This window comes from Parafannyhessea umbonata, assembly GCF_900111255.1.
Lineage (GTDB): Bacteria > Actinomycetota > Coriobacteriia > Coriobacteriales > Atopobiaceae > Olsenella_J > Olsenella_J umbonata_A.
In genome coordinates, this window is the sequence record NZ_FOGP01000002.1 from 173015 (window position 1) to 230685 (window position 57671).

Annotated in this window: 47 protein-coding genes and 2 tRNA genes (2 of these 49 running past the window's edge); 8 read left to right on the forward strand and 41 right to left on the reverse strand. The window is 63.2% G+C overall.

The features are described 5' to 3' along the window. The 7 genes from rho to BMY31_RS03550 all read right to left on the reverse strand — a co-directional run. Positions 1-1877, reverse strand: the 5' portion of a protein-coding gene (gene rho / locus BMY31_RS03520; protein ID WP_091008336.1) for a transcription termination factor Rho. The gene continues 265 nt to the left of window position 1, outside the view; the window shows 1877 of its 2142 coding nt (coding positions 1-1877); its start codon is at positions 1875-1877; its stop codon lies beyond the left edge, outside the window. Positions 1878-2119: 242 nt separating this feature from the next. Further along, on the reverse strand, positions 2120-2791 hold the full coding sequence (locus BMY31_RS03525; RefSeq protein ID WP_078686890.1) for a MarR family transcriptional regulator: 672 nt from the start codon (positions 2789-2791) through the stop codon (positions 2120-2122). A 170-nt stretch (positions 2792-2961) separates the two neighbouring features. After that, entirely contained in the window at positions 2962-4806 is a 1845-nt protein-coding gene (gene argS, locus BMY31_RS03530; protein ID WP_091008339.1) for an arginine--tRNA ligase, read from the reverse strand. Positions 4807-4941: 135 nt separating this feature from the next. Next, complete coding sequence (locus BMY31_RS03535; RefSeq protein WP_091008342.1) at positions 4942-6429, reverse strand: nicotinate phosphoribosyltransferase; 1488 nt, start codon at positions 6427-6429, stop codon at positions 4942-4944. 123 nt (positions 6430-6552) lie between these two features. Beyond that, positions 6553-6867 (reverse strand): hypothetical protein, encoded by a 315-nt coding sequence (locus tag BMY31_RS03540; RefSeq protein ID WP_091008345.1) that lies wholly within the window; start codon positions 6865-6867, stop codon positions 6553-6555. A gap of 95 nt (positions 6868-6962) precedes the next feature. Continuing rightward, complete coding sequence (locus BMY31_RS03545; RefSeq protein WP_234970662.1) at positions 6963-7907, reverse strand: radical SAM protein; 945 nt, start codon at positions 7905-7907, stop codon at positions 6963-6965. 55 nt (positions 7908-7962) lie between these two features. After that, positions 7963-8038 (reverse strand) — tRNA-Ala (locus tag BMY31_RS03550). 446 nt (positions 8039-8484) lie between these two features. On the opposite strand from BMY31_RS03550, the gene BMY31_RS03555 reads away from it, so the two are divergent. Beyond that, the gene (locus tag BMY31_RS03555; RefSeq protein WP_091008348.1) at positions 8485-9693 is read left to right on the forward strand and encodes an MraY family glycosyltransferase; all 1209 of its coding nucleotides are present in this window, start codon (positions 8485-8487) and stop codon (positions 9691-9693) included. Positions 9694-10087: 394 nt separating this feature from the next. Here BMY31_RS03555 and rplT read toward each other — a convergent pair whose 3' ends face one another. From rplT to BMY31_RS03615, 12 genes are all read right to left on the reverse strand, one after another. After that, positions 10088-10450 carry a 50S ribosomal protein L20 gene (rplT, locus tag BMY31_RS03560; protein ID WP_078686896.1) on the reverse strand — a complete coding sequence of 121 codons (363 nt, stop codon included), beginning with the start codon at positions 10448-10450 and terminating at the stop codon, positions 10088-10090. 47 nt (positions 10451-10497) lie between these two features. After that, on the reverse strand, positions 10498-10698 hold the full coding sequence (rpmI, locus tag BMY31_RS03565; RefSeq protein ID WP_078686897.1) for a 50S ribosomal protein L35: 201 nt from the start codon (positions 10696-10698) through the stop codon (positions 10498-10500). Between the two features lies 1 nt (position 10699). After that, complete coding sequence (gene infC, locus BMY31_RS03570; RefSeq protein WP_180363901.1) at positions 10700-11278, reverse strand: translation initiation factor IF-3; 579 nt, start codon at positions 11276-11278, stop codon at positions 10700-10702. 283 nt (positions 11279-11561) lie between these two features. Beyond that, positions 11562-11648 (reverse strand) — tRNA-Leu (locus tag BMY31_RS03575). A 50-nt stretch (positions 11649-11698) separates the two neighbouring features. Further along, on the reverse strand, positions 11699-12496 hold the full coding sequence (locus tag BMY31_RS03580) for an MBL fold metallo-hydrolase (RefSeq protein WP_091008350.1): 798 nt from the start codon (positions 12494-12496) through the stop codon (positions 11699-11701). Beyond that, positions 12497-14842, reverse strand: a complete 2346-nt coding sequence (locus BMY31_RS03585; protein WP_078686900.1) for a RelA/SpoT family protein — start codon at positions 14840-14842, stop codon at positions 12497-12499. It abuts the gene before it with no gap. 10 nt (positions 14843-14852) lie between these two features. Then, positions 14853-18542, reverse strand: a complete 3690-nt coding sequence (gene recJ, locus BMY31_RS03590) for a single-stranded-DNA-specific exonuclease RecJ (protein ID WP_091008353.1) — start codon at positions 18540-18542, stop codon at positions 14853-14855. Between the two features lie 2 nt (positions 18543-18544). Continuing rightward, positions 18545-19507: a protein translocase subunit SecF gene (gene secF, locus BMY31_RS03595; protein WP_078686902.1), complete on the reverse strand. Its 963-nt coding sequence runs from the start codon at positions 19505-19507 to the stop codon at positions 18545-18547. Continuing rightward, on the reverse strand, positions 19500-21020 hold the full coding sequence (gene secD, locus BMY31_RS03600; protein WP_078686903.1) for a protein translocase subunit SecD: 1521 nt from the start codon (positions 21018-21020) through the stop codon (positions 19500-19502). Before secD ends, secF begins: the two co-directional genes overlap by 8 nt. A 163-nt stretch (positions 21021-21183) precedes the next feature. Beyond that, positions 21184-22341: a tRNA guanosine(34) transglycosylase Tgt gene (gene tgt, locus BMY31_RS03605; protein WP_078686904.1), complete on the reverse strand. Its 1158-nt coding sequence runs from the start codon at positions 22339-22341 to the stop codon at positions 21184-21186. 61 nt (positions 22342-22402) lie between these two features. After that, positions 22403-23257 (reverse strand): HAD family hydrolase, encoded by an 855-nt coding sequence (locus BMY31_RS03610; protein WP_091008356.1) that lies wholly within the window; start codon positions 23255-23257, stop codon positions 22403-22405. A gap of 68 nt (positions 23258-23325) precedes the next feature. Next, on the reverse strand, positions 23326-23607 hold the full coding sequence (locus BMY31_RS03615) for an HPr family phosphocarrier protein (RefSeq protein WP_078686906.1): 282 nt from the start codon (positions 23605-23607) through the stop codon (positions 23326-23328). A gap of 234 nt (positions 23608-23841) precedes the next feature. Between BMY31_RS03615 and BMY31_RS03620 the strand changes: the two genes are divergently transcribed. Further along, positions 23842-25128, forward strand: a complete 1287-nt coding sequence (locus BMY31_RS03620) for a hypothetical protein (protein WP_078686907.1) — start codon at positions 23842-23844, stop codon at positions 25126-25128. A 111-nt stretch (positions 25129-25239) separates the two neighbouring features. Here the strand turns inward: BMY31_RS03620 and queA are convergent, their stop codons facing one another. The 6 genes from queA to BMY31_RS03650 form a co-directional block, all read right to left on the reverse strand. Further along, a complete protein-coding gene (gene queA, locus BMY31_RS03625) occupies positions 25240-26403 on the reverse strand; it encodes a tRNA preQ1(34) S-adenosylmethionine ribosyltransferase-isomerase QueA (protein WP_091008668.1) in 1164 nt (387 codons plus the stop codon). A gap of 131 nt (positions 26404-26534) precedes the next feature. Then, on the reverse strand, positions 26535-27227 hold the full coding sequence (locus tag BMY31_RS03630) for an epoxyqueuosine reductase QueH (protein ID WP_078686908.1): 693 nt from the start codon (positions 27225-27227) through the stop codon (positions 26535-26537). Then, the gene (locus BMY31_RS03635) at positions 27224-27727 is read right to left on the reverse strand and encodes a DNA-deoxyinosine glycosylase (protein ID WP_090991424.1); all 504 of its coding nucleotides are present in this window, start codon (positions 27725-27727) and stop codon (positions 27224-27226) included. Before BMY31_RS03635 ends, BMY31_RS03630 begins: the two co-directional genes overlap by 4 nt. A gap of 1 nt (position 27728) precedes the next feature. Beyond that, a complete protein-coding gene (locus BMY31_RS08910; RefSeq protein ID WP_091008359.1) occupies positions 27729-28553 on the reverse strand; it encodes a metallophosphoesterase family protein in 825 nt (274 codons plus the stop codon). A gap of 47 nt (positions 28554-28600) precedes the next feature. Continuing rightward, complete coding sequence (locus tag BMY31_RS03645) at positions 28601-29113, reverse strand: very short patch repair endonuclease (protein WP_078686911.1); 513 nt, start codon at positions 29111-29113, stop codon at positions 28601-28603. 4 nt (positions 29114-29117) lie between these two features. Continuing rightward, a complete protein-coding gene (locus BMY31_RS03650) occupies positions 29118-30110 on the reverse strand; it encodes a hypothetical protein (protein ID WP_078686912.1) in 993 nt (330 codons plus the stop codon). Between the two features lie 259 nt (positions 30111-30369). Here BMY31_RS03650 and BMY31_RS03655 point away from each other — a divergent pair, with 259 nt between their 5' ends. Further along, a complete protein-coding gene (locus tag BMY31_RS03655) occupies positions 30370-31599 on the forward strand; it encodes an MFS transporter (RefSeq protein WP_078686913.1) in 1230 nt (409 codons plus the stop codon). Between the two features lie 124 nt (positions 31600-31723). Here the strand turns inward: BMY31_RS03655 and BMY31_RS03660 are convergent, their stop codons facing one another. From BMY31_RS03660 to BMY31_RS03680, 5 genes are all read right to left on the reverse strand, one after another. After that, on the reverse strand, positions 31724-32836 hold the full coding sequence (locus BMY31_RS03660; protein ID WP_180371346.1) for an HAD family hydrolase: 1113 nt from the start codon (positions 32834-32836) through the stop codon (positions 31724-31726). A gap of 117 nt (positions 32837-32953) precedes the next feature. Beyond that, positions 32954-33331 carry a hypothetical protein gene (locus tag BMY31_RS03665; protein ID WP_091008363.1) on the reverse strand — a complete coding sequence of 126 codons (378 nt, stop codon included), beginning with the start codon at positions 33329-33331 and terminating at the stop codon, positions 32954-32956. After that, positions 33321-34664 (reverse strand): Y-family DNA polymerase, encoded by a 1344-nt coding sequence (locus BMY31_RS03670; protein WP_091008366.1) that lies wholly within the window; start codon positions 34662-34664, stop codon positions 33321-33323. Before BMY31_RS03670 ends, BMY31_RS03665 begins: the two co-directional genes overlap by 11 nt. Positions 34665-34679: 15 nt before the next feature. Further along, positions 34680-35261, reverse strand: a complete 582-nt coding sequence (locus BMY31_RS03675) for a DJ-1 family glyoxalase III (protein WP_090991427.1) — start codon at positions 35259-35261, stop codon at positions 34680-34682. A gap of 170 nt (positions 35262-35431) precedes the next feature. After that, positions 35432-38752: an ABC transporter ATP-binding protein/permease gene (locus tag BMY31_RS03680; protein ID WP_091008369.1), complete on the reverse strand. Its 3321-nt coding sequence runs from the start codon at positions 38750-38752 to the stop codon at positions 35432-35434. Positions 38753-39046: 294 nt separating this feature from the next. Between BMY31_RS03680 and BMY31_RS03685 the strand changes: the two genes are divergently transcribed. Further along, positions 39047-40600, forward strand: coding sequence for an L-lactate permease (locus BMY31_RS03685; protein WP_180371347.1), 1554 nt, complete (start codon positions 39047-39049; stop codon positions 40598-40600). Positions 40601-40697: 97 nt separating this feature from the next. Here BMY31_RS03685 and BMY31_RS03690 read toward each other — a convergent pair whose 3' ends face one another. Continuing rightward, a complete protein-coding gene (locus tag BMY31_RS03690; protein ID WP_091008370.1) occupies positions 40698-42275 on the reverse strand; it encodes a cellulase family glycosylhydrolase in 1578 nt (525 codons plus the stop codon). Positions 42276-42398: 123 nt separating this feature from the next. Here BMY31_RS03690 and BMY31_RS03695 point away from each other — a divergent pair, with 123 nt between their 5' ends. The 3 genes from BMY31_RS03695 to BMY31_RS03705 all read left to right on the forward strand — a co-directional run bounded on the left by BMY31_RS03695 (position 42399) and on the right by BMY31_RS03705 (position 46412). Then, positions 42399-43931: a C69 family dipeptidase gene (locus BMY31_RS03695; protein WP_091008373.1), complete on the forward strand. Its 1533-nt coding sequence runs from the start codon at positions 42399-42401 to the stop codon at positions 43929-43931. A gap of 140 nt (positions 43932-44071) precedes the next feature. Continuing rightward, entirely contained in the window at positions 44072-44734 is a 663-nt protein-coding gene (gene trhA, locus BMY31_RS03700) for a PAQR family membrane homeostasis protein TrhA (RefSeq protein WP_180371348.1), read from the forward strand. 16 nt (positions 44735-44750) lie between these two features. Beyond that, positions 44751-46412 carry a GGDEF domain-containing protein gene (locus tag BMY31_RS03705; RefSeq protein ID WP_091008375.1) on the forward strand — a complete coding sequence of 554 codons (1662 nt, stop codon included), beginning with the start codon at positions 44751-44753 and terminating at the stop codon, positions 46410-46412. Between the two features lie 117 nt (positions 46413-46529). Here the strand turns inward: BMY31_RS03705 and BMY31_RS03710 are convergent, their stop codons facing one another. Together BMY31_RS03710 and BMY31_RS03715 are read right to left on the reverse strand one after the other, a co-directional pair. Further along, entirely contained in the window at positions 46530-47669 is a 1140-nt protein-coding gene (locus BMY31_RS03710; protein ID WP_078686920.1) for a coiled-coil domain-containing protein, read from the reverse strand. A gap of 201 nt (positions 47670-47870) precedes the next feature. Continuing rightward, positions 47871-49148: an O-acetylhomoserine aminocarboxypropyltransferase/cysteine synthase family protein gene (locus BMY31_RS03715; protein WP_078686921.1), complete on the reverse strand. Its 1278-nt coding sequence runs from the start codon at positions 49146-49148 to the stop codon at positions 47871-47873. Between the two features lie 286 nt (positions 49149-49434). Here BMY31_RS03715 and BMY31_RS03720 point away from each other — a divergent pair, with 286 nt between their 5' ends. After that, positions 49435-51300 carry an adhesin gene (locus BMY31_RS03720; RefSeq protein WP_143802926.1) on the forward strand — a complete coding sequence of 622 codons (1866 nt, stop codon included), beginning with the start codon at positions 49435-49437 and terminating at the stop codon, positions 51298-51300. An 8-nt stretch (positions 51301-51308) separates the two neighbouring features. On the opposite strand, the gene BMY31_RS03725 is transcribed toward BMY31_RS03720, so the two are convergent. The 8 genes from BMY31_RS03725 to BMY31_RS03760 form a co-directional block, all read right to left on the reverse strand. Continuing rightward, positions 51309-52193 carry a prepilin peptidase gene (locus tag BMY31_RS03725; RefSeq protein ID WP_091008381.1) on the reverse strand — a complete coding sequence of 295 codons (885 nt, stop codon included), beginning with the start codon at positions 52191-52193 and terminating at the stop codon, positions 51309-51311. 6 nt (positions 52194-52199) lie between these two features. Continuing rightward, on the reverse strand, positions 52200-52862 hold the full coding sequence (locus BMY31_RS03730) for a hypothetical protein (RefSeq protein ID WP_078686924.1): 663 nt from the start codon (positions 52860-52862) through the stop codon (positions 52200-52202). Continuing rightward, positions 52863-53480 (reverse strand): hypothetical protein, encoded by a 618-nt coding sequence (locus BMY31_RS03735; protein WP_078686925.1) that lies wholly within the window; start codon positions 53478-53480, stop codon positions 52863-52865. Next, a complete protein-coding gene (gene pilM / locus BMY31_RS03740; protein WP_091008385.1) occupies positions 53470-54489 on the reverse strand; it encodes a pilus assembly protein PilM in 1020 nt (339 codons plus the stop codon). Before pilM ends, BMY31_RS03735 begins: the two co-directional genes overlap by 11 nt. A gap of 213 nt (positions 54490-54702) precedes the next feature. Then, on the reverse strand, positions 54703-55116 hold the full coding sequence (locus BMY31_RS03745) for a competence type IV pilus major pilin ComGC (protein WP_091008388.1): 414 nt from the start codon (positions 55114-55116) through the stop codon (positions 54703-54705). Positions 55117-55295: 179 nt separating this feature from the next. Further along, the gene (locus tag BMY31_RS03750; protein ID WP_091008390.1) at positions 55296-56513 is read right to left on the reverse strand and encodes a type II secretion system F family protein; all 1218 of its coding nucleotides are present in this window, start codon (positions 56511-56513) and stop codon (positions 55296-55298) included. Between the two features lie 30 nt (positions 56514-56543). Then, positions 56544-57593, reverse strand: coding sequence for a type IV pilus twitching motility protein PilT (locus tag BMY31_RS03755; protein ID WP_091008392.1), 1050 nt, complete (start codon positions 57591-57593; stop codon positions 56544-56546). Positions 57594-57656: 63 nt separating this feature from the next. After that, positions 57657-57671: the 3' portion of a GspE/PulE family protein gene (locus BMY31_RS03760; protein ID WP_078686929.1), read on the reverse strand. Its footprint extends 1692 nt past the window's final position; only the last 15 of its 1707 coding nucleotides appear in the window; its start codon lies beyond the right edge, outside the window — the gene reads right to left on this strand; the stop codon is at positions 57657-57659.

Consider the following 57671-nt stretch of genomic DNA (forward strand, 5'->3'; position numbering starts at 1 on the left):
TCCATGTTGCCAGTGCCCTTGAACTCCTCGAAAATGACCTCGTCCATCTTCGACCCGGTGTCGACGAGCGCGGACGCCAGGATGGTCAGTGAGCCCCCATTCTCGATGTTGCGCGCGGCACCCAGGAACTTCTTGGGGGGATAGAGCGCCGCCGAGTCGACGCCGCCCGAGAGGATACGGCCGCTCGCAGGCTGCGCGAGGTTGTACGCGCGGGCCAGACGGGTGATTGAGTCCAGAACGACGACAACATCCTCGCCCAGCTCGACAAGGCGCTTTGCGCGCTCGATAACGAGCTCGGCTACGGCCGTGTGGTTGCTCGCGGGCATGTCGAACGTCGACGCGACGACCTCTCCCCTGATGGAGCGCTCCATGTCGGTGACCTCTTCGGGACGCTCGTCGACCAGCAGGCAGAACAGGTGAACCTCAGGGTTGTTTGCCGCGATGGACTGGCAGATCTTCTTGAGAACAGTCGTCTTGCCCGCCTTGGGAGGCGACACGATGAGTCCACGCTGGCCCTTGCCGATAGGTGCGACGAGGTCGATCGCACGACCCGTAATGGACTCGCGACCGTGCTCCATGGTAAGCCTGACGTTGGGATAGATGGGCGTCAGGTCGCGGAAACGGGCACGGGACTTCATCTCTTCGGGCACGCGCCCGTTGACGAGCTCGACCTTGTTGAGAGGGGGATACTTGTTGTTGCCCTTGGACGGGGCAACGCTGCCCTTGATCCAGTCGCCCGGACGCAGGCCGTACTGCCGGATGACCTGCTGATGGACGAAGGCGTCCGACTCGCCGGCCATGTAGTTGCCGGTCCTCACGTAGGCGTAGCCCTCGTTCTGGAAGTCGAGGACTCCCTCGACCGGACGGAAGCCCTCTGCGAGGGCGGCGGCGCGATAGATGGAATCGACGAGCTCGGCCTTGCGAGCTCCAACGTGATCCACGCCGAGCTCTGCAGCCTTGGAGCGAAGCTCGACGACCTTCATGCCCTCGAGCTCCTCGCGCGAGAGGCTGGGCTCGAGGACCTCCTGCTGGTTCCTGCGGTTGCGGCGGCGCTGGCTCCTGCCCTGCCGCTTGCCGCCAAAGTCATTGCGGGAGTTCTGGTCGCGGTCGCGATCGCGCTCCCCCCTCTTGTGGCGACGCCTGCCCTCGCCCTCCTGCTTGCCATGGCCCTTTCGCCCATCGTCCTCGCCCTTGGAGGCAGATGCCGGGCGCGCTGCACCGTCCGCCTCGCCCAGAGTCGTCGCAGGCGCGTCCTGCACCTGGGAGGAGGCGTGGGTGGCGTCCTGGGTAAGCTTGTTCAGCTTCTCGACGTCCAGCTCCTCGCCCTCTGCCGAAGAGACCTTCTTGCGACGCGAGCGCGTCTTCGAGGGGACCTTCTTATCGGATCCCTCCCCGCCCGCAGGCTCCGTCTCAGCGGCAGACGCAGACTCGGACTCGGCTGAGTCCTCTCCCTTGTCCTTGGTCGCCTTGCGAGAGCGACGCGCCTTCTTCTTGAGAGCCTCCGCGTCCTCGGCGGCGCCCTGTGCGACAGGCTCGGAGTCGCCCTTCGGCTCGGCAGCAGCCTCTTCCTTCGTCGCGGCGCCCTCCTTCTTCGAAGTTGCCTTGCGAGCGCGCGTGCGCTTCGCCTTTGGCTTTTCCGCGACGTCCTCGCCGGACTCGGAAACGGGCTCCGCGACCTCGCCCTCGTCAGACTTCTTTTTGCGAGTGGCACGCTTACGAGGCTTCTTGGGCTCCTCGCCACCCTCTGCCGCGCTCGCCTCAGCCGGCTCAGCGCTCTCACTGGCCTTCTTGGTACGGCGACGCTTGGGCTTCTGGGGAGCCTTCTCCGCCTCAACGGCAGCGGTCGCAGAAACGGACTCGACGTATTCTTCCGCCATTATCGTATAAACCTTTCTGGAGCTGTGTCTCAGACAGTCATGCCCACGGCCATCCCGCGTGAACGCACGCAGAACCCGGGCTTACAAAAAATGAAAATGAAAAACAGATAGTAGTTGGCAAACGCCAGAGAAAAATGCGCAGGGCGCAAAACAACGTGACCATAGCATAAACGGTCTATCGGAGCAAAGGGTCGCCACAAGAAAAAAGGCAGGCGAGAAATGCCTGCCCATACCATCGGAAGCTAATGCTTACGCGGCTTTCTGCGAACAATCACGTCAGTGATTATGTCGATGAGGTCCTCGGCGGCCTTGCGACCGGCCTCCGATAGCGCGACGCGAAGAGTCTTCGCCTCGCCCTCGCTCACACGGGTGATCATCCCCTCCTGCTCGAGGGCGGCAACCGACATGGACACAGTCGGCTGGAGCAGGCCAAGGTCCTCGACGAGTTGGGAGATGCTGCGAGAGCCCACGCCCGCCTCGTACAGGCCGAGGAGCGTGAGCTCGCCGGCGGCGCAGGGGACGGAGCCCATGGCGTCGGCGTATCGGCAGATGCGCTCCGGAGTCGTCCTCGCAAGGGCGTGACCCGCAGATATCTCCTTGCAGGCGCTCTCGCACAGCTCGTGGACGTAGGCGACGCCAGCGTCAGATATGGTACAGACGACGTTACGCCTGTCGGAGTCGCCCTTGTCACGCTCTATGAGCCCGAGCTTCGAAAGATGCTTGGTCCTGTGCGTCATGGTCGGACGCAACGACCCCTGATACTCGGCAATCTCGGAGGTCTTGAGGCTGGTTCCAACGTTGAGAAGACGACAGAGGATGGCGAACTCGGCAAAGGTCAGGCGACTCGAGGAGTCTACGCGCTGCCGCACGAGGTTGTAGGCACGTCGTATCGACGTGTACTCACGAAGCTCCACCCATACCTCCCATGCTCGAATATGAAAGGAGCCCCACCAATGGCTTGGTGGGGCCTAAATAGCTATCTACGCTACCCAGACGAAAAACATCCATAAAGCGATGATGCCCGCTCCGAAAAATGCTAAATCACCGATAGGTGATTTTAGTTCATTTTTACGCCAAGGAAACCTTACATGACGTCCGGAGCCGTGACGCCTATCAGCTTGAGAGCGACCTCAAGGTTGATGCGGACGGCATCGCAGGCTGCAAGACGCGCCTTGGAAAGCCCTGCGTCAACGGGGCGTCCCTCGCTCGGAAGGACCTGGCAGGCCGCATAGAAGCCGTGATAGGCAGCAGCGAGCTCCTCGCAGAAGTGTGTGAGGCGGAACGGGGCACGGTCGCGAGCAGCGCCGGCAATGAGGTCCGGGAACTCGGAGAGCTTGCGCGCGAGCGCAGCCTCGGTGGGGTCGGTCAGGAGCGAGAGGTCATAGTCCTCGCCGATTGCCTTGGCAGCAACGGCCTCCATGCCCATCTCAAGGGCCTCGTCCTCCGTGACGCCCGCGGCGCGGCGAAGGATGGAGCAGATGCGCGCGTGCGCATACTGCACGTAATAGACGGGGTTGGCGTTCGACTTCTGCTTGACAGCCTCGATGTCGAAGTCAATCGTCTGGTTGGAGGAACGGCTGATGAGCGTGTAGCGCGTGGCGTCGGTGCCGACCTCGTCCAGAAGCTCCTGGAACGAGATCATGGTGCCCTTGCGCTTGGACATGCGGACGGGCTCACCGTTCCTCAGGAGGTTGACGAACTGACCGAGGAGAATCTCGTACTTTCCGGGGTAGCCAAAGGCCTCGGCGACGGACTGGACGCGCTTGATGTAGCCGTGGTGGTCGGCGCCCCAGATGTTGATCTCGTAGTCGACGCGGTCAAACTTGTCGAGGCAGTAGGCGACGTCGGATGCGAAGTAGGTATACTCGCCGTTGTGCTTGATGAGGACGCGGTCCTTGTCGTCGCCGAAGGCCGTCGACTTGAACCAGACGACGCCCTCCTCGTCATCGTAGACGTAGCCCTCCTTGCGGAGGGTGTCGAAGGCACGGTCGACCATGCTCATGCCGTTCTCGTCCTTCACATAGAAGGAGCGCTCGCTCCTCCACTCGTCGAACACGCAACGGGACTGGTCACAGGTCTTCTTGATGCGGGCGAGCATGTAGCGGTAGGAGCGCTCGCGGAACTCGTCGTCGCGCTCCTGCTGGTCGGCCTCCATCCACTTGTCGCCGTCGTGCGCCCAGAACTCCTTGGCGATGTCGACGATGTAGTCGCCGCCGTAGGAGTTTCCACCCAGCGCCTCGTTGAAGGCGTCCATGTAGGGGTGCGTCTCGGGGTGCTCGTCGGCGTCGTCCTCGACGAAGTTTCCACGGTCCTCTACCAGGACCTGGGCGGCGGCATCGATGTCTATGCCCTTCTCGCTGGCGATCTGGCCAAGCTGCAGGTAGCGCATGGCGACGGAGCGGCCGAAGACGTCCATCTGGGAGCCGTGGTCGTTGATGTAGTACTCGCGCTGGATGTCAAAGTTGGCGAACTCCAGGACGTTGCAGAGGGAGTCTCCCAGGGCGGCCCAGCGACCATGTCCGACGTGGAGCGGCCCCGTGGGGTTGGCAGAGACGAACTCGACCTGGGTGCGCAGGCCGTTGCCGACGTTGACGCGGCCCCAGTCGTCGCCCTTCTGGCGAACCTCGCGGAAGACGTCGTTGTTGGCGGACGTGCTCATGTAGAAGTTGATGAAGCCGGGTCCCGCGACCTCTACCTTGGCGACAGAGGGGTCGGAGGGTAGGTTGTCGACGATGGCCTGGGCAATCTTCGCGGGAGCCATGTGCGCGAGACGAGCGGAACGCATGGCCACGGTCGAGGACCAGTCGCCATTCGTGGTGTCAGCAGGTCGCTCGATGCCGCAATCCTCGATCTCGAACTCTGGCAGAGTGCCTGCGGACTGCGCGGCAGCGATAGCTTGCTTGACAAGCTCTTCGATGGTCTCGGGCATACTAACTCCTTCTTTTTTCCTAACCGGGATGCTCCCCGGATTTCTCACGACGAAAAGTCTAGCAGAGCGGGTATCAAGCGAAACCCAACTCCGAAAAAAGTGACATCAGCTCCTTAGCTTTAATCACAAAGGTGATTACTTGGAGCTGCGTCCCGAACCGAGTCGCTCGCGACGCGTCAGGTCGGACCTGAGCGCGGCGAGTCCCATCTCGAGACCCACGGGATAGGTCTGGGGGTTCAGGAAGCGACGGTGGGCGACGTCGAGACTCGAGAGCGCCTCGCGGCAGCGGCTCTTGGCGCGCTCGATGTCCTCGTCGGGGCCAAGGCGACGGCCCCTCTCGACCAGCTGGACGAGCAGCTCGCGCGACTCCGCGCCCGAGACGTCGTAGGAGGTGAGGTCGTCGACAACGTCCACGATCGTGCTCGCGTCCCCACGCGCGACGGAGTCGTCAACGATCATGTCGGCGACCGGAGCGCCCGAGCCGTCGAAGTAGCGCATGACGTGCTGGATGCCGGGAACGGTGCGCTTGTAGGCCACCTCGGAGAGCTTGATGACCGGCTCCCAGGGCGCATCGGGCGTGGCACGCGTGGCCGAGAGCTTGTAGACGCCGCCGAGGGAGGGCTGCTGGTCGCAGGTCGCGAGCTTGGTGCCCACGCCGAACGAGTCGATGGGCGCACCCTGGGCGAGAAGGGACTGGATGGTGTACTCGTCCAGGTCGTTCGAGACCGAGATCTTCACGTACCCGAGACCCTCGGCGTCAAACGCCCTCCTGGTCTCCTTGGACAGCTTGGCGAGGTCACCCGAATCGATGCGAATCGCGGCAAGGCGCTCGCCGCGCCCCTCCATCTCCTTCGCAACGACGATGGCATTCTTGATGCCCTGGTGGACATCGTAGGTATCGAGAAGAAGAACGCAGTTCTTGGGGCTGGACTCCGCGAAGGCGCGAAACGCCTCGAGCTCGGAGGGGAACGCCATGACCCAAGAGTGCGCATGGGTCCCGAACACGGGGATGCCGTAGATCTTTCCCGCCAGGACGTTGGAGGTCGAGTTGCAGCCGCCGATGTAGGAGGCGCGCGCAACCGCAAGGCCGCCGTCGGGACCCTGTGCGCGGCGCAGGCCGAAGTCAGACACAGCTCGACCCCGCGCGGCCTGGACGACGCGGGCGGCCTTGGTGGCCACGAGGGTCTGGAAGTTCACGAGATTGAGTAGGGCCGTCTCGAGCAGCTGGCAGTCGATGAGCGGGCCCTCGACGCGCACCATGGGCTCGCGCGGAAACACAAGATCGCCCTCGGGAACCGCCCAGACGCTCACGCGCATGCGAAAGTCTCCGAGGTAGTCGAGGAAGCCCTCTTTGAACATCGGACCGCCGCCGGGGGCCTGTACCCCACGCAGGTACTCGATCGCATCGTCGTCGAACCTGAAGTTCTCGACCAGCTGGGCGATCTGCCCCATGCCGCAGGCGATGGCGTAGCCCCCGCCAAAGGGGTTCTCCCTAAAGAACACGTTGAAGCAGCCCTCGACGTCCACCAGGCCGGACTCCCAGAAGCCCTGGGCCATCGTGAGCTCGTAAAGGTCGGTGTTGAGTGCGACGTCGGTCGCTTTGGCGCAATCGGTCAGAGCCATTTGTTCTTCTCCCCTAGCCGCCTCGTGGGCAGCGGACACGAAAGAGGGGCGCCCGAGTCACTCTTGGGCATCGGTCGAGAAGGGCGTCTCCCCTCGCGTGAAGCCCAAGGGACTCGCGGGGCGCTACCTTCCCAGATTCATTGCGATGACGATGATGACTACAAGAGCGAGGACGGCGAGGAGGACTATCTTCTGGCCCACGGGCATGCGAAGGTCGTCGTCGGGCTCCATGAGCTTGGCGTTGCGCTCTCGAATCCTGCGCGTGCGCTCGTCGGCAGCGGCGCGCTCGTCAACCCGGCGCTGCTCGCGCTTGAGACGCTCGAGCTCGGCGCGCTCGCTCTGTGCGCGGGCGGCCGCGTCACGCTTGGCCTTCTCGGCGCGAAGCTGCTCGAGCTCCGCACGCTCTTCGTCGCTCAGACCCTGGGGGTCGTCAGCCATCTCTTCTCCAATCGAAGGCGGGTCATCCCGCTGGTTTTGCGTCCTAACTATATGTCAAAACGCGCCATTTCGATGCGACGGAGGCAAGCGCTCGGCTACGGTCGCCCAACCGAGACCTCGGGACCTTCGACGCCGGTCGCGTCGAAGCCGGGGACGAAGCTCTCGGACACCGTTCCGCCCTGCTGCCACCAGAGGTTTTCAAAGCCAAGGTCATCGGCGTGGTCGAGGACCATTTCGTACTCGACGTTGCTCAGGGCGCGCGCAAGGTTGCCGCCCGCCTTACGGCAGCGCTCGTTGGGCGTGTACTGATTCATGACGGAAAGGTCGCACTCGTTTCCACAGATCTGCCACACGTGGTCGAGAACGCGCAGGGAGTCGCTCACATGGCCCGGCAGGACGAGATGCCTCACAATGATTCCATGCCGCATGACGCCCTCGTCGTCGACCTTTCGCCCTCCCGCGCGACGAAGCGATGCCAGCATCTCGGCAAGCGCGCCCGCGGCGACCTGTGGATAGTCCTTCACGGCAGAAAGCGACCCCGCGACCTTGGGATCCTCGTACTTCCAATCCGTAAGCCAGATGTCGACGAGGTCGGCCATCGCACGCACCGACTCGACAGTCTCGTATCCAGAGGTATTGCACACGATGGGAAGGCAGAGCCCCGCCGCACGCGCAAGAGACAGCGCCTCCCTGATGTGCGGGGCGAAGTGCAGGGGCGTCACCAGGTTGATGTTAAGGGCGCCTTGCTCCTGCAGCTCGATCATCATCTGTGCGAGGCGGGCGGTAGAGACCTCGAGGCCGAAGCCTTCCTGCGAAATCTCGTGGTTCTGGCAGAAGACGCACCTCAGAGGGCATCCCGTAAAGAAGATCGCACCGCTTCCGGCCTCGCCGGAGATTGGCGGCTCCTCCCAAAAGTGAAGGGCGCTGCGAGCGACCCTCAGTGTCGAGGTCGCACCGCAGAATCCCGCTTTGCCCTCGTTGCGCCTGGCGTGGCAGCGTCTGGGACAGAGCTCGCATGAATCGTACTCGGGATAGGTCACACAATCGCCTCTAATAAAAAAGCCCGAATGCTAGGCACCCGGGCGACGGTTTAAATGGTGGAGATGAAGGGATTCGAACCCTCGGCCTCTGCCTTGCGAAGGCAGCGCTCTCCCAACTGAGCTACATCCCCAAGAAAACGCGCAAGAAGCATTTTTGCAATTAGTCTGAACAATGTCAACAAGAATTTTGGGCTCACGTTATGTAAGAAAAAGTCGCCCCCTGCGGTTGCGAAATGAACCCACCTCCATAAGGTGGGTGCCCGCGTCGCCTTTTCCAGCTTCCTCATCAACGGAGGATGCCTGTAATGGGGACGATATATGGGCTCCCTCAAAACGCTTGTCGGTTCACCCAATTGTTTCCGCAGGGGGACGACACCTCAAACTATATCGAACTCTCCCGCAGATGCCAGTCTTGACTTATGGCATCAAATGGGCAACATTAGAAGATGTGCGCGGCGCTGCCGCGCTCTTTTTTCGTAGCCACCTCCGGCTCGTTTAGCAGCGGGGTCTCATCGAGTACTATTGAAACGTCATGTAGACCTACTTTCATGTTTGGAGGGCTCCCGAAAGCATGCCGATGCAGCCTTCACCATGGGTTCCCTACCTTTGCCTCTTTCTAGCAGCGCTCATCATGTCGCTCATGATGACTCCCGTCGCCCACAGGATCGCCTGGCAGCTCGGCGCCGTGGATCGCCCAGGCAAGCGCCGCATCAACAAGACTGCAATCCCCCGAATGGGTGGCATAGCGGTCTTCCTGGGCATCATCGCAGCCTTCGTCGTCCAGTACGTCGGCACCATGCATCTTGGCTGGCCCGTGATCCTCTCCCCCGCGCCCCACTTCCACTCCCTCAACTACCAGATGGTCGCCCTGGGCTTCTTCGCAATATTCGTCACCGGCGCGCTTGACGACGTGTTTCAGCTCACGCCGCTCCAGAAGTTCTTCGGACAGGTCGTCGCAGCATCCATTGCCGTTGCGAGTGGCGTGGTGATCGGTGTCATCGTCAACCCATTCACCGAGGGCGCGTTGCAGCTGGGACCACTCGCCTATCCCATCACCGTTCTTTACCTGGTGGCGTACGTAAACATCTTCAATCTCATCGACGGTCTCGACGGACTCGCCTCCGGAATCGCCTGCATCTCGGGCTTCACGATGTTCGTGCTCTCCGTCATGGCGCACCGCATGGACGCCGCGTCGCTCTCCATCGCGCTCGTCGGGGCGACCCTTGGCTTCCTCAGGTACAACTTCCACCCAGCGTCCATCTTCCTCGGCGACTCCGGCTCGCTGCTCCTCGGCTACACGCTCGGCATCGTATCGCTCCTTTCGGTCACGCGCGTCGCGGGCCTCACGACGATTATCGTCCCCCTCGTCATCGCCGGCATACCCATTATCGATACGTTCTCCGCCATCGTGAGACGCAAGCGCGCCCACGTCAGCATTGGGCAGGCCGACCGCGGCCACATTCACCACAGGCTCATCGACGAGGGTTTCGACCAGCGCCAGGCCGTACTTCTAATGTACGGATGGTCGGCACTTCTCTGCCTGGGGACTTTCGTAATGACTCAGGTAAGCGTCATTCCTCGCATCGTGATATTCACGTCGCTCTTTGTGGCTTCAGCCGTCATCGCGATGAAGCTCCACCTGTTCCGCCCGGTCCTTTTGCACCACATGAACCCTGAGACAGGAGACGATGAGCTGGTATCGCCTCAGGACCCCGAGTTCAAGCAGGAGGAAGAGAAGCTCCTCGAAGAGGAGGAGAAGCGCCACATGCACCACTTGGGATCCTAGTCTCCTGGTCGGCCCACTGCAGCAACCAACGGCACGCAACGCGCCCTTCTGCCCTGACTAAGGGAGGAGGGGCGCATTCTTTTGGAGATACTGGTACGTCGCAGGAAGGGCAGCCGTCCGCCCGACGCCATTAAGCGCCCCCATCGTCAGCGCGACGAGAAGCGGCCATGAACGATCGGGCGGACGAAGAGAGCATCAACCGCAAGTTGTTCAGACGCAAAGAACACCTCGCCGAATAGGCGTTGAGCCTTGAAAGCGCCGAAAGACGGCGAGTTCCACGAATCAGGACCCCGGTGGTACAAGGGCCATGGGAAAGGCATGCCATTCAAGCGCAAAAGAAATGGGACCTGCCACTTGTGGCGGGTCCCATGTAGCCAAAGCCTTAGGCCAAAGACTACTCGGCGTCGAGAGCCTTCTTGGCTACTGCGGCGAGATCGGCGAAAGCAGCCTCGTCCTCATAGGCGAGCTGAGCGAGAACCTTGCGGTCAAGCTCAACGCCAGCAAGCTTCAGGCCGTGCATGAACTTGCTGTAAGAGAGGTCGTTGATGCGAGCCGCAGCGTTGATGCGCTGAATCCAGAGTGCGCGGATGTCACGCTTCTTGTTGCGACGATCACGGTACTGATACTGACCAGAGTGCTGGGCCTGCTCCTTCATGCCGCGGAAGGTGCGGGAGGAAGTGCCGTAGTAACCCTTGGTGCGCTCGACGAGCGTCTGACGCTTCTTACGGCCGGCGACTGCGCGCTTAACACGTGCCATATCTAATCAACTCCTTGGAAAAATGCAAACGAAATGACGCGGCGCGCCTAGTTCTTGGAACCCATGCGCTGGGAGACAACCTGTGCGTCACCCTTGGTGAGGACGGCCTCCTTGCGGAAACCGCGAATGCGCTTCTGGGACTTCTTGGTCAGAATGTGGCTCTTGAAAGCCTTGGCACGCATAATCTTGCCAGTGCCGGTGCGGCGGAAACGCTTTGCCGAACCCTTGTGCGTCTTCATCTTGGGCATGCTAGTTCTCCTTCTCACTCTCGGCGTCGCCCTCATCTGCCTTCTCGTCGAAGGCACCCTTAATCGGGGCAACGAGCATGTGCATGTTACGACCTTCCATCTTGGGCTGCTGCTCGACCGTGGCATAAGGCCGCAGGTCTTCAGCAAGCCTTTCGAGGACGTTAAGACCCTGCTCAGGATGAGCCATCTCGCGGCCACGGAACATGATCGTGACCTTTACGCGAGCGCCCTTCTTGAGGAAACGCATGACGTGGTTCTTCTTGGTCGTATAGTCGCCCACGTCAATCTTGGGTCTGAACTTCATCTCTTTGACCTCGACCCTGACCTGCTTCTTGCGAGCGGCCTTGGCCTTGCGATCCTGCTCGTACTTGAACTTGCGATAATCCATTACCTTGCACACGGGAGGCTCGGCATTGGGAGCAATCTCGACAAGGTCAAGGTTCTGCTCGTCGGCGATGCGCTGGGCATCGCGAACACCGAACAGACCAAGCTGTGAACCATCAACACCAATCAGTCGGCAGGTGCGCGACGTGATTGCGCCGTTGATGCGAGGACCCTCGTTCTTGGCTATCTTGGACACCTTCCCTTCACGATGCGGCAGGGCCGCATAAAAAATATCCCCCGGCACAGTAGCATCCAGGAGACAGGCACCCGAGCGGGCGAGAAAAATTGTCTGACCAGACAGCTACCTGATGGCGCCGTTTAGGTGGGGATGAAATCCCGCTTTCAAATCGTACTTTGGATATGGTACACCGCCAGAGCGAAGACGCAAGCCCGATGCGAGGTATTTCTAGCGATTCACATTTTTCAGACACGGCCGAATAAAAAGAGAGGGGTCCATTGGCCCCCTCCCCTGATATCTCTGGTGCCTGAGGTGGGACTCGAACCCACACGCCGTTGCCGACAACAGATTTTGAGTCTGTCGTGTCTGCCAATTCCACCACTCAGGCAAAACGCAGGCCAAGGCCCGCTTCGAAGACTATAGCAGATTCCAAGCCAACTACTTGAGGTAAGCGTTGCTCTGGAGCTCGTCTTCCATCGTGGTCAGCTCACCGTGGCCGCAGAAAAGGTTGGTCTGCGCGGGAATCTCACGCTTGAGACGCTCGAGGGTCGCCTTGAGAGCCTCCGAGTCGCCACCGGCAAGGTCAGTCCTTCCACACGAACCCTGGAACAGGGTGTCACCTACGAAGCAGACGTGCTCGGCGGTCTCCTCGCCCAGGAGGACGACGCCGCCGGGCGTATGTCCAGGAGCCTCGATCACGCGAAACCTTGCCGTGCCCACCTCGAGCACGTCACCCTCAGAGAGCGTCATGTCGGGTTCGGGAGCGTTGTCGTCGTAGGAGCGCCCCTGCTCACTCGGCTCCCCCGCGTGCTGCGCAAGTTCGGCATCACGCGCGTTGATGCACCACGTTCCGCCCATAGCTTCACGCAGGGCCTTGACGCCGCCCACGTGGTCGCCATGGCCGTGCGTGGCGACAATGTACTTCAGGCGAATGCCCTCGGGAAGGTGCTCGGCGATGGCCGCGCCGGAATTGCCGGCGTCGACGACCATGCACTCGTCCTGTGACACGTAAGCATAGCAGTTGGTCTCAATCGGACCTACGACAAACATCGCAATCTGGTCACCGTGTCCGTGGCAGCAGCCTCCATGGCCGCCGCAGCACTCGTGGCCCTCGTCGTGGTGGTGGCCGCCGCAGCAGCCCTCGTGGCCCTCGTCGTGGTGGTGGCCGCCGCAGCAGCCCTCGTGGCCCTCGTCGTGGTGGTGGCCGCCGCAGCAGCCCTCGATCTCTTCAGCCATTTACTTGGCCCTCCTCTTCATCTGGTTTGCGCCCTCGCCAGGCATGATTCGGCGAGCATCGTAGACGGATGGTACACGACTGACGGTCGCAAGCAAGGTGCCAAGCAACGAAGCATCGGAAATGGCCACGAGGAAGCGGAGGCGCGCCATACCCATGGAGGAGGTTTGCGTGGCCGCCGAGAGGATGTTGGCGCCAGCGTCTCCAATCGCAATGGTAACGTCCTTCAGCAGGCCCATGCGGTCCGTCGCCTCGACGACGATCTCGACCTGAAACTCCGTCGCGCCGGTCGTGTCCCACTCGACGGCGATCATGCGCTCTGGATGTGCCATGAGCCCCTTGCAGTTGGGGCAGTTGGCTCGATGGACCGAGACACCTCGGCCACGTGTGATAAATCCAACGATGTCGTCTCCGGCCACCGGGTTGCAGCAGTGCGCGAGGTGAACCAGAAGGTCCGGATCACCCTTGACCACGACGCCGCAGTTGTTGCGGCGGCGCTTGCCGGAAGCGATCTTCCTCGCGTTGCTGACCAGGGGCATGTCCTCGCTCATGGCACGCTCGTGCTCGGCGGCCTTGGCGGCCGCGCGCTCGCGGGCGGCGATGCGCTCGGGAGAGTTCTTCTCGAGCTCGGCCTCGACCTTGTTGGCCACCTGCTTGGCCGAGATCTTGTTCGTGCCGACCGCGGCGAACAGGTCGTCGACGCGAACGTAGTCGAGCTGGTGCATTACCTCGTCGAGCGCCTTGGTAGTACGCTGCGTGGAGATGCCGTAGCCGCGCTTCCTGAGCTCGTGAGCGACGTCGCTCCTGCCCTGCTCGGCATCGTCGCTCTTGGAGACCGCGGTGAAGTACTTGCGAATCTTCGCCTTTGCCGAGGGCGTCGCGACAATGTTCAGCCAGTCGCGGCTGGGCTTGGCGTTTTTGTTCGTCAGAATCTCAACGCGGTCGCCACTTTGGAGCCTGTTGGTCAGGGGGGCAACGGCACCGTTGACCTTGGCACCGACGCAGTGGTTGCCCACCTCGGTGTGAACCGCGTACGCGAAGTCGAGAGGTGTCGAGTCTCGCCTGAGGCTCATCACTTCTCCCTTGGGCGTGAACACGAAGATCTCGTCCTCGAACAAGTCGACGCGCAGGCTGTTGAGGTACTCGTGCGGATCGCCCATCTCGTCGTCAGTCGCCCAGTCCAGGCTTCGCCTGATCCAGTTGATCTGGCTGTCGATGTCCCTGTCGTCGGCCGACATGTTGCCGCTCGAGTTGCCGGCCTTCTTGTAGAGCCAGTGGGCGGCGATACCATATTCGGCCTGTTCGTGCATGTCGTACGTGCGGATCTGGATCTCGATGGGACGTGCGTCGGAGCCAATGACCGTCGTATGGAGCGACTGGTAGCCATTGGGCTTCGGCATGGCGATGTAGTCCTTGAAGCGTCCGGGCAGCGGGTGCCAGAGCGCGTGGACGGCACCCAGCGTCGAGTAGCAGTCGCCGACCGTGCCGGTAAGAACGCGAAGGGCAATCAGGTCGTAGATGTCAGAGAACTCCTTGCCCTTTCTTGTCATCTTCTGATAGATGGACCAGAGGTGCTTCGGGCGGCCGGTGATCTGGTAGCCCGAGAGTCCCACGCGCTTGAGCTCGTTGTCGATTATCTTGATGGCCTCGGAGGTGTTCCGCTCGCGCTGCGCACGAGAGTCTTGCACCATGCGGGCGATCCTCTCGTACTCGTCAGGCTCGAGATAGAAGAAAGCCAGGTCCTCGAGCTCCCACTTGATCGAGCTGATGCCCAGTCGGTCGGCAAGCGGCGCGTAGACGTCCATGGTCTCGCGAGCCTTGAACTTGCGGCGCTCTGCGGGAAGTGCCGCGAGCGTCCTCATGTTGTGCAGACGGTCAGCAAGCTTGATGATGACGACGCGGATATCCTTCGACATCGCCAGGAACATCTTCCTGAGGTTGAGAGCCTGCTTCTCGTCCATTGAGTTGACCTCGATGGACGTCAGCTTTGTGACGCCGTCGACGAGCTCTGACACGGTGGCACCAAAGCGATCGGTCAGGTCATCGAGCGTCGCGTCGGTATCCTCGACCGTATCGTGGAGAAGGGCGGCGCAGATGGGGTCCGCATCCATGTGCAGGTCCTTTGCCAGAATGAACGCGACCTCCACGGGATGGTTGATGTACGGCTCGCCCGAACGCCTCTTCTGGTCACGATGGCAGTTGGCCGCGAACTCATAGGCGTCCACGACCTTCTGGACCGACTCCCCGTCCAAGTATTCAGAGCAGGCGACCTGAAGCACGCGCCAGTTGTCGGCCTGCGGAATGCAACGTCGTCGAGAAGGGCCCTTCTCCGTTGCTGACTCGCTCATAACATCCTCCTTAGCTCACCAATACGCCAAAGGCAGGCGTGATGGGCTTGTTGATCCTATCGAGGAGTTCCTCCCCACTACAGGAGAGTACCCAATCACGGAATTCGGAAAACTCATTTCTGGAACGCATACCCTCAAGATAGCGGATTGAATCCTCCAGCCTCATGCGGCCGGGCGCGTCCACCATATGAATGCGCCTGGCGCTGCCGTAGCCCGAGGTCCGCAGGAAACCCAGCTCGCCGAAGACCGAGACGCCGCAAGAGACCGAGTGGTCGTCAAGCGAGCAGCGCGGGTTCGCCAAGACGGCACGCCGGGCGATGTCGGCGTTGGACATACCGAACGAGTCCGACCCGTCGGCCTCGCGCGCCTCGTCGGAAAGGGAGCGCAGGCAGCGGTAGAGGCACACGAGGTCGCTGCGATCAGGGGCCGAGGCGCCGATGATCCTCTCGTTGATGCGCGCGTCGCGCGCACCGAACAGGAGGTAGACGTCGGCAAGGCCACCGTCTCGACCGGCGCGCCCGCTCATCTGGTTGAACTCCACCGACCCGAAGGGCATGTGGTAGAGCATGACGTTCCTGATGTCGGGAAGGTTGACGCCCTCGCCGAAGGCGCTCGTGCTGACAATGCAGATCAGCTCGCCGCTTCGGAACGCCTCCTCGACGCGAGAGCGCTCCGTGCGAGTGAGCCCCGCGTTATAGAAGGCGATCCTGTGCGCCAGCTCGGGAATGTTGCGCCTGAGCATGCGCGCGAGCGAGACCGACTGCTCGCGCGAATTGACGTAGACGACGGTCTTCATGCCATGTGCGACGACGGAGACGAGCGCGGCCTCGCGGTCGCGGAGCTCGCGGTAGTCGCGCACGCGAAGGTTTTCTCGAACGCTCGCGTCAACGACCACGTCATCCTCGTCGATGGAGAGCAAGTTGCAGATCTCGTGCGCGACGGCGTCCTCGGCAGTTGCCGTGACCGCAAGCGCGACGGGATTGCCCAGAGTCGTCAGGACCTGAGGCAGCGAGAGGTAGGCGCTCCTGTTGCCGCCCTTTGCACCGCCGGCGTGATGGGCCTCGTCGACCACGAGGAACGAGATGCGGCCCGACTGGGCGAAGCGGTCCACGTGGATGCTGAGGAACTCAGGCGTGGTGAGAAGGACGTCCACCCCTCCCTCGGAGAGCTCTCGGAAGATGTCGTCCCTGTCCTGCTGGGAGGTCTCGCCGGTAAGCACGCGCACACTCATGCCAAGCTTGCCGAACGATTCGGAGAGGTGGAAGGCCTGATCCGAGACGAGGGCGCGCAGCGGGTACACGAACACGCTCGCACGGTGCTTGAGTATGGCCTCGCGGGCCGCATGAATGTGAAAGACGAGGGACTTGCCCCTGCCCGTCGCCATGACGCAGAGCGTCGACCTGCCCCGCGCAAGTCGGTCGACGGCCGCCTGTTGCGCGGGAAGCAGCGAGTGCTCACCAATCATCTGGCCGCGCAGCTCGTCGGTAAGCTCAGAGAGGCTCATGTGCGAGAGGCGCTCGCGTTCCCTGTTCGCGACGCTCTCGGGCGAATCCTCTTCGGGCTCGCCCGACACCTTGGTCACCTCGATGTTCACGCCAAGCGAGCGCTTGTCGCCCTCGCCGCCGGTGACCTCGACGACCCTTGCCTGGTATGCGACTCCGGCATCCATGGCGGGAGCGAGTGACGCGGCAATCTGCCTGCGCAGATAGCCAATCTGCGCTCCGGACGCGCAGACGCGCACAGCGTTGGGGTCCGCCTCGTTGTCCGCATCACGCTCGACGCCGAGCTCATCTCCCTCGGAGAGCGACTCCACGACCGCCTGACGGCCCTCGAAGCTAACCCCGACGACCTTTGTCATGAAGCGGTCGGCCTGCGCGATGTCGGCGTAGGCGTCGCGCGAGATGATTGACTCGGCGCGGTCGAAGAGCTCGTCGGCGAGCGTGGCAGGGCTCTTCTCCCCCTCGCTGGCAGGGACGGACGTCACGCGGTCCTCGTCGCGGTAGATGATGTCCTTCACCATGAGCTTCGGCTTGGTCTTTCCCTGCCAGGTCTCGCTGACCGGCTCAAACACGACGTCGACGACGCTCTCGCAGCCAACGGCACGCTCGATGTCCGGCGCGCGGAACATGATGGCCGGGACGCTGCTGAAGCCATCTGTTGCCACGAACCTGAAGTGGTTGCCGTTGGCGCCGACGCTCGCGCGGTTGCGCATGGTCACGCCGCAGACCGCGAAGAGGGGCTTCTTGTTGCCCTGACCAAACGGCTGGAGGACCTCGAGCGAGTCGATGCCCGCAACCGTCATCTCATCCAAGCCGACCACAGCCGTGACCTCGCCGCAGTCCTCGAAATCCTCGGCAGGAAGCTGTGCCATGACCGCGCCCAGGCGACGCCTGAACTCGTCGAGCTTATCGGCCTCGCAGGTTACGCCAACGGCACCCGAGTGTCCACCGAAGCGGACCAAGAGGTCGGAGCATTGCTCGACGGCCCTGAAGAGGTCGACGGAGCCCACGGACCTGCCCGAGCCGCGCGCGACGCCGTCCTTTACGGAAAAGACGATGGACGGCACGTGGTAGCGGTTGGTGATGCGGCTCGCGACGATGCCCTTGACGCCCTCGTGCCAGCCCTCTCCCGCGACGACGATCACGCGGCTGCCGTCATAGATCCGCTGCACCTGCTCCATAGCTGCATCGGTCAGCGCCGACTCGGTATCACGACGCTCGTGGTTCGTCTCCTCAAGGCTGGCCGCAAGTATGGCGGCCTGGGCATGGTCATCGGCGATGAGAAGGTCAAACGCCGTGTCCGTGGAACCCATCCTGCCCGCGGCGTTTAGCCTGGGGACGAGGGAGAAGGGAAGCTCGTCTGCACTTATGGACGATATGTCGACACCCGCCGTGGCGGCGAGCGCGAGCAGGCCGGGCCTTCTGGTGTGTCGCATGCTGGCAATGCCGTCGCACACCAGGGCGCGGTTCTCCCCCGTCAGAAGCATCATGTCAGAGACGGTTCCGAGCGTGGCGACCTCGGTGTAGTCGCGCCACAGTTCGGGTCTGCCCTTCCTTCGGCCCAGCTCGTGGACCATCTTGAGCGCGACGCCAGCGCCTGCGAGCTCCCTCGAGACGCAGCCGGGCTCGAGTTTGGGATCGGTTACCGGCACGCCTTCGGGGACGAGCTCGGCTGGCTCGTGGTGGTCGGTCACCACGACGTCTATGCCGTGCCCGCGAAGCCACGCAACCTCGCCCCTCGCGGCGATACCGTTGTCGACGGTGATGATCAGCTCGGGGTCGCAACCCTCGATGACGCGCGAGAGCGCCTCGAGCGAAAGGCCGTAGCCCTCACCGAAGCGATGCGGTATGAAGGGGTAGACATCGCCGCCCAGCTCGCGCAGGGCAAGCGTGAGAAGGCAGGTCGCAGACATGCCGTCCACGTCAAAGTCGCCGAAGACCGCGATACGCTGTCCCTGGTCAAGCGCACTCTCGACGCGATCGCAGGCCTCGCCCATGCCCGGTATCACCAAGGGGTCGGCCCAGTCCCTCTCGAGAGAGGGGGTCAGGAACCTGCGGGCCTCGTCCACGGACGTGATGCCACGGGCGGCCATCGTCCTCGCCACGATGGCCGAAACCCCGCACTCGCGCTGGAGGACCTTCTCCGCCTCGGGATCCTGCGGAAGCAGCTCCCAGCGCCTGCTTGTTTCAATTCCCGTCAATCCTACTCAGCGCCCTTTCCGGCCGCGACCGGCTTGGGCGCCTTGGGGGCGTACTTTTCCTCCAGGCGAGCCCACTTCTTCTCGCGAGTCTTCCAGATGGCGAGGAGCGGACTGGCGACGGCGAAGCTCGAGTAGGAACCAAGGAGCTCGCCGACGAGCATGGCGAAAGCGAAGTCCTTGAGGGTTGCGCCACCGAGCAAGAGCATGCAGATGACGGGCACCACCGTGGTGATGGTGGTATTGATGGTACGAACGATTACCTCGTTGATTGAGAAGTTGCAAATTTCGTAGTACGTGTGGTGGACGCCGTCCTTGAGGTTCTTGGCGTTCTCGTCGGTGCGGTTGAACTCAACGACGGTGTCGTAGAGTGAGTAGCCCATGATGGTCAGGAGCGCCGCGACGACGTTAGGGGTGATCGCGGTCTGGGACCAGGCATACACGCCAAGCGTGACGATGAGGTCGTGGAGAAGGGCGATGACCGCCGTGATGGACATCTTGAACTCATAGCGAATGGACACGTACGCGATGATGAGCAGGATGGCGACGCCAAAGGCCGTAGCCGAAGAACGCGTGACGTCGGCGCCCCAGTCCGGACCGATGGTGGTCACGGTGTAGTGGTCCTCGTTCAGCCCGAGGGACTCGGCGGCGGCCTGAGCGTGCTGGTTGGACGTGGTGGGGTCAGTCGTCGTCGTGCGGACGAGGAAGCCGTTGGCTCCGTCGCTCACGGTGGTCTGGACGGTGGGATCACTCTCGCCAGTCGCAACGAGCGCATCGCGCATCTGCTCGATGGTCACAGAGCCGGTATCGGTGAAGTCGATCTCGGTGCCGCCCTGAAACTCGATGCCAAACACGAGGCCACGCGTAAGGAGTCCAACGATGGCAAGAATGACCAGGGTCGCGGATACGGAGAGAAGCTTCCTCCTGTGCTTCATAAAGGGAATCTCATGAGCGAAGTGGCTACGCATGGGCGACACCTCCCTTCACGGCACGCTCGCTTGCGACAGCCTCGGCCTCCTTCAGATCCTGGTCGACGCCCCAGAACATGGGGTGGCGGGAAATGGGACCAAGGGCCAGCAGGCGAAGGGCCGGCGCCTTGAAGCAGAACATGGTAACGACGTCGCACACGATGCCGAGGGCCAGCGTGAGGCCAAAGCCCTTGACCGAACCGACGGCGACGAAAAAGAGCGCGAGGGCCGTCACCAGCTGCACCGCGTCGGCGTCAAGCGACGTCGTAATGCCATGGCGAGCGCCGGAGACCGACGCGTTCTTGACCGAGCGACCCATGCGGATCTCCTCGCGGAACCTCTCGAGAACAAGGATCGACGAGTCAGCGGCGGAGCCCGTAGTCAAAACGACGCCGGCAAGCCCCGGAAGGGTGAGCGCGAACGCGCCGAAGTGGGACAGCAAGGCAAGCAGCCCGAGGTACAGGATGCCGAACACTGCCAGGGAGCCCATGGTGAGCAGGCCGAGGCCGCGATAGAAGAAGAAAAGGAACACGACAACGATGGCAACGCCGATGGCGATGGCGAAGACGCCCTGGTTAAGCGAGTCCTGTCCCAGGGTTGGTCCGACAACGCGACTCTCGGAGTACGTGAGGGTAACCGGAAGCGAGCCGGAGTCGAGGACGGTCTTGAGGCTCTGGGCCTTCTCGAGCGTAAAGTTGCCCGTGATCGAAACCTCGCCGCCCGTAATCTCGGACTGGACGGAGGGAGCGGAGCTCACGACGCCGTCGAGGACGATTGCGATCTGGCCCTTGGTAGGAGCGAGCTCCTTGGTGACGTCGGCGAAGATCTTGGACCCCTCGTCATCGAGGGTGACGTTGACGGAATAGGCGCCAGTCGCAGAGTTGCTCGCCTGCGAGACGGTGACGCGAGAGATATGCGAGCCGTCCATGAAGGAGGTGTAAGTTCCCTCCTTCAACTTTACGTCAGTGGTGCCCGCAGAAATCTTGGCAAGCGCATCGGCGTCGCCGATCTCGTCCAGGCGGACGAACTCGAGCAGACCAGTCTGGCCGATGGTCTGGATGGCCTGGTCCGCATTGGTCGCGCCGGGAATCTGAATCAAGATGGAGTCGGTTCCCTGCTGCTGGACCGTGGTCTCGGAGGCGCCGAGGGAGTTGACGCGGTTCTGGACGATAGCCGTGGCCGTCGCCATGTCCTCACCGGTCGGCTGGGAACCGTCGGTCTTGCTAGCCTTCATGATGACCGACACGCCACCCTGGATGTCCAGGCCCTGCGTGATCTTCTGGCCGATGGGAGTGAAGCCGAAGACGCAGACCGCACAGGTAACCACAAGGATGACCAGCGTGGCCGCCCACCTGCGGGCCGTGGGGTTCAGGCGGGAGCCGCCAGTTCGCTTCCCACCATTCTTGAAACTCGACTTCTTGGGACGCTTCGATGCGTCCGCGGACGAACCCTCAGTGGCACTCCAGCTTGCGAGGCCGCTCTTGGGCTCCGAGGACCGTTTGTCTCGTGCCATGTATGCACCTTCTGTATGGGGAGCCAGGGGCTCCGGCTGATAATCAAGGGCACATTATAGAACACTTTGCGGACATAAAATGCCGCCTACCAGCACACACAGGCCGAACGTGGCTCATCATTGGTCCTACGTCCCACGCATAGCGCAAGCCCGCCGGCGCACCCTAGTAGTCACCTGCGGCCGGCGAGCCCATCCAGTCGCTCAAGAAGGCTCCGTAGCGTCCCTCGATGATCGCCTGACGGGCACGGCGCATGAGGTCGAGAAGGTAGTAGACGTTGTGCAGCGAGAGGAGTATGGAACCGACCATCTCCCTCTGCTTGACGAGGTGGTGGATGTAGGCGCGCGTGTAGCCGCCGGTGCAGACGGGGCAGCCGCACTCGGGGTCGATGGGGCGGTGATCGCGCTTGTGGCAGGCATTCTTGAAGTTAAGGCGCCCCTCGCTCGAGAAGGCCGTTCCCATGCGCGCGGTCCTGGTGGGAAGCACGCAGTCGAACATGTCGACTCCGCAGGACACGCCACGCACCAGAGTCGTGGGGTTGCCGACCCCCATGAGGTAGCGCGGCTTGCCCTCGGGCATGTACTCGCTCGCCAGCGGCGCAAGAGTCTCGAACATGGTCTCGTGGTCTTCTCCCACGGAGTAGCCGCCGATGCCGTAGCCCGGGAAGTCGCCCATGCTCTCGAGCCTCTCGAGCGAGCGCAGGCGAAGGTCAAGGTGCATGCCGCCCTGGACGATGCCGAAGAGCGCCTGGTCCTCTCGGGTGTGGGCCTTGCAGCAGCGCTCGGCCCACATGCTCGACAGGTCGACCGCACGCTCCACAAATGAGCGAGGCGAGGGGTAGCCCGGGCACTGGTCGAGCTGCATGACGATGTCGGCGCCGAGCTTCTGGGCGATGTCCATGTTGGTCTCGGGCGTCCAGTGAACGTAGGTCCCGTCGTAGTCGACGGTCCTGAAGGTGACGCCGTCGTCGGTGAGCTTCGTGAAGTCGCCGTGGCTGAACACCTGGAACCCGCCGGAGTCAGTCAGGATGGGACCGTGCCACTGCATGAAGTCGTGAAGGCCGCCCATCTCGGCGACAAGGTCGGCACCCGGCCTGTTGGCAAGGTGGTAGGTGTTGGCCAGAAGGATCTTGGTCCCGAGCTCCTCGAGCTGTCTGGGAAGGATGCCCTTGACCGTTGCCTTGGTCCCGACGGGCATGAAGATGGGCGTGGGGACGTCGCCGTGCGGCGTGTGGAGCACGCCGGCACGCGCATGCGTGGTCGGGTCTTCTGCAACTATGTCGTAGGTGAACCACAGGTCGCGGGGGTTCTTGTACTCGCTCATCTTTCGTACTCCTGACTGCAAGGCGCGCCGGCACAAGGGGGCGCGGTGGTTGTGGGCGGGGCTAGAGGTCGTGCTCGTCAAGCCATGCGTTGAGCCATTGGGCGACGCCGTCGTCGGACACGGCGGGACAGACGTCGTCAGCCTGAGCCTTGACCTGCTTGTCCGCGTTTCCCATGGCGACGAAGCACCCGATCGCCGAGGTAAGGGGAAGGTCGTTGGCACCGTCGCCGAAAGCGACCATGCGTTCCTTCCCCACCCCAAGGTGACGGCCCAGCCAAGCCGCGCCGCTTCCCTTGTCGACGCCGGACGTCGTGATCTCGAGCTCGCGGGCATTCATGCGGGCGACCTCGGCGAGGCCCGACTCCAGCAGAATTCGTTGTGCCTCGTCGGCCCGCCCTGACGAGGAGAACGAGCAGCCGAGCTTGTCCACGCGCTTAGCGCGCGACACCACGCGGCGGATGGAGAGCACGTCCCTGAAGCCCGTCCCCGTAAGGCCGGAGAGCACGAACCGCAGGAACACCATGAGAGACACACCCGAAGAGCGCATGTCTCCCGAGGAGATCGCGCCAAGCATGTAGCTGTGGTTGCGGAACTCGGCGTAGCCGCGGTCGTTCACGAAGGCGTTCCAGCCCGGTTGCAGATGGGCGACGAGCCCCATGATCTTGAGCGCGAGCTCGGGGGTCATGCCTTGCGAGAAGATCCTGCGCCCACTGCCGTCGCTCACGGCCGACCCATTGGTGCAGACGTAGTAGTCCATCGCTCCGAGCCTGCGAATGACGCGCGGCACCATGCGATAGGGCCGTCCGCTCGAAACGGCCAAGGCGATTCCTGCGTTGTGGCAGCGGAGAAGTGCATCCCGCACGGGTCGCGAGACCATCGACGAGCCGCGCAGGACGGTTCCGTCGAGGTCAAGCAAAACAAGCCCGATGCCGTCGGGGCATCGGGCTTGCGAAGTCACTTCTTGAGAGTGAGGTGCCAAATGGCCTACTCGGAGAAGAGGTTGGCGTCGCCGTCCTGGATGGTGAGGAGAGCGTTGAGGGCGTCCTGCTCATCGGGACCGTCACAGGAAATCTCGACCTTGGAACCGGTGCCGAGGCCGGCAGCAAGGATCATCATAATCGACTTGGCGTTGACGGGAGCGGTGCCCTTGTCGACGTCCTTGATGGTGACAGCGGACTGGTACTCCTTGGCAACCTGAACGAACTGGGAAGCCGGACGAGCGTGAAGACCGGTTGCGCTGACGATGGTCACTTGCTTCGAAACCATGGTGCACTCCTTTGATTTAACTAGGGGGTAACCCCCTCGCCACATGCATTGTGGTGCCATTCTAACAAACAATCGAGGAAATTGAGCCAAAGCCACCATTTTTATGAGAAGCATCTCACCGAACATATATGGATTGTTGCCAGAGGGTCCTTCCTTTGGGGCAAAATGGACAAGGTAGACTGTAGGTTTTTGCAGCATCATCGCGGCATATACGCATCCTCAGGAGGAATCAGCATGAGCGATAGCCAAGAGAGCAGCGAGCCCCTCGTGGACGAGGACTTCGCGACCCCCGAGGAGATTGCGACTGCCCAGGAAGAGAACGTAGAGGAACTTGAGGCCCTGCCGGTCATCTCAGCAAAGGACGGCACGACCACGCCCAGACGCATGCAGACGGGGGCACTTGACTCGCTCAAGAGCGGCTTGGACGCCGTCGCGGCGGTTCGTGCCGCCGCAAAGCAGCATTCGGACGCCCGTGCGCAGGCAAAGCAGCTCAAGAAGGAGCTCGATAAGAGCAAGGAAACCCTTGCCCACCGACTTGACGTTGACAGGAACTACGACAAAATCCTTGCCGAGCAGAAGGCCGTAATCCAGAAGGGCAACGAGGGCATCGCCCGCGCAGAGGCTGCCATCGAGGAGCTCGAGACCAAGAAGTCCGAGCTCGACGCCACGCTCGCGCAGAAGAAGGCCGACGACGAGGCGGCAATCCGCCCCTATCGCGAACTCATGGAGTCCACCAAGGGCCGCTCCGATGACGCCGCCCGAGCGCTCGCGGAGATTCGTCGCGCGGTCAAGACCGCAGACCAACAGGTGGCAGACACGGCCAAGCGCCGCGAGCAGCGCATCGCCGCCGCGAACCGCGCCGTGGACAACGCACAGGATCGTCTGCGCAAGGTGGAGAGCGACCTTAACTCTCTCAAGGGATCGAGCACCGCGTCTCCCAACGCACTCTCGAAGATGCAGAGCGAGCTCGTCGCCGAGCGCGCACACCTGGACGCGGCACGCGAGGACGTCGGCCGCGTGACCGCCGAGTGCCAGCAGCTCGTGGACAACGCCCAGACGCACCTCTGGACGCAAAAGCAGTCCCTCGAGACCGCAGAGCGCGCTGCCGACGACGCCAAGCGCGAGGCCGATGGCCGTCGCGAGGAGTACGAGAGCCTCTACAACAAGGCCATGGGCGGGCAGAAGGAGATCGAGGCCCGGATCGCCGAAGTCGAGAAGGACATCGATGCCCGGCAGACGGAGCGCGCCGAGCAGGCCCAGGTGGTCTTTGACGCCCAGGCCCTCGTCGACGAGGCAGACGACATCCACTCCACCCCCGAGGTGACCAAGAACCTTCAGGACGCAATAGCCACCGGGAAGGTCGAGCTCGAGAAGCGCCAGCGCGAGGTCGACGCCCTCGCCGCCGAGGAGCGACAGCTGCGTGAGTCCACGCGCGCCCAGCGCTTCCTCTTCATCGGCGTGGCCGCCGTTGCCATCGTGATCATCGTTTTGATCGTCTCCTTCTTCGCGCTTCCACACTAGCCTGGGAGAGCAGTGCAAGAGACACGAACGGACCCGTCGCGAAGTCGATCGCGGCGGGTCCTGAGTTATTGTCGGACCGTTTGGAAGAGGCAGGCCCCCAGGCGCAATCCCCTAGACGATGAGCATTGCGTCTCCAAACGAGAAGAACCTGTAGCGCTTCTCGATCGCGGCCTGGTACGCGGCCATGATCTGCTCTCGCGTGGCGAACGCGGAGACAAGCATCATCAGGGTCGAGCGCGGGACGTGAAAGTTGGTAATCATCGCGTCGACGACGTGGAAGGTGGAGCCAGGCATGAGGTAGAGGCTGGTCTTGGCATCACGCCTCTCGACAATGTCCCCCCTGCCCAGGCTGTCGGCGGAGTCGTCCCTGCCCTCGAAGCGTCGCGCGACGCAGGGGCTCTCCCAGGCGACAGCCTCGGGGTCAAAGGCGCTCTCGAGCGAGCGCACGGAGGTCGTGCCCACCGCGACGACGCGGTGACCCGCTGCCTTCGTGGCATGCACGGCATCAACCACGTCCTGGTTCACGTGGTAGCGCTCTGTGTGCATCACGTGCTGCGTGGGGTCGTCCTCCTCCACGAGGCGGAAGGTGTCGATGCCCACCTCGAGCTCCACGGTCTTGAACTGAATGCCCTTCTCCTCCAGGCGCTCGATGAGCTCTGGTGTGAAGTGGAGGCCGGCGGTCGGCGCGGCGGCCGAGTGCTCCTCGTCCATCGCGTAGACGGTCTGGTACTTCTCGGGATCGCCCTCGTAGTCGGTGATGTAGGGAGGCAGAGGCACACGTCCGGCCTCGTGAATCGCCTCGTCGAGCTCCATGCCGTCGGCCGGAGTGAAGCGCACCAGGCGACCGCCGCGGTTGTCGTCGACGTAGTCGATAACCTCAGCAGTGAGACAGACCGGCGCGCTCATGGGGGCGTGGGCCCCACCGGGGCGATACTCGATGACGGCGCCCTGCTTGAGACGCTTCCCGGGCTTCACGAGGCACTCCCAGACGTGACCGAGGGCATCGATGTCCTCGCGGCGCTTGAGCAGCAGCGTCTCTGCGACGCCGCCCGTGCCCTTCTTGTGACCCATGAGGCGCGCAGGCATGACGCGGGTCTTGTTGGCAACCAGCAGGTCGTCGGGTTCGAGATAGTCGATGATGTCGAAGAAGTGCTTGTGCTCGACCGATCCGTCCTCGCGGTGGAGCACGAGCATATTGCAGGCGTCGCGCGGCTCGGCAGGCGCCTGGGCGATCAGCTCCTCGGGGAGCGTGTAGTCAAAGTCATCGGTGCGCATGGTGGACATGAACCTCTCCTCTTACCACGCTTTGTCTGTATCCAGCGCACGATTGTAGGACAAGAGCAGCAATGCTCGCCCCGTGTCGCAGAGAGGTCAGAAAAGGAGCAAGCTCCAGGCGCCGCAACCCGCTATCCGGGAAGGAAGTCTGGGCGAGGCGGCACCTCGCGTCCCTCGCTCCGGGCCCGCTTTGCGGCCTTGCGCCAGTCGCGGGCCAGATGCCGCTCGACCGCAGCCTCGGCTGCCGAGAAGCGGCATCCGCAGTAGTTCTGCCTATACATGCCCAATTCACGGGAGTCCGTGACGGACTCAGGATAATGAGGGCGGAAGTCGCGCCAGACGGGAGTGAGCCCCCATGCACGCGCAAGCCCCACAAGGGCGTCCTCGCATGCGTCGAAGAGCTGGTAGGGCGAGACGGCAAGGGTCGTAGAGACGTACTCAAAGCCTCGCTCGCGCGCAACGCGGCAGCCCTCCGCGAGGCGCAGGGCATAGCAGGCCTTGCAGCGACGCTTGCGGTCGAAGCACGCCGGGGCGACGAGTCGCTCCCACCCGTCGCGGTCGTCACCGGCAACGATGACCTCGACGTGGGCGACGTCGGCGGCCCACGCCTTCAGCACCTCGAGTCGGCGGTCGTGCTCCTCAAGAGGCTGGATGTTGGGGTTCGTCCAGCATATGGTCGGCTCGAAGCCCTCCTCGCGCAGGTACTTTACCGGCTCAAGAGAGCAGGGTCCGCAGCACGCGTGCAAGAGCAGAGGCACGCGGCCGGCAGCTTCGGCCGGAGCCTGTCCCAAGGGAACGTCGGGCCATGGCGAAGAGCCACTCATGGCACCTCCACCGCCTCGCGTACGACCGAATAGGCGTCGATAAGGCGGTCGAGGCTCCACGCCGCATTGGCCGGACTCGTTGAGGGCAGCTTGGTCGCAGACACGCCCAGCTCGGGCTCGATGAGGCGCCGGTACAGACGGTGCGACGTCGCACCGGTGCAGAAGATCTTCCTGATGGGAGCATGGGAGAGAACGCGCCCTCGAAGGTCGTTGGGCACGGGGTCGCTGATGGAGGCGTCAGAGGCGCCCTCGATGACGCAGCTCTCCAGGACGTCGTCCAGGGCAATCTGGTGCCGGCGGCAGAAGGAGCGCCTCTCGACGTCGCTGGCCGGGACCTTCTCGCCCCAGAGCGCCGCCATGACGCGCCAAAAACGGTTCTGGGGATTTCCGTAGTGAAAGCCCCTCTCGCGGGACTTCGGACTCGGCATGGTTCCCAGAATCAGCACGCGGCTTCCCTCGTCGAAGACGGGGGCGAGCGGAGAAGAGATGCGCTCGGCCACGCTACTCACCCTCAAGCACGGGCTCGTAGAACTCCTGCATGTCGTCGAGGCGGAGCATGAGCAACTGCCCGAAGCTGGAGCCACCCGCGGCTCCGCAGTCGATATCGATTCTGTCGGCGACGTCGCCGGTCGCGGAGCAGGCACCAACCTCGACCATGCGGCACAGGCCATCCTCGCCCACCGGACGACGGTTCGGACGATCGGCCATGCCCTCGAGGTAGGCGGTCGGCGTGTGACCGGCGACGACCACGGGACCCTCCCCGCTCATGTCAAGCAGGTCGGTGGGAACGCCCCAAAAGTCGTCGCGGATCCAGAGCAGGTCCTCGGGAGCCTGCGCCTCGAGCATGGCCATGAGGTCGTCCTCGCTCCAGCCCGCGGCGCGCGGCTCGAGAGCACGGTCGAAGGGAACGTGGGGCCTGATGCCGGCGTGAGTCATGACGTAGGGCCGTGAGCCGACGAACTCGTACGCAAAGAGAGGCAGCTCGCCGATCCAGTTGAGAAGGTCGATGCACTCGTGCTCGGGAAGCGTGGCCAGACCGTCGCGCGTCGTTTCTCCCCCGTTGCCCTGCCAGTTGATGAGATTGAGAGGATCGTCGGGAACCTCGAGGTAGTTGAGCATGAGGTCCTCGTGGTTGCCCATGAGGACGCAGCCGCCGTGCTCCGTGAGATTGCGACACAGCCTGAGCACGCCGACGGGATCGGGGCCGCGGTCGATCATGTCGCCCAGCATGTAGACATGGTCCTCGTCTGCAGGGGCAACGCGATTCAGCAGCCTGTCCAAGGTTGCTGCGTGCCCATGAACATCCGAGAAAACGTATGTCGCCATGCGGGACCTTCCCTTTCGAGCGGCACCATCGCCGCGTCTGCCTAAGTCTAGCGCCTATTGCGCCTTCGCGCACGGACGCGACGCTCGCGGAGCTTCCAGGGCGCGGTCGCGCCCACTTCGATAACGCGCGCCTGCGTCCGCGCCCCGGGCGCGGACGCACGTCGGATCTGGCGGATCAGGTCGGACATGGTGGCGTCGAAGCGGCCCTTCTTGAGCCGGCATTCCCAGATGACCAGTACCGTCCAGCCGTCCTGGGCCAGAAGCAGCCGGTCGCGCTCGTCACGCGAGACGTTGCGCTCGAACTTGGCCACCCAGAAGTCGACGTTGGACTTGGGCAGCGCGAGGTTGCAGTGGGGGCAGCGATGCCAGAAGCAACCGTTCACGAAGATGGCGATCTTGCGACCGGGAAAGCAGATGTCGGGCTTGCCTGGCGCCTTCTTCCAATGGAGGCGGTAACCGGTAAGGCCGGCGGCGCGCAGCGCGGCACGCACCTTGAGCTCGGGCTTGGTGTTCTTGCTCTTGTTCGCCTGCATCACGTGGCGCGTGGCCAGACTCACCATCGACCTAGCCTCGCATCTGCGGCTTGGGCTCCTCGGGAGCGTCGAGGTCGTTCATTGAGGTGGGTTGTCCGCTGAAGTTGAGGTTGTGCGTAAGGCGCTCGGCGTCCGCAAGGTCGAAGCTCGGCACGAAGAAGCGGTTCACGGCCTCGAACACCTGGTCGAGGGCCTCCTCGTACAAATCCCAGAAGCTGTCGGTCAAGACCTCCCCGGTGAACGGATTCTCCCAGGGACGATGCTCGTCGTTTCCGAAATCCGAGACGCTTTCCGCGCGGTCGCGATGGGCCATCGCGCGGTAGAGCGAGTAGCGCTTGTGGCCGAAGGCCTTCTCGACGGGCGCGAGGATGCGCGCCTTCGCGAGGCTCGGAGTATAGAACAGACGCTGGACTCGCCTAAACGACTTGACCGCGCGCGTGTAGCAATCAAGGTCAAGCGTACAGCTGTAGGTCCAGAGACCCATATAGAAGTAAAGCTTGTCGATCGTGGCGAGCACCTCGTCGCTTCCGCAGAGCACCTCGCGGTATGGGCGATACGTGCGCACGGTCTGGTGGCACTTCATGTAGAGCACCATCTCGTCGATGTCACGCTCGATCTCGGCGTGGACCTCGCTGCCGTCGCGGCGGTCAAGGCCGTCGACACCGGCGTCGCAGATTCCGTACTCGCTCGAGAACACGAGCGGGTGCACGGAGCGGTCAAGCAGGTAGTGACAGAGGAATCCCGCCGCATACGCCTCGCCGACCTTGCGCTCCGAGCTTCCAAGCATCGAGAGCGCGTCACGCAGGGCGCAGATCAGACGGGCGGGCCGCACGTGATGCATGACGTTGCCGATCCGGTTCTGCTCCCCCACGCGCGGGTCCGCGACGAGGTAGAACAGCGGGTCAGGCCCCTGGTTGCCCAGAAGGAAGGCATCGCGTTCCTCGGGCGTGCTCAAGAGCAGCTGGGCCGACACCCCGGAATAGGCATCCCTGCCGAAGAAGTCATGGGTCATGATGGCGGGCATGAATCGCTCCTTTTACCGCTTCGTTTTGCCCTACCGAGTATGGCAGATGGTCGCGGCGACGGAGTCCCTCAATCGCAAGGGCGTGAAGACGCAGAGGAGAAGTGCCTTCTCCCAAAAAATGACAGTTGACGCATCAACACGCTCCAGCATACTTTTCGCTTGCGTTGCTATTGCACGATGAGGCCGGAGGGAAACTATCATCGTCTCTGGCTGCCCGCGCCCCACGGCAGGCGGGCCTTCACTTCTGGAGAGGAACACTATGGCAAAACAGCGTATGAGCAAGGCCGAGAAGAGCTGGATCATGTACGACGTGGGAAACTCGGCCCTCGTACTTCTTGCGACCAGCATCATTCCCATCTACTTCAAGTCACTGGCTGACGGCCCCGCCCTGGTGGCGTGGAGCTACGGAGAGACCATCGCCTCTTTGGTGGTCGCGCTTCTCATGCCCGTCCTCGGCTCCATCGCCGACATGCGCGGCATGAAGAAGAAGTTCATCGTCGGCACCGTGGCCACCGGAGTGGTCGCGACGGTAGCGCTGGGCCTCCCCACCGAGCCGATTGCGTTTCTGGTCATCTACATTGTCTCGTCGGTGATGCTCAACAGCTCCATGGTCTTTTACGACGCACTGCTGGTCGACGCGACGAGCGACGAGCGAATGGACGAGATCTCGAGCCAGGGCTATGCCTGGGGCTACATCGGAAGCGTGGTGCCCTTCGTCGTGTGCCTCGCGGTCGTCCTGATGAGGGACAGCCTCGGCCTCGCACTTCAGACCGCAATGCAGATCGCTTTCGTCATCACCGCGGCATGGTGGGTTGGCTTCACGATTCCCATGCTCAGGAACGTCGAGCAGACGCACTACAAGCCCCTGCAGGAGCGCGCCGTCGCCAAGGCCGTCGGCGGTATCGGCTCCACGCTCAAGCGCATCTGGGCCGACAGGCAGCTGCGATTCTTCATCCTCTCGTACTTCTTCTACATCGACGGCGTGCACACCATCATCAAGCTCTCGACCAGCTACGGGTCGGACCTGGGAATCGATGGCACGCAGCTCGTGCTCGCCCTTCTCGTCACGCAGTTTGTCGCCTTCCCCTCCGCAATCGCCTACGGCAAGCTGGGAACCAGGCTGGGGACCAAGACCATGCTGCAGGTAGGAATCGCAGGCTACACCTTCATCACGTTCTTCGCGGCGTTCTTCCTGCACACCGCTGCGGAGTTCTGGTTCCTCGCCATCATGGTCGGCCTGTTCCAGGGCGGCATCCAGGCGCTGTCGCGCTCCGAGTTCGGAAAGCTCTGCCCAAAGGACCACGCGAACGAGTACTTCGGCTTCTTCGACATCTTCGGCAAGTACGCGGCCATCATGGGCACCTTCATCGTGGGTACCATGACGGCGCTCACAGGCAACGGATCGCTCGGCGTCGCCTCGCTCGCCGTCCTCTTCGCAATCGGCTTCGTGTTCATGGCACGCGTACCAGGCGCAAAGCAGGAGGCCTAACCGCGACCGGAGGCAGACGAAGTCGCTCAATCGAACGCCAGGGCGCCGCACGGCTCAGCCGGCGGCGCCCCTCTTTGTAGGCCCCAGGGCCAATAGTCCCCAAACGAGCAGGTCGCTCACAAGCCTACCCGCGCGGCTTGCGCCTCCCGCCGTCCTTGCGAGCCTTGCGGGCATCTCGGCGCTGCCCCAGGCCAAGGTAGAACAGGGCCACGCCCGCAAGGAGGCCCACCACGAGCACGAACATGCTTGGCAAGGTCTCCAGCTGTCCGGTGACGTACACCCTGACGCTGGCGAGGGTCACGAGCACGCCGCACAGCATGTTCAAGAGGTAGTGCGTCCTGGGCGCAGGCGCCACGGACTCGTCGCCCAGCTGGGCGCCTCCCCTTGCATCCTTGTCGCCGCGCTTCATGAACGCAGGCACTTCTCCCCAGGAAACCGCCCGTGCGATCTGGAACAGGGCCTGTCCCACGGCGTCCTCGTCGCAGCTGCCGATGTGGTAGCGCGCGGCCGCACGAACGCGCTCGTTCGCGTTGGAGACCGACACCGAGTTGGGGAAGGCTTGGAGCATCGCAAGGTCGTTGTCGGAATCGCCGAACACGACGACCTCATCGGGCGAGATCCCCAAAAGCTCGCAGAGCTGGCGAGCGCCGACAGCCTTGCTGAACCCGCTGGGAACGACGTCGAACATGCGGGTGCCGGGCGAGAGGAAGTCGAACTCCGGGCATGCCGCACGCGCCTTGCGCGCCACCTCGTCGACGTCGACGCCCTCGCTTCCCTCCTCGAAGTGAAGGGCAAGCGTGACGAGCTCCGCCTGGGGCAGGTCCGCGCGAAGCTCTCCCATGCGGCTTGCGCCCCAGTGGCAGCGGGCAAGCTGGTCTGCCGTGATGCCCAGCACGAAGCCTGTGCCCTCGACGTCACGACCCGCGACGTAGCAGCCGGGATACTGCGCGATGAGCTCGGCAAGACGGAGGGTCGCGGCGCGGTCCATGGTCGTGACGCGGACGAGGCGCCCGTCCAGGTACACTTTCTTGCCATTCGACAGCAGGGCCGTCTGGACGCACGAAAGGTCACCCGAGAACGAATCGAGGATGGAAGCATAGTCCCTACCGCTGGCGGGGCCAAAGAGGACCCCCGCCTGAAGAAGCTCGTGGATCTCCTCCATCGTCCTTTTGGGGACAACGTAACTGCCATGAGGCAGTAGGGTGCGATCCATGTCACTCAGAACTAGCTTTATCAAGGCAGGCTCCTCTTGCCGATTGAAGTGTCCTTGGCACATTATCCCAGCGCAGGGCTGTCGCGGGCGATACCATACAGACTCTGCGCAAACCGTCTTCCCCGGGTGGAGGCAAGTTGGTCAAGCATCCTCGCAGTCGCGCCCGAGCACGGACAGGTCGACTATCGACGAGAGCGCGATGCTCTCCCCCGCGATCAGAACCTCGCCCCTCGCCTGGTCAAGGGAGCCGAAGCTTCCCAATGTTCGCCGTGAGTATCCATCGGAGAAGTGCGCAACGACAACCTCGTCGCCCCGCGAGAGCGACGCCAGCTCACGCGATATCTCGTCGCAGCGCTCCTCCATGAGCTCAGGCGCGTCTGAGGCCATGACCTTGCGCTCGCGGCGCTCGAGCTCCTCCCGAAAGCCCTTGAGGGCGTCGAACGGGATGAAGATCTTGGCGCGCTCGGACATCGACATGTGGGGCCGCGCCACGACCCTGCGCCTAGAGTCATACTCCACTGCGGTGGCCTCCAATCTGGCCGTTGCGCTCCACCTGCGTTGCCTCAGGGAGAAGATCCATGCCCTTGAGCAGCGCGTTCTTCCCAAACTTGTGCTTGACGGCGCTGATGGCCTCCTGCCTCCTCCGCTCGCGCGCAAGTCCCTCGGCGTCGTCGAAGAGCCCCAGCTGCTGGCCCCGCCCCTCCGGACGGGCGTCGTTTGCCGTGACCGTAAGCCTGGCGACGGTCCGATCCCTGAGGGCGACCTGCCCATAGAGCCGGCAGACGCCGCGAAGCATGGTCGCGCGCGAGTTGGTGGGCACGTCAAAGCGGACGGTGCCGCCCTGCATGAACTGCCCCCAACGCGACCGGACGCCGTGCTCGCCGGCTCGGCCGGGAAGCGATTGCTCCATCAGGGCCTGGCGCTCCTCAGCCGACAGGCGATAGCCGACGGACAAGGATAGCGAGCCAGCAACGAGCCGCTGCTCGACGAGCTGCAGGGCGAGCTCGTCGGTCATCTCCTTGGTGACGAGCAGACCCCCGGCATAGTCCTTTCCGCAGCCAAGGACCTGGCCGTTGGTGAGGGACTTGCTGCGTGAGCGATACGCCTTGATGTCCGCAATGGTGACTGGTTCCCGGCCCCAGGCATGGTCAATCAGGATCTCTGCGTCGACGCCGAAGAGGTGGTAGATGGGATCCTGCGGATGAACGGCGAGCTGGCCCATGGTATGGATGCCCAGCCCCGCAAGTCGCCTTGCGGTGCCGGGGCCCACGCGCCAGAAGTCGGTTATCGGAGTATGGGACCAAAGGGTTTCTCGGTAGGACTGCTCGTCCAGGATGCCGAAGAAGTCGGGGCTGTGCTTTGCGGTTATGTCGAGCGCCACCTTGGCAAGGTACAGGTTCGTGCCCAGGCCGCACGTCGCGGGGATGCCCGTGGTGGCCACGACGTCCGCACGTATGCGCTCGCCCAGCTCGCGCGCTGAGCATCCGTAGAGCGTGAGGTATCCGGTCACGTCCAGGAAGGCCTCGTCGATTGAATAGACGTGGATGTCGTCGGGCGAGACGTACTTGAGGTAGACCTCGTAGATGTCGGCGGAGACCTCAATGTAGCGGACCATGCGCGGGGGCGCGACGATGTAGTCGAGCCCGGACGGAATCTCGAAGAGGCGACAGCGGTTCCGGACCCCCTTTGCCTTGAGGGATGGTGAAACGGCAAGGCAGATGGTCTTGCTGGTGCGCGACGCGTCGGCCACCACGAGGTCGGTCGTCATGGGGTCAAGGCCCCGCTCCACACACTCGACCGAGGCGTAGAAGCTCTTGAGGTCGATCACAAGGTACTGTCGCGCACTGCCCATACTCCCCCCGCAGGCCTAGCGCATGTAGACGATCTTGTCCTTGCATGTCTCGGCCGCTTCCTCGCCGAGAATGCGACGGACAAGGGCAAGGCCCAGCTCGACGCAGGTCCCGAGACCCTGGCTCGTGATGAGGTTGCCGTCCTCCACAACGGGGTCTTGGCTCACGATGGCGCCGTTCTGGGCGAGAACGTCCTGGAAGTTTGGATTGCTCGTAGCATTCCTGCCGTCGAGAAGACCAAGCTTTGCCAGCACCGAGGGTGCGGCGCAGACCGCGGCGACATCACGGCCGGCAGCCGCGTGCGCACGCACGGCGTCGCAGAGCTCCTGGGACTCCCCAAGGTTGGTGGTCCCGGGCATGCCGCCGGGCAGGAACAGCACGTCGTAGTCGTCGTACGAGAAGTCGTCGTCCGACGTCGCGCGGTCGCAGACCACGGTGACGTCGTGGCTCGAGACGACGGCAAGGTTGTCGCCAAGCGCGACCTTGTCGCAGGGGATGCCAGAGCGATACAGGAGGTCGCACACGACGAGCGCTTCGCACTCCTCGAGCCCGTTCGCGAAGAAGGCCGCAACGCGCTTGTCAGTTGCCTGTTTGAACATGATTCACTCCCGCCACTTGAAGCGCCGTCAGAGGTCGACGCGCTCGTACGATAGAAATTAGAACAATTGTACGACAGTTTTTCCGACTGCCGCAAAAAGCCTCCCCGCATATCATGCAGGGAGGCAGGGCATGCCTACGGACAGACGAAAACTCCAGAAAGCCAGATTGGCTACTCGCTTCTGAGCGCCTCGACGGGGTCGCGGCGAGACGCGTTGGCGGCGGGCATGATGCCCGCGACGAAGGTCAGAAAGACGGATATCGCAATCAGCGCCAATGCGCTGCCAAGGGGCAAGGACATGATTCCCTCGATCCCCTGGGTCTCGTAGACGATCGCGTTCACGCCGGCGGAGACGAGATACACGAAGGCGACGGCAAACACGCCCGAGATGAACCCCTCGATGACGGTCTCGGCATTGAACACGTTGGCCACGTTGAGCCGCGAGGCACCCATGGCGCGCAGGATGCCAATCTCCTTCTTGCGCTCGAGCACCGAGATGTAGGTGATGATGCCAATCATGATCGAGCTGACGACGAGCGAGATGGACACGAAGGCTATGAGGACAAGCGAGATCATGTTGACGATGTCGGTGACCGAGCTCATGAGCACCCCAGCGATGTCCGAGTACTGGATGGTCTCGTCTTCGCGCCCCTCGTCCTTCCGCATACCGTTGTAGCCGTCGATGATGGAGAGGACCGACTCCTTGGCGGCAAAGTCCTTGGGGTAGATACTGATGGACTTCGGCTCGCTCTCGTCCGCATAGCCCAACTTGTCGAGGTTGCCCGTATACGAGAGGTCACCCGCGTTCATGTAGTTCGTAAGCAGGGACGTAAGGTCGTTCTGGTCCATGTTGAGGTGAATGGCGCTGGCGAATGCGTTGGGATCGACCCTGAAGCCATTCTTCAGGGCGCCAGAGAGCTGGGCCATTTGTCCCTGGAGCTGGCCGGAGATGGCCGCAGAGAGCTGCGAGCCGAGCTGCGCGGTCGCGACGGACATCTGCGTCTGCATCTGCTGGGCGAGCTGGAGCGCCATGATCTGGGCCGCAGACTGCATGAGCGCCTGCATCTGCTTGGAAAGGTACGGAGCGAACTGCTCGCTCATGTACTTCTGGAGCGCAACGTTCATGATGTCGTTCATGCTCGTCCCCAGCTCCTCCGAGAGCTGGCCGGTGATCGCCGTCGCCTCGGGGGTGGCCAGGTACTTGCTCATAGAGTCGTCGGCCTTTGCCGCCTCGGGGTTCTGGATGGCCCAGGCGGCATAGCCGGCCGCCAGGCGCGTGGACGCGTCGTTTATCGCCTTGCGTTGTTCATCCGTGAGGCCGCTCGCCGCATCGGTTATGCCAGCGGACTCAAGGTCAAACTTGGGCGCCCCCGCCATGATCTGGCGAAGGGAGTCCTCACTGAATACGCCCTGCATGGCCGACGGGTCGACCTTCATGACACTCGGGTCGAAGGCTGACGAGTCGAGACCGATTCCCGAAAGGTCGAGACCGGAGCCCGAGGACGCCACGCTCGAGAGCGCGGAAGTGTCGAACGAGAAGGCCTTTCTGAGCGCGTCTGTGTCAACCGTGAACAGGTTGCTCATGTCAAACGAGGCTCCCTGCTCGCTCTGCAGCTCCTCGAAGGTCTTGCCGGTAAATACGTCCACGTCGGGGTTGGCCAGCTGATCCTTCACCACCTGGGACTCCTGCGCGCGGCGCATGAGCTCCCGGGTGAGCTTGGGGCTGTAGCCGATTCCCTCCATCAGGCGAACCGAAGAGTCCTTGGGCCGGACGATGCCCACGACCTTGAGTCGGATGCCCTTCTCGATGGCGGACTTCATGTACCCGGTGTCACCCGTCATGTCGCTCCAGGTACCCTGTCCCCCGTTTTTCTGGTAGAGGTCACAGGCGGGGACCACGGTGAAGGTCATGCCGAGGGCTTTCTCCTTCGTGAAGTCGCAGGCGGTCTCGGGCGCGCTCACCTCCTCCCCCTTTAGGGCGTTCTGGGTCATCTCGTTCATGATCTCGGGGTCGTAGTAGCCGATGCTGTAGAGCGTGTAGTCGCTTACCTGGCCGCGACTGTCGAGGATGAGAACGACCTCGTCGTAGTTCGTGGGCCAGCTTCCCTCCACAAGGTCTGCCTGGGAGCGCAGCATGTCCGCGTCGTCAACGAGTTCGGTGAACGATGAGCTGGTCGCGGTCCCTCCCATGAGCGCCGATCCCATGACGCCGCTCGTGAGAGTCGACTCCATCTTCGAGGGACTCAGGCGGACCACCCCGCCGGAGGTGTCCGTGCGATAGACCTGGGGCCTGATGCCGTAGGAGTACTGGATGGTGTTCACGTAGGGCTCGATGCCCGAGTCGCCGCTGTCCAGGTACTTCTTGAACGAGCCGAGGTCGTTGTTCTTGACGTTCGCGAACATGTCGGTCATGACCGTGTACTCGGGAATGGAGTCGGGGTCCTGGTCCGAACCTGCGCCCTGGGCCTCGCCCGAGCTGCCGCCGATGCCTCCCATAACGCCAGACGAGAGGAGCGACGAGACGTCAAAGCTGCTTTTGGTCACGGTAAGCGGGTAGGACGTGAGCGCGTCCTCCTCGGTCCTGGCGATGTAGTCGTTGACACCGTTGGATAGTGCCAGGATGGCCGCGATGCCGATGATGCCGATGGAGCCGGCGAACGCCGTGAGCGCAGTGCGCCCCTTCTTGGTCATGAGGTTGTTGAACGAGAGCGCGAGCGCGGTCGCGAACGACATCGAGGCGCGCTCGCGGTCGCGCGAGCGCTTCTTGGGACGGGCGTCAAGCACCTTGGTCGCGACGCCGTCGGCAATCTCCGACACGAACGGGTCGGTGTCGTCGGTGAGCCTGCCGTCATGCAGGCGAACGACGCGCGTCGCATAGCTCTCGGCGAGCTCGGGGTTGTGCGTGACCATAATGACCAGGCGATCGCGGGCGACCTCCTTGAGAAGGTCCATGATCTGGATGCCGGTCTCGGTGTCGAGCGCTCCCGTGGGCTCGTCGGCAAGCACGATGTCGGGGTCGTTCACCAGGGCTCGCGCGATGGCGACGCGCTGCATCTGACCGCCGGATAGCTGGCTCGGGCGCTTCCCGACGTGATCGCCCAGGCCGACGCGCTCGAGCGCCGTCCGGGCACGCGCCCGCCTTTCGGCCAGCCCGACGCCCGCAAGCGTGAGGGCCAGCTCTACGTTGGAGAGAATCGACTGGTGGGGAATGAGGTTGTAGCTCTGGAAGACGAAGCCTATGCGATGGTTGCGATAGGAGTCCCAGTCCTTGGCAGAGTAGTCCGTGGTCGAGACGCCGTTGATGACGATTTCACCGGAGTCGGCGTGGTCTAGTCCGCCAAGAATGTTGAGCATGGTGGTCTTGCCCGATCCGGACGGCCCCAGGACCGCCACGAACTCGTTGTCCCTGAACGTGACCGAGACGCCGTCAAGGGCCATCTGCTCGTAGGAGTCCGTCACGTAAGCCTTGCGAATGTCCTTAAGCTGCAGCATGCGTTGCCTTTCAAGCGTTTGCGACACTTGTAGCGTACCCAGAAATGCGGGCACAAAGGCCACGTATCAGCTTGCGTTCACTTTGAGTTCACGACGGAGGTGCCGAGTGACATGAGCAGGAGGCTCGAACAGTCTTTCAGGTTTGTGTTCGCCTTCTTCACTTGTCGCCGATAGCCGTGCCTTTTCCAAACGACTGTGGACAATTTCCCACCCTCGCCGTGGCGGCGAAGCTGCAGGCCACGGGGGCATAAAATCGTAAACAGCAATTGTTCGCAGCTACCGTGAGGGATGATCATGGCTGAAATGCTCTTGATGTTCGTACTAGCCCTAATGCCAATCATTTGGCTCGTGTCCGCACTCTGCGGCCTCAAGATGGAGGCCTACAAGGCGAGCTTCGGCGCCTTCGTCGTCGCGGCCGTCCTGTCCATGCTCGTGTGGCACATGGCCGTCGTCAACACGGCAACCGCAGCGCTCGAGGGCGTGGCAATGGCCATCTGGCCCATCGTTATCGTTATCATCGCCGCCGTCTTCACTTACAACCTCACCGTTCACACGGGCGCCATGGAGAAGATCAAGGGCATGCTGACCTCGGTGTCTTCCGACAAGCGCGTGCTCGCCCTTCTCATCGGCTGGTGCTTCGGAGGCTTCCTCGAGGGCATGGCCGGCTTCGGCACCGCGGTCGCGATTCCCGCGTCCATGCTGATGGCTCTGGGTTTCAACCCCATGCTCGCCATCCTGTCCTGCCTGCTGGCCAACGGCGTTCCCACCATGTTCGGCTCCATCGGCATCCCCACGACGACGCTCGCCGGCATCACCGGCCTTGACCCGGTCCGCCTCGCCGTCATGCAGGCCCTGCAGGTCGCCCCGTTCGTCATCGTCACCCCGATCCTCATGGTCGTGATGGTCGGCGGCGGCTTCAAGGCGCTCAAGGGCGTGCTTCCCATCACCCTGGCCTCCGGCATCTCGGTGGTCGTCGCCGAGGTCGCCTCGGCCCAGTTCATCGGCGCCGACCTCCCCATGGTCGTCGCTGCAGTCGTCTCGCTCCTGGTGACCTTCGCCATGGCCCTCGGCATGAGGGGCGAGGTCCCCGCCGAGTACGCGCTCGAGGTCAAGTCCGACGAGAAGGACGACGAGCCGCTGGGCGCGGCCGAGGCCCTCAACGCCTGGTGCCCCTTTATCCTGATTTTCGTCGTGCTCGTCCTCACCTCCAAGCTCGTGCCCTTCATTCACGAGCCGCTCTCCGCAATCAAGAGCACCGTCAACATCTACAGCGGTGATCCGAACGCGACCCTGACCTTCTCGTGGATCAACACGCCGGGCGTTCTCATCCTCATCTGCGGCATGGCGGGCGGACTCGTCCAGGGCTGCTCGTTCCCCGAGATGCTCAAGGTCCTGGGCGCCACGGTCAAGCAAATGTCGAAGACCATCCTCACGATGCTCTCCATCCTCGCCTGTGCGAAGATTATGGGCTACTCCGGCATGATCGCGAGCGTCGCGGCCTTCTTCGTCGGCACGCTCGGTGCCTTCTACCCGCTCATCTCCCCCATCCTGGGCGGCCTGGGCACCTTCGTCACCGGTTCCGGCACCTCCTCGGAGGTCCTCTTCGGCGCGGTCCAGCAGCAGGCGGCGGGCTCCATCAACGCCGACTCCTACTGGCTGTGCGCGGCCAACTCGCTGGGCGTCTCGGCCGGCAAGATGATCTCGCCCCAGAACATCGCCATCGGAACCGCGGCCTGCGGCCTGGTCGGCAAGGACGGCGAGATCATGGGCAAGATCTCGAAGTACGCCTTCGGGTTCGCCGCGGCAATGGCCGTCATGGTCTACGTTGGCGTCCTCCTGGGCCTCTAGCCCTCGCGGAACATCTTGCCCGCACATCACAAAGAGGCGGCGCGTTCCCAGGGACGCGCCGCCTCTTTGTTCGTATACGGGAGTGCCGGGCGAGCCGTCAGCTCAGGACGACGCCAAGCTCCGAAGACGCCGTCACCTGGAACCCAATGTCGACCACGCTCGCCCCCTGTGGTACGCGGCCGTTGTAGGCAACGCTCGAAACTGAAAGCGCGCTTCCGTTCGCCTCGAAGGACGCGTTCCATCCGTCGGTCAGCTCGACGTCCTCCGAGAAGGGAATCGAGATACGCCAGCCCTCTACGGGCTCGCCGGGATTGGTAACGGAAAGCGAGTACTGGTAGCAGGTCCTCTCGCCCGCCTGCCAGCTGCCCTTGACCTTGAGCTCGCAGCTAAGGCCTCCCGACTCGAAGGTTGCGACCTTCCCATCCGCGGCTCGCGCGACGACCGCCTGGCCCGCTGGCCCGCCGCCCGCCCGCTCGTCGCCCGCCGGCTCGTCGCCCGCCGGCGTTGAGGACTCCCCCTGAACGGAACCCTGGACATAATAGGAGAGGCGCTCCTTGAGCCAGACGCCCGCAGGCGCAAGGTCTTCCGCCGCGAACCCCGAGGTCTTGGCGCAGCCGGGAACTATGCAGGACGCCGCCTCGTCCTTGTTGCTGAGACTCCACATGCAGCGGCTTACTCCCAGCTCGTCGAGCTCGTCCAACCAGGCGTCGGCCGAGGCGGTGTCCAGACGGCCGCTGCCGCTCGCCTCGCAGACGCCATACTCGCTCACGAACACGGGAACCTGCTCGGCCACAGCATCGCTCAGGCGCTGGCGAAGCTGCTGGCCGTGCGTAGCCGCATAGAAGTGCAGGGTGTACATGACGTTGTCGTCGTCTATGGGGTCGTGCACGACCTCGTCAATGCGCTGGCACCACTCGGGCGTCCCCACCAGAACGAGAGCGTCGGGGTCGTTCTTCCTGATCACGCGAATGACCTGCTGGGCATACGCCTTGACGTCCGCCCAGGTCGTCGATCCGTTCGGCTCGTTGCAGATCTCGTAGATGACGTTGTCGTGGTCTGAGAGCTGCCCGGAGAGGTCGCCGAAGAGCTCCTTCGCCTCTTCGACGTGCTCGAGCGGGTTCGAGTCAGAGAGCGTGTGCCAGTCGACGATGACGTAGAGGTCCGCCGCGGTCGCGCGGTCGACGCCGTCGAGCACCAGCTGACGCAGGCTCGAGCGGTCACCACCCGTGCAGTACCCGCCGTCTCCGGCACTGTACAGGGCGAGCCTGACGACGTTTGCGTTCCAGTCGTCAGACAGCTCCGAGAAGAGCTCGGCTTTCACGTACTGCGGATACCATGCGAGGCCATGGGTGCTCACGCCCTGGAGCACCACGTCATGGCCGTTCTGGCCCACGAGCCTGGTGCCTTCCACGCGCAGCGCGCCCGCCTGGGAGGGGTGGTCCGTGTAGTAGCCGCTTCCCGCCGTGATGTCCGGGCCGGACGACTCGCTCGGCTGCTCCTGCAGCTCCTGGCAACCGGAGCCTCCGTCCGCCCGCGAACCCGCGCCCACGGCGCAGGCAGAAAGGGTGGCGGCCATGGCGACCGTCAGCGTTGCGATGGCCAGGGCCAGGCACGGGCGCAGGCACTTCTCGCCCAGGAAAAGCCGATTTGTGGATGTTGGCGCAAACTTGCGCATGATTCCTCCCCAAAGCCGACCGCAGGGGTCCCGCGGCACGGATAAATGTCGTGCCAACGGCTAGTATACAAAGGGAAACATTTGCAAACGGCCATGTAGTTGGCCGAATCGATTGGAGGCAGCATGCCCTGCACCACCCTGCTCGTCGGCAAGAAAGCGAGCTATGACGGGTCCACGATCATCGCGCGCAACGAGGACTCCCCCAGCACCGTCTTCACCCCCAAGAAGTTCGTCGTGATCCAGCCCGACGAGCAGCCGCGCCGCTACCGCTCGGTCCTTTCGCACGTCGAGATCGACCTTCCCGACAACCCCATGCGCTATAGCTCTGTCCCCGACGCCACCCCCAAGGACGGCATCTGGGCCGAGGCCGGCGTGAACCAGAAGAACGTCGCCATGAGCGCCACCGAGACCTTGACCTCGAACGAGCGCGTCCTGGGCGCGGACCCGCTGGTGTGCCTGAAGAAGGCCAGGGGCACCGAGGGCCAGCCGGGCTACGAGCCCGAGGTGGCTGGCGGAATCGGCGAGGAGGACATGACCACCATCGTCCTACCCTACATCTCGTCCGCGCGCGAGGGTGTCGAGCTTCTGGGCTCCTACCTCGAGAGGTACGGCACCTACGAGATGAACGGCATCGCCTTTAGCGACGTCGACGAGATCTGGTGGCTCGAGACCGTGGGCGGCCACCACTGGATCGCCGCGCGCGTGCCCGACGACGCCTACGTGGTCATGCCGAACCAGCTGGGCATCGACTCCTTTGACCTCGACGACGCCATGGGCCAGAAGCGCAACTACATGTGCTCCGCCGATCTTCGCGAGTGGATGGAGGAGAATCACCTCGACCTCACGATCGCAGGCGAGGACGCCCAGGAGGGCATCCACTTCTTCAACCCGCGCGAGGCCTTCGGGAGCCACAGCGACGCCGACCACGTCTACAACACCCCGCGCGCCTGGGCAATCCACCGCTTCCTCAACCCCCACAGCGGCTTCGCCGTCGGCTCCGACGGATGGGGCCCGGAGGACGACGACCTGCCCTGGAGCCTCGCGCCGCAGCGCAAGGTAACCATCGAGGACGTCAAGTACGCGCTCTCGCTGCACTACCAGGGAACCCCGTTTGACCCCTACGGCGCTGCGGGCACCGAGGCGACGCGCAACGCCTACCGTCCCATCGGCATCAACCGCAACGGTCAGCTCGCCGTCATCCAGCTGCGCCCCTACGCCCCCGAGGCCTGCCGCGCAATCCAGTGGATGGCCTTCGGCTCCAACGCCTTCAACGCGCTGGCACCGTTCTACGCCAACGTCAACAGGACGCCCGAGTACCTCGCCAACACCTGCCCGCACGTCACGACCGAGAGCTTCTACTGGACGAACCGCCTGATCGCGGCGATGGCCGACGCGCACTTCAACAGCTGCTCGATCCACATCGAGCGCTACCAGGAGGCCGTGGGCTCCTGCGGTCACCAGATTCTGAGGGAGACCGACGCGAAGCTCTGCGAGCAGTCCGATGATCCGGACTACGACCAGGCCGCGCCCGCGCTCGAGGAGGCAAACGAGCGCGTCGCCGCCATGCTGCGCGAGAAGACCGACGAGTGCCTCTCGAGCGTCCTTCTTACCGCCAGCTTCGGCATGAAGAACGGCTTCGCGCGAAGCGACGGATAGCGACGCCCAAGGCGCCACGGCACCACCGGGCAGCCACTGCTCCCGCCACTTTGGCCCGAGCAGTGGCTGCCCCTCGCAAAATGACAGCATTTGATGGAAAATAGCACGGTGTCCAAAGCATCAGACAGGGAGAGGTTCGCATGGCACAGAACGCCGCAACCCTAGGGTCCGAGCGCAGGTACTCCATTGGAGAAGAGATCGCCAACGCGGTCTCGCACGGCGTAGGTGCGCTGCTGTCGGTTGCCGCCCTCGTCGTAATGATCGTCTTCGCCTGCATCCACGGCGGAGGGACCCACCTTGCCGCCGCGCTCCTGATGGGCATCTCGCTCGTGCTGGAGTTCCTGTTCTCGACGCTCTACCACGCACTCACCCACCCCGGCGCAAAGCGCGTCTTCCGCATCTTCGACCACAGTGCCATCTACCTGCTCATCGCAGGCAGCTACGCCCCCTTCGCGCTCATCACGCTCGCCGGTCGCGGTGGCATGGGGCTCGCCGTGCTCGTGTGGTCCATCGCGGCTGCAGGCATCGTCCTCGAGTGCCTCCTGCGCGAGCGACAGCCGCACTGGGTCAGCGTCGCCATCTATCTGGCGCTGGGGTGGCTCGTCCTCTTCCACATAGGCGACATCGTCGAGCTGCTTGACCCCGCGGCCTTCGGCCTTCTTCTGGCGGGTGGCCTCTGCTACACCATCGGATGCGCGTTCTACCTCGCCAAGAAGGTTCCCTTCCTGCACTTCGTGTGGCACCTCTTCGTCCTCGCGGGCGCCACGTGCATCACTCTTTCCGCCCTCATCTTCATCATCTAGCTAGGACAGCCACCGCATGGACTTCAACGTCATCGACCAGAGTATTCGCCGGCTTATAGTGCGCGCGCAGTACCAGCGCTATGAGGCGGGGGCAGACTACCTCAAGACCGCGCGGGAACTCGTGCGTCAGGGGACCGCACGTCAGGATGACGCCATACTCTCGTTTGGCTACTACTTTCTGGCCGAGGCGCTCTACAACCTGCATCCCTGCACCGGCGAGTACGCGGAGGTGCTCCTGAAGGCCATAGCCAGCCAGAAGCGCGCTGACGAGAACATCATGCTCGGTCGCTCCTACATCTTCCTCGCAGCCGACGCCGCAAACCACAACGACAAGGCACTCTCGTTCGACTACCTTCTTGAGGCTCAGCACTGCTGCATCGACGCCGACAGCTTCGAGGGCGCCATGCTCTCGGGCGCCATCAGCTACAACACGGGCTATCTCTACGGCGAGCTTGGTGAATATCGTCACGCACTGGAGCACATGGTCATGGCCGAGAGCTTCTACCGCGGATACGAGGAGAAGGGCGTACCCACCAACACGCTCTCGACCATAGTGATGGAAGGCGTCTACCACCTGAATCTGGGCGAGAAGGACGCCGCGCGACGAGATCTGGAGAGGGCGAGTAGCTTCGAGCGCTCCCTTGGTCGGAATGCCGCACTGGCGGACCGCACCATGATGAGCCTGCTCAAGATCAAGCTCTGCCTGAGCGATGGCACGAGGACCGAGGCGAAGGCGGAGGCACGCGAGGTCACGCAGGACATCAAGAGAAACGGGCTCTCCCCCGACCTGGTCGGGGACGTCTGCGTCATCGCATCAGACCTGATTGACGCCCGTCTTGCCGAAAGCGCCGAGGGGCTCCTCGTGGCAGCCGAGCCCCTGGTCAAGAAGATCGACATACCCTTCCTTACCCTCGTGCTCATCAAGCAGCAGATTCGCCACGCCCGGCTCGTGGGCGACGTCCAAACCCTCTGCCCGCTCATGAACGACTACTTCGACCTCAACGAGCGCCTCGACGAGGACCACAAGCGCTCGACGGCATACGCGATCGAGCTCCGCAAGTCCATGGAGGAGATGCGCGACAAGGAGGAGCACTTCCTCAGGGAGAACGCGAGACTCGCCCGCGAGGCGGAATACGACGCGCTCACGAAGCTTCCCAACAGATACCTTCTGACCAACGTCTCGAACGACGAGTTCGAGCTCGCCTACCACGCAAAGACGAAGCTCGGCCTCGAGATCTTCGACATCGACGACTTCAAGCGCTTCAACGACACGCACGGCCACCAAATGGGCGACGTCGTCCTCACGCGCGTCGCCGACGTCCTGAGAAACGTCGTGGCAGACAACGAGAACGTCTTCGCGGCGCGCTACGGCGGCGACGAGTTCGTCATGCTCTACCGGGACAAGACCGATGAGGAGGTCATCAAGATCGCGGAGCGCATCCGGGACGACGTCGCGTCGATCACCTGCAGGGGAATCGATCCCGGCGACATCAAGATCACGCAGGGCATCAGGAACTCCCTGCCCATCAGCAGCAACAAGGTCTGGGACTACCTCTCGGTGGCCGACTACGCGCTCTACGAGGCAAAGCGGAAGGACAAGGGCGGCATCGCACTGACCGACCGCCCTGCACCGGCCGACAAGGACTTCCTCCTGAGCGGAGTCAGGCTCCTCTCCTAGGAAGGCCTCGTCCCTCTCGCCCAATCAAACGGCCATCGCAAGCGAGAACGAGCCCCGCGGTCCCAAGACCACGAGGCTCGTGACGTATGTCGGCTTGGCTTGCTTGCGTCGGGCTTCCTACGCGAGCGCGATTCCCATGAGCCAGCCCCAGCGCGGGGTGACGGTGGTGCTGTAGTAGCTGATCCAGCTGTCCAGGCTGATGGTGCGGATGTAGCCGACGTTGTCCATCATCATGCCGCCGCCAATGTAGATGCCGATGTGGCCGTAGATACGCCCGGCCGTCGTGTGCGCGTGCGTCGAGACGGCCACGATCATGCCTGGCTTGATGGCCGACTTGTCGGAGCTGTGGCAGTACGAGTTGTACATGTCGTTGGCATTGCCCGAGGCATAGCCAAAGCCCGCGTTCGAGAACACCTGCGAGACCCACATGGCGCAGAGGCCGGGACCGGGAGACGGCGTAGAGGCGCAGGCGTTCAGCACCGCCGCCTGCGAGCCGGTGGTCGACCCCGGGTCGACGATCCTGCCGGTGACGTCGACCGCCTTAGAACCCGACGACGCGGCTGCCGCCCGCTGGGCGGCTCGCTCCTGGGCCATGGTGGCAAGCTCGGAGTCGCGCTGCGCCATGAGGTCCTTAACCTCCTGGCTCAGACCATCGATGGTGCTCTGGGCCTCGGCCTGCTTGGCCTGCATCTGGTCCAGCTGCTCCTGCTGCTGGGCACTCAGGGCCTCGAGGTCAGCTTTCTCCTGCTCGAGCTGCCGCTTCTGGTCCTCGAGCTGCTGCTTGAGCAACTTGACGGACTCGATCATCTCGCGGTCGTTCTCGCTGATCTTGTCCATGTAGTAGATGTTCGACGCGAGCTCCTCGAGCGATGTGGAGGACAGCAAAACCGAGAGGAAGTCGTTTCCGCCGGCCTTGTACGCCGCGCTGATGCGCTTGGAGAGGATCTCCTGCTTCTTCTCGAGCTCCTCCTGCTTCTTGTCGATGCCGGCCTGGACCTCGTCGATTTGCTTCTGCTTGTCCTCGATCTGGCCGAGGGTCTTCGACTGCTCCTCCGAGAGCCTCTCGTAGTCGGCGGCGATGGCGTCAAGCGTGGCCTGAGCCGAGTCAAGCTGCGCCTGTGCGTCGGAAAGGCTGCTGTTGGCGGCGTCGATGTCATCCTGGGTGACGCCCCAGGCAAGACTCGGTACGCTGAGCGCGGCACCGGTACCCAACAAAAGCCTGAGCGCGTCTCTCCTGCTAAAGTTCCTGGAATCCAAAATCAGTCCCCTTGTTCGATTGAGCTGCGTTCAGAAGGTCGATCTCGGTTACGGGATATGATACTCCCCCGCGCCCAAAACGCACCATGTCCATCGCACAAGTTCCACGACGGGTCGGACGCTTTCGGACGCTTTCGGACGCGGGGGAGAAGGACGCGCGCGGCACCTTGCGGCGCATGGCGCGGCGCAAGGCGGCTCGCTCTAGATGCTTGCCAGCGCCTGCTCGAGGTCGGCGATGATGTCGTCGGTCCCCTCGAGACCGCAGGAAAGGCGCACCATGGCGGGGCTGATGCCAGCGGCGACGAGCTCCTCGTCGCTCATCTGGCGATGCGTGGCACTCGCAGGGTGCAGGCAGCAGGTGCGCGAGTCCGCCACGTGCGTCTCGATGTTGCAGATCTTGAGCGCGCCCATGAAGCGCTCGGCCGCCGCGCGGCCGCCGGCCACGTCGAACGAGACGACGCCGCAGGTCCCGTTCGGCATGTACTTCTGGGCGAGGTCATAGTAGCGGTCGCCCTTGAGGCCGGGGTAGCGGACGGACGCGACCTTGGGGTGCGTCGCCAGGAACTCCGCCGCAGCCTGGCCGTTCTTGCAGTGCTGGGGCACGCGCACGTGGAGGCTCTCGAGGCCAAGGTTAAGGTAGTAGGCGTTCTGCGGGCTCTGGATGGACCCGAAGTCGCGCATCAGCTGAGAGGTGGCCTTGGTGATGAAGGCACCCTGCTGGCCAAACTTCTGTGCATAGACGATTCCGTGGTACGACTCGTCAGGAGTCGTCAGGCCGGGGAACTTGTCGGCATGGGCCATCCAGTCGAAGTTGCCCGAGTCGACGATGGCGCCGCCGACCGCGCTGCCATGGCCGTCCATGTACTTGGTGGTCGAGTGCGTGACGATGTCCGCGCCCCACTCGATCGGCCTGCAGTTGACCGGCGTCGGGAAGGTGTTGTCCACGATCAGGGGCACCCCGTGGGCGTGCGCCGCCTCCGCAAACATCTGGATGTCGAGCACGGCCAGCGCCGGGTTGGCAATGGACTCACCGAACACGGCCTTGGTGTTGGGCCTGAAGGCGGCCTCGAGCTCCTCGCGAGAGCACGTGGGCGACACGAAGGTGGACTCGACTCCCATCTTGGCCATGGTGTGGGCCAGGAGGTTGTACGAGCCGCCGTAGATCGCGGAACTGGCGACCACGTGCCCGCCATTCTCGCAGATGTTGAACAGCGAGAAGAACGTGGCAGCCTGGCCCGATGAGGTCAGCATGGCGGCAGAGCCACCCTCGAGCTGGCAGATCTTCTTCGCGACCGCGTCGTTGGTCGGGTTCTGAAGGCGCGTGTAGAAGTAGCCCTCGGCCTCGAGGTCGAAGAGCTTGCCCATGTCCTCGGAGCTGTCGTACTTGAATGTCGTCGACTGGACGATGGGAACCTGGCGCGGCTCCCCGTTGCCCGCGACGTAGCCACCCTGCACACAGCGAGTCTCAATAGAGCTCATTCTTGCTCCAATCCCAGGCACAACGCCTGCGTATCAGCTCGTTTGATTCCTAACATGCTCTCATAGCGTCAGACCATACTACCCGATGTTTAACTTCATTGACGCAAAGGGCAATCCGTCCAGACTGGCCACGCCCTTCTCAACCGCTCTTTTTCAGGTTCCCAAAAGTTGATTTACAGTTTCCCTCAAACGTCATGCTTCCCTCGTAGCATCGGACCCGGTAGGAGTCTTGAGTGGCGTCGAAGTTGGTACTTTGACATCAAGGAAGCGACGAGAGGAGACTCCGATGACCACTTCAGGACGGCCAACGCAGGACAAAACGAACATGGACGTCAGGGCGGCCCAGCGCATGCTCGGCGAGGGATGCCTCAGGAGCCGAGGCCATGCGGGACGACAGCAGGCCCTGACGCGCATGGGAGTCCTCGTCACGACCGGAGCGCTCGTGCTGTCGCCCTTCCCCGCGCCAGCGATTGCATTGGAGTCCGACGGAAGCTCGGCGGGCTCTGCGACGGCCGCGGAGGGGCAGTGCGCCCAGCCGGACGAGGGCGCGCCTCCCGCAAAGCCCGAAGGCGACTCACCCGACGGAGCGGGCGCAAGCAGCACCCCCGGCGTTCCTCCCTCTGACGCGCCGGACGCGCAGGCCCCCGGCGGCACGGGACGGACAGACGCGCAGTCGTTTGACTACCAGGGAAGCTATGCGGGCACGCTCACGGCCGACGGCGAGAGCGTGAGTTCCGAGGACCAGATCGCGACGTCCACGGCGTCGGACCTTGTGGCCGCGCTCGTCCAGAACGGCGGCACCCTCACTGTCTCGGGCTCGACGCTGGGCAAGACGGGCGACGACGGCGACGGCGACAGGTGCAACTTCTACGGCGTCAACTCAATCCTGCTCTCCGTGGGCGAAGGCTCGCTCGCGAAGGTCTCCAACAGCACGCTGACCTCGGACTCCACAGGCTCGAACGCGCTGTTCGCCACGGACTCGGGAACCATCTGGGCGAACGGCGTGACGATACGCACCAGTGCGGACAACTCACGCGGGCTCGATGCAACCTACGGCGGGACCATCGTGGCAAACGGCCTCTCGATCGAGACCGCGGGCGCGCACTGCGCAGCCTGCGCGACGGACCGCGGAGGCGGAAGCGTCAGCGTCACGAACTCCACCCTCCGAACGGCCGGCGTCGGCTCTCCCCTGGTGTACTCGACCGGCGACATCGAGCTGAACGGGTGCGCGGGCACCGCCACGGGAAGCCAGCTCGTTGCAATGGAGGGACTAAACACTGTCTTGATCGGCAACTCGACGCTCGAGGGCACGCTCGAGGGCAAGAGCGCGTCCGACCCCATCGCCGACGGCATCATCATCTATCAGTCCACCTCGGGCGACGCCGAGGCTTCGACCGGAAAGACGGCGACCTTCCAGGCCAAGGACTCGACGCTGAGAAGTGCGATCGCATCTGGGTCGATGTTCTACCTCACCAACACGTCGGCAGACATCGTGCTCTCTAACACCACGCTCGACTTCGACTCAAGCGCCGCGAGCCTCCTGATTGCCGCGGGAAACGACTCGAACGGCTGGGGCACCGCAGGCAAGAACGGCGCGACCGCCAGGCTCACGGGCATAGGCCAGACGCTCGGGGGCAACATCGAGTCAGACACCATCAGCCAGGTGGACGTCTTCCTGACAGAGGGAACAACCTGGACGGGAGCGGCAGAGATCAGCGAGAACGCCACAGCGTCCACCAGCGACAGCCCCCTGAGCGTAAGCGTCGACTCCAGCTCGAGCTGGGTCGTGGCGGCCGACTCGACTGTATCGAACTTGACGGTCGAGAGCGGAGGAAGGGTGGTCGACACAAACGGCAAGACGGTCACGATCATGGCCGGCGGCAAAACGGTCGTGCAGGGAGACTCCGGCATCACCGTCACCGTTTCGGGTAGCTACTCCACGGACTACGACGCCTCGGCGGCCGGGTCCCTTGCCAGCGAGGCCATCGATCGCAGCACGTTCGACGAGGAGTACGGAACGCAGACGGCATTCTCCATGGATGGAAGCGCCGCGTCAGGCCAACGAGAGGCGACGGAGTCCCAAGGCGGATCGGACAACTGGTGGGACGGCTTCCTGAGCTTCTGGAGGGGCGTCTTCGGGATGGGCGGCTAGGACCGCGTCTACAGCGCAAACAATCCCAGGTACATGCCAACGAGCTGCTCGCCGAAGAGCATGCAGAACCAGCAAGCAAGGGCGATGGAGGGCCCCCAGGGGAAGGCGTGGGGGTCCACCCGCTCGGGGGCTTCCTCATCCACGGCTTCCGAATCCACGGTCTCCGCGTCGTCGGCCTCGTCGCCCGAGCCCATCCGCGCGAGCCCGAAGACGATGCCCAACACGCAGGAGACGAACACCACAAGCAGCAGCTGGCTGCCGCCAAAGTAGAGGGCGGCAGCCGCAAGGAGCTTGACGTCTCCTCCGCCGATACTGTCGCGGCCAAGCACGCGGTCCATAACGAGTGCGAGCGCGATAAGCGCGACCAGAACCCCGACGGCAGTGCCCACGTAGTAACCAACGGCCGAGACGATGTCAAAGCCCGCGGGAAGGGAGCCAGTCGCAAGGAGGGCCAGCCCGTAGAGGGCGCGCGCGGCGACGGCAACGGCAACGCAGGAGTTGGGGATGATGCACTCGTCAAGGTCCGTGAGCGAGAGGACAAGAAGCGTACTCGCGAAGACCAGCATCTCGACGGTCTCGAGCGTGAGGTCGTAGCGCACGACGACGGACAGGTACAGGGCCGCACACAAGAGCTCGGTCAGGGGGTAGCGAGCGGGAATGCGCTCGTGGCAGTAGCGGCACCTCCCCCTCGTGAAAAGCCAGCTGAGCACCGGCACGAGGTCGCGCGCGGCAAGCACGTGCCCACACGAGATGCAGTGGCTCCTTCCGCGCAGCACGCTCTCACCGTGCGTGAGCCGCCACGCGAGGCAGTTCAGAAAGCTGCCCATCACCAAGCCGAAAAGGCCGGTAACGAGCAGCGAGTACCCGGTTATGAGAGGAGTCGAGAAGAGCATGGCGGCCTAGCCAAGGGAATTCGAGAGGTCGTTTCCGCCGCTTGCAGACCCCGTCGCCTGGGCCACGTCGGCGGGAACGGAGTCGTTGCCCTTCTCATAGAACGTCAGATGGACGTCAACCGAGAAGGGCTGCTGCTTTGTGCCCGAGCCCGAGCCGGCGTTGCGGGCGTTACCCGATCGCTGCGCCTCGTTGTCCGTGATGGTGTACTCGTCCACAGAGCAGGGAAAGCCGCTGTTCACGAGCGCGTCGAGGACGGAGCGCGCCTGCTCGTAGGAGCCGCACTCAAACGAGAGCTGGACGCCTCGCTGCACGAGTCCCGATTCGTTGACAGCGACGTCCTCGAAGGTCATGTCGTAGTCAGCGGTTCCCGAAAGGACCGCGTTCAGGCTCGCCATGAGCGCCTGGACGTTGTCGTACTCGGGGACAACGGCAGGAACGGTGCCCTCAGCCTTGTACTTTGCGATTGCGTCCTCCATCTCGTCGATCTTCTTGATCTTGAGCGTGTCGGTGACTATCTGGTCGTTCGCGGCATCGATCTGCGACGTCAGGTCGGCAAGCTGCTCCTGCGTCGCGGTGAACACGAACTGGTACCAGACGACGAGGATGAGAAAGATGGCCAGAAAGACCATCAGAACCTTCTCGCGGCGAGAGAATGTGTACGTAAGCATCTACTTCTCCCCCGTTTCGCTCGAGCTGCCAGATACCTTGAGTCTGACGGTCACGGTCGCGACGACGCCCGTCGACTCGTCGCTCGACTGGGCCGTCGAGACCGAGACGCTGTCGACGCCCTCCTGCTGGCCAAGCTCCTTGGCGATGGAGCCGACGCTTTCCAGCGAGACGTTGGAGAGCGTGATGGTCAGCTTGGTGTCCTCGAGGGACACCTGGTTGACGGTGCAGTTGGGCCTGACCTTTGACTCGACCATGTCGAGCACGCCCATTGCGTCCACTCCGGATGAGCTGCTAATGGGGGCATATGCCTCGTACTCGCTCAGGATGTCGTCGTATTCCTGGACGCGTTGCTGGACAGGCTCGAGATCAGCGCGAACCTTCGCAAGCTCCGACTGCTTCTTGGCGACGTTCGCCAGGGGGCCGAACACGGCGAAGTTCAGGAAGAGTATGGCCGCGACCGCAATTCCCACGGCAGTCACTATGACGCGACGCCGAACGGCACCGGAGCCCTCCACCTGATAGAGGTTCATCGTCCTCTTGGTGGGGTACTCCACCTTGTTGCGGCCCCTCTTCGTCAGGAGGTCAAGGCTTATCTTTTTGCCAAGATCAAGCGCCACGAGAAGCCTCCTCTCCAGCCACGAGCGCCGCGTAGGCCAGCGAGCACACGATGTTGTCGGTTCTGGTGCGCACCTCGTCAGGCATGAACGCGTTGACGTACCAGACGGGATAGTCGAAGTCCATGCCCATGGCGCTCACGAGCTGCGGGATGGCCGCTCCGCCTCCGGAGAGGTAGATGCCTTTGATGTCCTTGTCGGGGTTGCTGAAGTTGTAGAAGTTGACGACCTTGCTGACCTCGAACACAAGACGGTCGAATACGGAGCGGCAGCGGTCCGTGTCCAGAACGCCCTCGAAGTTCGAGTCGCGATAGGTTCCCGCCACGTGGAGGTCGACGTCCCTCATCTCGGCAATGGCAGAGTCGACGTCGACGCATCCCGAGTCGACCACGCGCGATCCCATGAACCGGTCGTCCTCGAACAGCGAGATGTTCATCTGGTTGTAGCCAATGTCCACCACGACGATGTCGCGGCCGGCGTCCTCGGGATGCTCGACGTTGTGGGCGTGCATCAGGTGCATGTACGCCATCGAGGAGGGCGTCACGACGCGAAGCCTAAACCCCGCGTGCTTGAGGATGTCGGCGTAGGTGTCCATGACACTGCGCCTGACCGCAGAGGCGTAGAGCTCCATGCGCACCAGCCTGCCATCTTCGTCGCAGACCATGTCATCAACGGCATAGTCGTAGGCGTAGGCGTCCGGGTCCTCGGTGATAAAGTCGCGGAACTCGTACGGGAGGTTGATCTTGAGCTCGGACGTGGTCATCGGTGGCAGCGAGACATGCCTGAAGTACGAGCGCTGCTCGGTCAGGACGATGGCGCAGTCCCTGTCACGGATGCCCTCCTCGACGCGAAGCTTCTTGAGGAATTCCGCCATGACCTGAGGAGAGACGATTCCCTCCTCGTTCATCACGTTCTCGGGCAGGCGCCTGGAAAGGAAGCGAAGGCCGCGGTCGCGGAAGGCGACCTTGACGTTGTCCGTCCCTATATCGAATCCAACGAATGAGCGAGCCATGATGTCCCCTGGTTCGTATGAGCTGTGTTAGTGCGGCGTAGCGTCGCATAGCTGATGAAATTGTACGTCATCGAGCTTCATTATCAGCGCTTGTTCTCCGCCACAGGAGCAGTTGAGGGTCAAATTTATCGGAGAAGGGCATAAAAAAGCCCCGCGAATCGCTTCGCGGGGCCAGAACCAATGCCGAGAGTCTTGGTTCTACGCGGCTAGTTCCTAGCCAAACGTGATCTTAATCGAAGACCCGTTGTAGGTGTAGGTGACGCTCTGGTCGGCGTTCCATTTCAGGGGCTGACCGGCGACGTCCTGATCCTCGGAAGCAGTGCCCTGGGTCTTGAAGTCGCCCTCGCTCTGGGTCTGGGTAACGGTACCGTCTTTCTTCAGGTAGTAGGTGTCACCCGAAGCAGCATCCTTGTTGCCCGCAACGTCAGCCGTGGCTGCAGCATAGCCGCCACGGATGTTCGCCGCATCGGCAGCGACCTTGGCGTTGTTGAGCTGAGCCGAGAACACGGGGATCGCGATTGCCACGAGGACAGCGATGATAGCGACGACGATGAGCATCTCCATCAGGGTAAAGCCCTTGTAGCCACGCTTCTTGAGGTCGTTCTTTGCCATGATAATCTTCTCCATGCAGTGCCTCCCATTCCATTATTGGCGTTCCTTCCGTTGAAGAATACGACACGGAGGAGGCCATGTTCAACCATACGTACGTAGTATTATAAAGCACCAAATGTAGTTTTGTCACTAATCTAGTATCTTTTTTGGAATACGTTAAGTTTTGTCCGCCGAACGCGATGCCAGGGCGCCCGCTACGAGCTGTAGCTCCCGTAGATGCTGAACATGGGAAGGTAGACCGCAAGCAGGATCATGACCACGATCAGGGCGAGAAACACGATCGTGGCAGGTTCGAGCAGCGCGACCGCCCGCGCGGTCTGGGTAGCCACTTCGTTGTCGTAGTAGTCCGAGATGACGTCCAGGGTCCTCTCAAGCGTTCCCGTCTCCTCGCCAACGCCCGTCATCTCGACGGCCAAGTCCGGAAAGGCCTCCGTCTTGGCAAGCGATGCCGCAACGGGCTTGCCTGATTCGACGGCAGGCTCAATGCTTGCGAGAGCATGGGCCATGTAGCGGTTGGAAATCGTTCGCGCGGTGGCCTCGACGGCCTGCACGACCGGAAGTCCGGCCGCCATCATGACTGACATCGTGCCCGCGTACTGTGCCGCCGAGCTCATGACGTTGATCTTTCCCAGGACGGGAAGCCGCGTGCCAAGCCTCGACCACCACAACATGAAGTCTTCGTTGTAGCGCTTGAGCATCTTGATGGCTACGACGATTCCCACGATGACGCCCAATATGACCGCAAAGTAGCGCGTCATGAAATCTGACACGGCAATCATGACGAGGGTGGGAAGCGGCAACTCGACGCCCATCGACTCAAAGGTCTTCTTAAAGGTGGGGACGGCCATCACCATGATGACGACCACGACGATGACCGCAACGCCCATCACGAAGGAGGGGTAGATCATCGCGCTCTTGACCTTTGAGCGGGACTTCGAGCGCTTGTCGTAGTACGTGGAGAGGCGCGAAAAGACCACGTCGAGGTTGCCCGAGTTCTCACCGGCGCGCACCGTCTCGATAAAGGTGACGGGAAGTCCACCGGCATGCTTCTCGAAGGCATCAGCCAGGCCATGGCCGGCCGCCACCTCGTCCGCGACGTCGAGCAGAATTGCCTTAAGGGCCCCGTCCTCGGTCTGCTCCGCAACCAGCGCGATCGTACGCACAATGGGCAGGCCCGCACGCAAGACGATGGCAAACTGGTTGCACATGATGGCCAGCGACTTCTCCTTCGCGCGGCGCGGTCCCAGGCGCAGGTTGATGTCGTGGGAGGGCTGTATCTCCTCGATGTCCGAGACGATCAGTCCCTGATCCTTGAGCTGGCTGATTGCCTCGTCCTGGGTGTTGGCCTCCGCCACGCCCTCCTGGACGCCCTCCGACGCGAGACGCCGTGCCGTGTACTTAAAGGTCTTCACGTTCGTATGCCCTTCCTCGGTGAATCAATGCTATCTGCCCTGGCGCAAAAACGCATCGGAATCGCGTGCGGCGCTCGCAGCCGTACGGGCGTCTATCAGGCGGCTGCGCAGGAGCCTCGATATCGAGGCGTCCATGGTCACGTTGCCCAGGGCGGCGGTCGTGGCGATGGAATTCTCTATCTGCGGGGTCTTGCCCTCGCGGATGAGGTTGCGGATGGCAGCGTTCACCACCATAACCTCGCAGGCGAGGACGCGGCCGTTGCCTCCCAGGCGCGGCAGGAGTTGCTGCGAGACGACTGCCTTGAGCGTCATGGACAGCTGCGTGCGGATTTGCCTCTGGCGGTCCTCGGGGAACGACCCAATGAGGCGGTCGACGGAGTCGGCGGCGGACTGGGTGTGCAGGGTCGCGAAGACCAGATGGCCGGTCTCCGCGGCAACCAGGGCGGTCTCGATGGTATCGAGGTCGCGCATCTCACCGACCAGGATAACGTCAGGATCCTCGCGCAGGATGGCGCGAAGGCCCGCCGAGAAGCTTTGCGTGTCTCTCCCCACCTCGCGCTGGGTCACGAGGCCTCGCGCCGACTCGTACACGTATTCGATGGGGTCTTCGAGCGTGATGATGTGGTCTGGCCGCGTGAGGTTGATCTCGTTGATGATCGACGCGAGCGTGGTCGACTTTCCCGACCCCGTCTCGCCTGTCACGAGGACGATGCCCTTCTGATACGCTGGGAAGTCCGCGACAACGGGCGGTAGTCCCAGCTCGGACATAGCGGGGATGCGCTCCGAAAGCAGTCGGAGGGCCATTGCATAGCCACCGTCCACACGATACGCGTTCAGCCTCACACGGACGCCAGCGATGTCGGAGGCGCAGTCGTACTCGCCCGTATGCGCCAGGTCGTCGAAGCGCCCTCCCAGCGCCGTGCGCGCCAGCCCCTCGCACTCCTCCGCGCTCAGGGGCGCATCGCCGCGGGACTCGAGGCTCCCGTGGATACGGAAGCGCAGGAAGGCGCCGGGCGAGAGGTGCACGTCCGAGGCTGAGGCCTCACGCGCAGCCAGTACGATCTCTTCGAGTTCGTTCACGTCACTCCCCTTCCCGTCAAAGCCAACCGATGAAAGCTCCTGCCAGTAGTGCCCCCGTCCGAGCTAGTCGGACACGTA

What these genes read in the sequence shown, in the direction of transcription:
- BMY31_RS03720 (WP_143802926.1), top strand. Translation starts at nt 49,435, where the DNA reads ATGACCACTTCAGGACGGCCAACGCAGGACAAAACGAACATGGACGTC.
- BMY31_RS03745 (WP_091008388.1), bottom strand. Translation starts at nt 55,116, where the DNA reads ATGGAGAAGATTATCATGGCAAAGAACGACCTCAAGAAGCGTGGCTAC.
- tgt (WP_078686904.1), bottom strand. Translation starts at nt 22,341, where the DNA reads ATGAGCGAGTACAAGAACCCCCGCGACCTGTGGTTCACCTACGACATA.
- BMY31_RS03650 (WP_078686912.1), bottom strand. Translation starts at nt 30,110, where the DNA reads ATGCCCGCCATCATGACCCATGACTTCTTCGGCAGGGATGCCTATTCC.
- BMY31_RS03645 (WP_078686911.1), bottom strand. Translation starts at nt 29,113, where the DNA reads ATGGTGAGTCTGGCCACGCGCCACGTGATGCAGGCGAACAAGAGCAAG.
- rplT (WP_078686896.1), bottom strand. Translation starts at nt 10,450, where the DNA reads ATGGCACGTGTTAAGCGCGCAGTCGCCGGCCGTAAGAAGCGTCAGACG.
- BMY31_RS03730 (WP_078686924.1), bottom strand. Translation starts at nt 52,862, where the DNA reads ATGCTTACGTACACATTCTCTCGCCGCGAGAAGGTTCTGATGGTCTTT.
- BMY31_RS03630 (WP_078686908.1), bottom strand. Translation starts at nt 27,227, where the DNA reads ATGAGTGGCTCTTCGCCATGGCCCGACGTTCCCTTGGGACAGGCTCCG.
- queA (WP_091008668.1), bottom strand. Translation starts at nt 26,403, where the DNA reads ATGCGCACCGATGACTTTGACTACACGCTCCCCGAGGAGCTGATCGCC.
- BMY31_RS03580 (WP_091008350.1), bottom strand. Translation starts at nt 12,496, where the DNA reads ATGGCTGAAGAGATCGAGGGCTGCTGCGGCGGCCACCACCACGACGAG.
- BMY31_RS03670 (WP_091008366.1), bottom strand. Translation starts at nt 34,664, where the DNA reads ATGGGCAGTGCGCGACAGTACCTTGTGATCGACCTCAAGAGCTTCTAC.
- BMY31_RS03680 (WP_091008369.1), bottom strand. Translation starts at nt 38,752, where the DNA reads ATGCTGCAGCTTAAGGACATTCGCAAGGCTTACGTGACGGACTCCTAC.
- BMY31_RS03585 (WP_078686900.1), bottom strand. Translation starts at nt 14,842, where the DNA reads ATGAGCGAGTCAGCAACGGAGAAGGGCCCTTCTCGACGACGTTGCATT.
- BMY31_RS03555 (WP_091008348.1), top strand. Translation starts at nt 8,485, where the DNA reads ATGCAGCCTTCACCATGGGTTCCCTACCTTTGCCTCTTTCTAGCAGCG.
- BMY31_RS03620 (WP_078686907.1), top strand. Translation starts at nt 23,842, where the DNA reads ATGAGCGATAGCCAAGAGAGCAGCGAGCCCCTCGTGGACGAGGACTTC.
- argS (WP_091008339.1), bottom strand. Translation starts at nt 4,806, where the DNA reads ATGCCCGAGACCATCGAAGAGCTTGTCAAGCAAGCTATCGCTGCCGCG.
- rpmI (WP_078686897.1), bottom strand. Translation starts at nt 10,698, where the DNA reads ATGCCCAAGATGAAGACGCACAAGGGTTCGGCAAAGCGTTTCCGCCGC.
- BMY31_RS03690 (WP_091008370.1), bottom strand. Translation starts at nt 42,275, where the DNA reads ATGCGCAAGTTTGCGCCAACATCCACAAATCGGCTTTTCCTGGGCGAG.
- BMY31_RS03685 (WP_180371347.1), top strand. Translation starts at nt 39,047, where the DNA reads ATGGCTGAAATGCTCTTGATGTTCGTACTAGCCCTAATGCCAATCATT.
- trhA (WP_180371348.1), top strand. Translation starts at nt 44,072, where the DNA reads ATGGCACAGAACGCCGCAACCCTAGGGTCCGAGCGCAGGTACTCCATT.
- BMY31_RS03540 (WP_091008345.1), bottom strand. Translation starts at nt 6,867, where the DNA reads ATGGCTGACGACCCCCAGGGTCTGAGCGACGAAGAGCGTGCGGAGCTC.
- BMY31_RS03535 (WP_091008342.1), bottom strand. Translation starts at nt 6,429, where the DNA reads ATGGCTCTGACCGATTGCGCCAAAGCGACCGACGTCGCACTCAACACC.
- BMY31_RS03655 (WP_078686913.1), top strand. Translation starts at nt 30,370, where the DNA reads ATGGCAAAACAGCGTATGAGCAAGGCCGAGAAGAGCTGGATCATGTAC.
- BMY31_RS03675 (WP_090991427.1), bottom strand. Translation starts at nt 35,261, where the DNA reads ATGTTCAAACAGGCAACTGACAAGCGCGTTGCGGCCTTCTTCGCGAAC.
- secF (WP_078686902.1), bottom strand. Translation starts at nt 19,507, where the DNA reads ATGCGTAGCCACTTCGCTCATGAGATTCCCTTTATGAAGCACAGGAGG.
- BMY31_RS03725 (WP_091008381.1), bottom strand. Translation starts at nt 52,193, where the DNA reads ATGCTCTTCTCGACTCCTCTCATAACCGGGTACTCGCTGCTCGTTACC.
- pilM (WP_091008385.1), bottom strand. Translation starts at nt 54,489, where the DNA reads ATGGCTCGCTCATTCGTTGGATTCGATATAGGGACGGACAACGTCAAG.
- secD (WP_078686903.1), bottom strand. Translation starts at nt 21,020, where the DNA reads ATGGCACGAGACAAACGGTCCTCGGAGCCCAAGAGCGGCCTCGCAAGC.
- BMY31_RS03705 (WP_091008375.1), top strand. Translation starts at nt 44,751, where the DNA reads ATGGACTTCAACGTCATCGACCAGAGTATTCGCCGGCTTATAGTGCGC.
- BMY31_RS03715 (WP_078686921.1), bottom strand. Translation starts at nt 49,148, where the DNA reads ATGAGCTCTATTGAGACTCGCTGTGTGCAGGGTGGCTACGTCGCGGGC.
- BMY31_RS03615 (WP_078686906.1), bottom strand. Translation starts at nt 23,607, where the DNA reads ATGGTTTCGAAGCAAGTGACCATCGTCAGCGCAACCGGTCTTCACGCT.
- BMY31_RS08910 (WP_091008359.1), bottom strand. Translation starts at nt 28,553, where the DNA reads ATGGCGACATACGTTTTCTCGGATGTTCATGGGCACGCAGCAACCTTG.
- BMY31_RS03695 (WP_091008373.1), top strand. Translation starts at nt 42,399, where the DNA reads ATGCCCTGCACCACCCTGCTCGTCGGCAAGAAAGCGAGCTATGACGGG.